The following is a 55,314-nucleotide window of genomic DNA, read 5'->3' on the forward strand; positions in this document are numbered from 1 at the left end:
GCTGCTCACGTTGAAGCCCGGATTCATCAATGCCGAGAAACGCTCGCTGATATGGCCATCCTTGATTCTGACGGCACCGATCTCGATGGCTCTATCCCCTTGTCCGGGTGAAAGCCCTGTGGTCTCGAAGTCGAGCACGACAACGGTATTGGCTGAGGCGATGGACATGACTTCTCGGGCAAGCTGGGTAAAGAGCGCCAGTCTAGGAAATCAGCCGTGCCGTGTACAGGGCAATACAGCTATCTCAATGGTTCACGCTGGAGGCGCATTTTTGTGCACCATGGCTGAGAGCCATATAAAAAGCCCCGAGTGCCGTGGCTCTCGGGGCTTTCTGATGAAAAGCGAAAGGCGGTGTCGGCGTTATCAGCGACCCAGCTTGCCCTTGAGCAGGGCGACGATCTCGCTGATCGCCACTTCCTGCTTCTCGCCGGTGCGGCGGCACTTGTACTCCACCACACCGTTGTCGAGGCCGCGGTCGCCGATGACGATGGCGTGGGGGATCCCCAGCAGCTCCATGTCGGCGAACATCACGCCCGGGCGCTCCTTGCGGTCATCGAACAGCACATCCACACCGGCGGCCTTCAGCTCGGCGTAGAACTGCTGTGCCTGCAGGGCCACGCGCTCGGACTTGTGCATGTTCATCGGCACTATTGCCACTTCGAACGGGGCGATGGCGTCCGGCCAGATGATGCCGTACTGGTCGTTGTTCTGCTCGATGGCGGCGGCCACCAGGCGGGAGACCCCGATACCGTAGCAACCCATCTCCATGGTGACGGACTTGCCGCCCTCGTTCAGCACGCTCGCCTTCATGGCTTCGGAGTACTTGGTCCCCAGCTGGAAGATGTGGCCCACTTCGATGCCACGCTTGAGCAGCAGCTTGCCCTGGCCGCAGGGGCTGGGGTCGCCTTCCACCACGTTGCGCAGATCGGCAACCTCGTAAGCGGCGATGTCGCGATCCCAGTTGGCACCGGTCAGGTGGAAGCCGGTCTCGTTGGCGCCGCAGACGAAGTCCGCCAGGTGGGCGGCGCTGCGATCGACGATGATGCGACCGGCAAAGCCGACCGGGCCGATGGAGCCTGCGTCGCAACCGGCGGCAGCTTTGATCTGCTCGTCGTTGGCGAAGGTCAGCGGGTTGGCAACGCCAGAGAGCTTCTCGGCTTTGATTTCGTTCAGCTCGTGGTCGCCACGCAGTACCAGGGCGATGACCGCCTGCTTGCCGTGCTCATCTTCCTCTGCCAGTACCAGCAGGGTCTTGGCGATGGCGGCCGGAGCCACGGCCAGGAAGGCGGCCACTTCATCGATGGTGTGCACGGCCGGGGTGGCCACCTTGGCCAGGGCCTTGGTCGCGGCAGGACGCTCGCCCGCCGGTGCCAGCGCCTCGGCCATCTCGATGTTGGCGGCGTAGTCGGAGCTGTCGGAGAAGGCGATCAGATCCTCACCGCTCTCGGCCAGCACCTGGAATTCGTGGGAGCCGGTGCCGCCGATGGAGCCGGTATCGGCCTGTACCGGGCGGAAGTTCAGGCCCATGCGGGTGAAGGCGGCGCAGTAGGCGGCGTGCATCTTCTCGTAGGTCTCGACCAGAGAGTCCTTGTCGATGTGGAAGGAGTAGGCATCCTTCATCAGGAACTCGCGGCCGCGCATCACGCCGAAGCGGGGGCGCACTTCGTCGCGGAACTTGGTCTGGATCTGGTAGAGGTTCAGCGGCAGCTGCTTGTAGCTGTTCACCTCGTAGCGCACCAGGGCGGTGATCACCTCTTCGTGGGTCGGGCCCAGCACGAAGGGACGGTTGTGGCGGTCGGTCAGGCGGCACAGCTCGGGACCGTAGTCATCCCAGCGGCCGGACTCCTGCCACAGCTCGGCGGGCTGCACCACCGGCATGGAGACTTCGATGGCACCAGCATTGTTCATCTCTTCGCGAACAATGTTCTCGATCTTCTTCAGCACCCGCAGGCCGGTCGGCAGCCAGGCGTACATGCCGGAGGCGAGTTTGCGGATCATGCCGGCGCGCAGCATCAGCTGGTGGCTGATGACCTCTGCGTCGGAGGGGGTTTCCTTGAGAGTGGAAAGCAGATATTGGCTGGTACGCATCGCGGTAGACCTTCGCTAGTTCGGGCGGCTTGGCCCTGGAAAATTTCAAGTGCGGAATTTTAACAGGCCGAGCCTCGTGGCCCAAGGGCTAAATTCAGTCTGGTGAGGGCGAGGCCGAGGGCGGCCTATGCTGGATACTTATCCAGTTATTCTTTATGCTAGTGGCCAATTTGGAAAGAGTCTGCGTGGCGAGGAAGAGAACATGATCGGTCGCTTGAGAGGCGTCATCATCGAGAAGCAACCCCCCGAGGTCCTGATCGAAGTGGGGGGTCTGGGGTACGAGGTGCACATGCCCATGAGCTGCTTCTATGATCTGCCGGAACTGGGGAAGGAGGCGGTGATCCACACCCACTTCGTGGTGCGGGAAGATGCCCAGTTGCTGTATGGCTTCAATCACAAGCAGGAGCGGGCGCTGTTTCGCGAGCTGATCAAGACCAATGGGGTCGGCCCCAAGCTGGCGCTGGCGATCCTCTCCGGTATGACGGCCACCCAGTTCGTGATGAGTGTCGAGCGCGAGGAGATAAGCTCTCTGGTCAAGCTGCCCGGGGTGGGCAAGAAGACCGCCGAGCGGCTGGTGGTGGAGATGAAGGACAGGCTCAAGGGCTGGGTCAGCCACGATCTCTTCTCCCCGGCCGAGATCGCCCTGCCTGCCAAGGAGAGCCCGCTGCGCGCCCCCGATGCGAGCGAGGAGGCGGCCAGCGCCCTGGTGGCGCTCGGCTACAAGCCGCAGCAGGCGAGCCAGATCGTCACCAAGGTGGCGGTCGAGGGGATGTCGGTCGAGGCCATCATCCGCGAATCCCTGCGCAGCCTGGTGTGAGTGTGACCATGAACAGAGCGGATCACCCCCTGCCGCGCGCCGGTGCGAGCGGGGATGCAGCGCGTGAGGTAGCCCATGATTGAAGCGGATCGTCTCATCTCGGCAGGGGCTGCCCGCGAGGACGAGATCATCGATCGGGCCATCCGGCCCAGGAAACTGGCCGATTACACCGGGCAGGATCACGTCTGCGACCAGATGGAGATCTTCATCGAGGCGGCCCGCCAGCGCGGGGAGGCCCTGGATCATCTGCTGATCTTCGGTCCGCCCGGCCTCGGCAAGACCACGCTGGCCAACATCGTCGCCAACGAGATGGGGGTCAACATCAAGACCACCTCGGGCCCCGTGCTGGAGAAGGCCGGCGATCTCGCCGCCCTGCTCACCAACCTGGAGCCGAACGATGTGCTCTTCATCGACGAGATCCACCGCCTCAGCCCCGTGGTGGAGGAGGTGCTCTACCCGGCCATGGAGGACTACCAGCTCGACATCATGATAGGGGAGGGGCCCGCAGCCCGCTCCATCAAGCTCGACCTGCCCCCCTTCACCCTGATCGGCGCCACCACCCGGGCCGGCTCCCTGACCAGCCCGCTACGGGATCGCTTCGGCATCGTCCAGCGGCTGGAGTTCTACAACGTCAAGGACCTCACCGACATCGTTTCCCGCAGCGCCCGCTGTCTCGGCCTCGACATGTCGAGCGACGGGGCGCTAGAGGTGGCGCGCCGCTCCCGGGGCACGCCGCGCATTGCTAACCGATTGTTAAGACGGGTGCGGGATTTCGCCCAGGTGAAGTCCGACGGGCGGATTGACGGACCCATTGCGGCCCGCGCCATGGACATGCTGGACGTGGACAACGAGGGTTTCGACTTCATGGATCGCAAGCTATTGTTGGCCGTCATCGACAAGTTTATGGGGGGGCCCGTGGGGCTCGACAACCTGGCTGCCGCCATCGGCGAGGAGAAGGACACCATCGAGGATGTGCTGGAACCCTATCTGATCCAGCAAGGCTATCTGCAACGTACACCCAGAGGGCGGATCGCGACCCAGAGAGCCTATGCGCACTTCGGCCTGGAACGGCCGGCAGAGCAGTAAGCGCCGCGATGTGAACGAAAAAACCGCCCTCAAGGCGGTTTTTTGTTGTGCGTGTAAAAAAAGCCCACGGCGGATGCGGTGGGCAAAGACAATTCAGGATGGATGTTCACAGACTGTGAGGGCGTCTGCAGGCCGGTCGGGAAAAAACAAAGGAGCCGTCGCGAGGCCTCAGAGTCGGTTCATTTGATAGAGTTGAACGAAAGAAAGCTTGTAGTAACGGATGGTCTTGGCAACAAACTTTTTCATCATTAATCCCAACAAACAGGTTCGAAATGTTCATCGAATACGTACCGGGAACCCGGAATGACCGGCCTGTATCCAGAGGTATGCCCTCACTGCGAGGCGCATTGTAGGAGCTCTTGCCGGGAGGAACAAACAAGAAAATCTATGGGCTTTTGATTAGATAAAGTAATGATTTACCTGAGGCGGGATATACGCATAAACATGTGTTTTTACTGGTTTTAAATTGCTTTCATGATGAGCCGCATCATTTTTTAAATAATGGAATAATGAGCGCGATTTTTATGGCTTTCACTATTTGATTAACAGAATTGAAACTATTTTGTTTCTTTATAAAATTGATTTAAATCAATAATTTATGTTCGTGTGTTTTTTGTGATGCGGTTCGCACAATTAATATGAATTGGCTCGTAAGTTGCCTTGAAAAAGCATGTATTGGCGGTGGTTTTACATTGATTTCAATCAAATAAAGGTGATATAAAACAGCGATCATTATAGGCGGGAATAGAACCATAGTTATTGTTTGAAAGATGTTAAACATTAGCTTTTTTTGTTCTCGTGTATTGCCTTGTTGTTAATGTGGTGGCAGTCGAATCCGGTCAGACCGCCGACGGCGTGACCGACCGTTCGGGGACTTCCAGTGGAAGCTTTGTCCTTAAAACTCAAAATAGCCGTGCCAATAATCGGTGAGGAAACATCATGATTGCTGAGCATGTGGTAGACCTATCGCGGTTCCAATTTGCCGCGACGGCCCTTTATCACTTCCTGTTTGTACCCCTGACGCTGGGGATGGCCTTCATCCTGGCGATCATGGAGTCCGTCTATGTGATGACCAACAACACTGTCTACCGGGACATGACCAAGTTCTGGGGCAAGTTGTTCGGGATCAACTTTGCCCTGGGGGTCACCACAGGGCTCACCATGGAGTTTCAGTTCGGTACCAACTGGGCCTACTACTCCCACTATGTCGGCGACATCTTCGGGGCCCCGCTGGCCATCGAAGGGCTGATGGCCTTCTTCCTGGAGTCCACCTTCGTCGGCATGTTCTTCTTCGGTTGGGATCGCCTCAGCAAGCGCCAGCACCTGGCCGCCACCTGGCTGATGGCACTCGGGACCAACCTCTCCGCCCTCTGGATCCTGGTCGCCAACGGCTGGATGCAGAACCCGGTGGGTGCCGAGTTCAACTTCGAATCCATGCGCATGGAGATGGTGAGCTTCGCCGACCTGGTGTTCAACCCGGTCGCTCAGGTCAAGTTCGTCCACACGGTCGCGGCAGGCTACACCACGGGCGCCATGTTCGTGCTGGGCATCTCTTCCTACTACCTGCTGAAGCACCGTGACGTGGCCTTTGCCCGTCGCTCCTTCGCCATCGCGGCGGCGTTCGGCATGGCCTCCATCCTCTCCGTGCTGGTGCTGGGCGACGAGTCCGGTTACGAGACCGGCGAGGTGCAGAAGGTGAAACTGGCGGCCATCGAGGCCGAATGGAACACCGAGCCGGCGCCGGCCTCCTTCACCCTGTTCGGTATCCCGAACCAGGAGGAGATGCGCACCGACTACGCCATCAAGATCCCCTATGCCCTTGGCATCATCGCCACCCGTTCCCTGGACGGCCAGGTGACCGGCCTCAAGGATCTGAAGAGCGAGCACGAACTGCGCGTGCGCAACGGCATGACCGCCTACGAGCTGCTGACCAAGCTGCAATCCGGTGACAAGTCCGAGGATACCCGCGCCCGCTTCGACGAAGTGAAGCAGGATCTGGGCTACGGCCTGCTGCTCAAGCGCTACACCCCGAACGTGACCGACGCCACCGACGAGCAGATCAAGGCCGCCGTGGATGATTCCATCCCGCAGGTGCTGCCGCTGTTCTTCGCCTTCCGTATCATGGTCGCCTGCGGCATCCTGATGCTGGTGCTGATCGGTCTGGCCTTCTATGACAGCACCCGCCACAAGATCGGCGAGCGCAAGTGGCTGCTCAAGGCGCTGCTGTGGGGCATCCCGCTGCCCTGGATCGCCATCGAGGCGGGCTGGTTTGTCGCCGAGTATGGTCGTCAACCCTGGACCATCGCCGAGATGCTGCCGACCTACGTCTCCGCATCCAACATTCCTGCGTCCGAGATCTGGTTCTCTCTGATCGGGATCTTCCTGTTCTACACGGTGCTGCTGATCATCGAGATGTACCTGATGTTCAAGTATGCGCGCCTGGGCCCCAGCAGCCTGAAGACGGGCAAGTACCACTTCGAACAGAGCAAGGCATAAGGAGAGTGACCCATGTTTGATTACGAACTGTTGCGTCTGGTCTGGTGGGTGCTGGTCGGCGTGCTGCTGATCGGTTTCGCCATCACCGACGGTTTCGATATGGGGGTGGGCGCCCTGCTCCCCTTCGTCGGCAAGAAGGATGTGGAGCGTCGGGTGATGCTCAACACCATGGGACCGCACTGGGAGGGCAACCAGGTCTGGCTGGTGACCGCTGGTGGCGCCCTGTTCGCCGCCTGGCCCATGGTCTATGCGGCGGCCTTCTCCGGCTTCTACATCGCCATGATCCTGACCCTGATGGCGCTGTTCTTCCGTCCGGTCGGCTTCAAGTACCGCTCCCTGCAGGAAGACGCCAAGTGGCGCTCCAACTGGGACTGGGCCCTGTTCGCCGGTAGTGCCATCCCACCCGTCATCTTCGGGGTGGCGTTCGGCAACCTGCTGCAGGGGGTACCGTTCAGCTTCAACCAGTTCCTGATGATGACCTATCACGGCAACTTCTTCGGCCTGCTCAATCCGTTCGGCCTGCTGGCCGGTCTGGTGAGCCTCTTCATGATCATCACCCAGGGCGCGACCTGGTTGATGATGAAGACCGAAGGTGAAGTGCTGGCGCGTTCCCGCACCGCCGCCATGATCTTCTCCCTGCTGACCCTGGTGCTGTTCGCCCTGGCCGGTGTCTGGGTGAGCGGCATGGATGGCTATGTGATCGTGGGCTCCGTCGCCACCGACGCCGTCACCAACCCGCTCCACAAGGAAGTGGTGGTGCAGGCCGGTGCCTGGATGCAGAACTACGGCCTCTACCCCTGGATGATCGCCGCTCCCGTGCTGGGTCTGGCGATGTGCCTGCTGACCGCAGTGGCGGCCAAGCTGGACAAGGGCTGGGTGGCGTTCCTGTTCTCCTCCCTGGCCATCGCCGGCATCATACTGACGGCGGGCTTCTCCATGTTCCCGTTCGTGATGCCCTCGAGCCTGGAGCCGTCCCAGAGCCTGACCATGTGGGATTCCACCGCCTCCTTCAACACCCTCAAGGTGATGACGGTAGTCGCAGTCGTCTTCGTACCGACCGTGCTGGCTTACACCATCTGGACCTATATCAAGATGTTCGGCCGGGTGAGTAACAAGCACATCGAAGACAACCAACAATCGCTCTACTAAGAAGGTGCCCTGATATGTGGTATTTCACCTGGATCCTGGGGCTGCTGCTGGCCTGTGCGTTTGGCATCATCAATGCGCTCTGGCTGGAGCACACCGAGAACCTGGATCGTCAGATAGATGAAGACAAGTGACAGGCTTGCCCGGCTGGCCGCTCCCCTGGAGCGCCAGCCATGGCAGGGTCTGATGCTGCTGGCGGCGGCCCTGTTGGCCGTCGCCATCCTGCAGGCACCGAACCTGGTCGCGGCGAATACCAGTGACCACGGTCTCTGGCTCGCGCCCTGGTTGATGTGGGCGGTCTGCTGCGGGGTCATGCACGGCCTGGGATTCCATCCTCGCAGCCTGGTCGGCCGCGTGCTGTTCTTTCCCTGGCTCGCCCTGCCAAGCCTGTTGTACGGGCTCTGGCTGACCAGCAGCTATTACCTGTCATGAATGCAGAGGGGGAGGCCGGCGTTTAGCCGCCTCCCCCTGTTTTTCGTCCCCTCGGGGGTGGCTGTCTTATCCCGGCTGCAGCCCGTCTGGTATGTTCGGCGGAGTCTGTCCGGGAACGGGTTATTTCCTGCCATAAAAAACGGGGGGAGATGGGATTTCCCTGTCTCCCCCTGCTTCTTTCCTATTCAGCCCTGCGCTATGATAGCCCCCCATCTGACTGTCGAATGGATCACAGATTTTTATGGGGGAAGTCTCTGAGTTTCCGGTGCGTGTCTACTACGAAGACACGGACGCCGGAGGCATCGTCTACAACGCCAACTATCTCAAGTTTATGGAACGGGCCCGCACCGAATTCCTGCGCGCCGGCGGCATCGAACAGGATGTCCTGCTGCAGGAGGGCATCGCCTTCGTGGTGAGTCGCACCGAGATCGACTTTCGCGCCGCCGCCCGCTTCAACGAACTGCTGACCGTACTGACGCAAGTGACTGAAGTGAAACGTGCCTCCATGCGCTTTTCACAGCAGATACTGGCGGCTGATGGGCGGCTGATCACCCAGGCCATGGTTCAGATTGCCTGTGTCAGCCATCCGCAAATGAAACCTGTCGCAATACCTGAAAAAATCAAGGGAGTGCTGTTAAGTGCACGCTGAAATTTCGTTTATTGGCCTGTTCTGGCAAGCCAGTCTGTTGGTCAAACTGGTCATGATGACCCTGATGGGCATGTCGGTCGTCTCCTGGGCGCTGATCATCCAGCGTTCCAAGGCCATCAAGGCGGCCAATCTCGCCTCCGAGCAGTTTGAAGACAGATTCTGGTCCGGGGTCGATCTCAATCGCCTCTACCAGGAGTCCTCTTCCCGTCGTGACGACATCGAAGGCATGGAAGACATCTTCTACTCCGGCTTCAAGGAGTATGCCCGCCTGCTCAAGGCTGGTGCTCGCGGCCAGGATGCGGTGATGGACGGTACCTATCGCGCTATGCGGGTCTCCCTGTCCCGCGCGGTGGACGATCTCGAGTCCAACCTGCCGGTGCTGGCGACCATCGGCTCCATCAGCCCCTATATCGGTCTGTTCGGTACCGTCTGGGGGATCATGAACGCCTTTATCGCCCTGGGTCAGGTGCAGCAGGCGACCCTGCAGATGGTGGCGCCCGGCATCGCGGAGGCGCTGATCGCCACCGCCATGGGCCTGTTCGCCGCCATCCCGGCCGTTATCTTCTACAACCGCTTCACCAACAAGGTCGAGCGGCTGGAAAACGCCTACGCCAATTTCATGGACGAGTTCACCACCATACTGAACCGCCAAATCGCACAGCAGGGTGAGAAGTAATGCAAACCTATCAGCGGCTCAAACGCAAGAAGGTCGCCGAGATCAACGTGGTGCCCTACATCGACGTCATGCTGGTGCTGCTCATCATCTTCATGGCGGTGACGCCGGTGATCACGCAGGGGGTCAAGGTGGATCTGCCCCAGGCGGAATCCGAGCAGTTGCCGGAAGATTCCAAGCCGCCTTTCATCGTCAGCGTGAACACCGAGAGCGAGTACGTCATCAAGGCCGGCGAGGCCGATGACGAGCCGGTGCCGAGCGGCACGCCAGAGGCGATGCAGCAATACATCACCGAGAAGGCCATGGGCTACCTGGCCATCAACCAGAACGCCCCCGTGGTGGTGGCCGGTGACAAGTCCGTGCGTTACGAAGAGGTGATCCTGCTGATGGTGGCCCTCAAGAAAGCCGGTGTGCCTCAGGTTGGTCTGATGACGGATCCGGTGAACTGACGGAGATGGATGTGAAGCGTGGTATTTCCGGTTATCTCGTCGCGTCGCTGCTGCTGCATCTGATCATCGGCATCATCCTGCTGGTCGGCGTCGACTTCAGCAAACCCAAGCGCCCCGAGTCCAAGGGACAGATCGTCAATGCGGTCATGATGGACAGCGAAATGCTGGAACAGCAGATGCAGCAAATCCAGCAGCAGAAGCAGGCCCAGCCCAAGGCGGTGCAGCAGCAGAAGGACAAGGAAGACGCCGAGCGCGTCAAGCGCGAGCTGGCACAGGAGCAGGAGCGCCTGCGCATCGCCGAGACCAAGCGCAAGCAGGCCGAGGAGGCGACCCGCAAGGCCGAGGCCGACAAGCAGAAGAAAGAGGCTGAACAGAAGCAGGCGGAAGAGAAGGCCCAGAAAGCCGAGGAAGCCCGCAAACTCGAGGAGCAGAAGACCAAGAAGGCCGAAGCCGAACGCAAGGCGGCGGAAGAGGCCAAGGCGCTGGCGCTGAAGAAAAAGAAAGAGTTGGAGAAGAAGCAGGCCGAGGAGAAGGCCAAGGCGGAAGAGGCCAAGGCCAAGAAGGCGGAGGCCGAGAAGAAGGCCAAGGCCGAAGCGGAGAAGAAAGCGAAGGCGGAAGCCGAGAAGAAAGCCAAGGCGGAGGCCGAGAAGAAGGCCAAGATCGAGGCTGACAAGAAGGCAAAAGCTGACGCAGAGAAGAAGGCGAAGGCGGAGGCCGAGAAGAAAGCCAAGATAGAGGCGGAGCGCAAACGCAAGGCGGCCGAGGAGGCCAAGCTGCAAAAAGAGATGGAAGCCATGATGGAGCAGCAACTGGCGGCTGAAGCCAATGCGCGCAGTCAGGCTGCGTCTGCTGCCGCCAAGGGCGAAGTCGACAAGTACGCCGCCCTCATCAAGGCCACGGTCGAGCGTTACATGATTTTGGATCCCACCATGCGGGGCAAAACCTGTACTATCGGTGTCAAGTTGGCCAGCAGCGGCTTCGTCATCTCGGTGGACAACGGCCAGGGCGACCCGGCTGTCTGCCGCTCCGGCAAGGCGGCGGTGCTGAAGGCCAATCAGTTGCCGGTGCCGAAGGATCCGGCGGCATTCGAGATGATGAAGGAGTTGAGTCTTCAGTTGGCTCCGCAAATTTAAGTGATTACAAAGAAAGCACTGCTGCTTTGGTTAACAATATTTTGTTGGTCAGAGAGTCGAATCTCAAATTGGAACTGAGAGTTTAAGCCATGATAAGAAAAGTGTTTTTTGCTTTGGTTGGCTGCCTTCTGCTAGGCCAGAGCGCTCAGGCGGCCTTGGACATCGTCATCACCGGCGGTATCGACAGTGCGCGCCCCATCGCCATCGCCCCCTTCAAGTGGGAGGGCAATGGCCAGTTGCCGCAGGACATCGCCGAGGTGGTTTCCAACGACCTGATGCGCAGTGGCAAGTTCAAGCCCCTGTCCCGCAGCCAGATGCCGCAGACCCCGAGCACCAGCGGCGAGATCAACTTCGCGCCCTGGGCTTCCCAGGGGGTGGAGGCCGTGGTGGTCGGCTCCATCGCCGCGGTGGGTGACGGCACCTACAAGATCAACTTCGAGCTGGTCGATGTGCTGAAGGGCCAGCTGGCCAAGGCGCAGGGCGGCGAGGCGAACGGTTACATCCTGGACAGCCGCATGGCGACCATCCCGGGTGCCCAGATGCGCCAGTTCGCCCACCGCATCTCCGACATCGTCTACGAGCGTCTGACCGGTGAGCGTGGCGCCTTCCTGACCCGGTTGGCCTATGTGTCGGTCCAGCAGGGCACCCAGTTCCCGTACCAGCTGCGCATCTCCGACTACGACGGCTACAACGAGAAGACCCTGCTGCGCTCCCGCGAGCCGCTGATGTCCCCGGCCTGGTCGCCGGATGGCAGCAAGCTGGCCTACGTGAGCTTCGAGAACCAGAAGTCCGAGATCTACGTGCAGGACATCTACACCCAGCAGCGCAGCATGATCACCAGCTTCCGCGGCATCAACGGTGCCCCTGAGTGGTCGCCGGATGGTCGTCGTTTGGCTATTGTCCTGTCCAAGGACGGGCAGCCGGATCTCTATGTTGTTGATGTTGCTAGCAAGCAACTCACTCGAGTCACAAATAACCGCACTATAGACACCGAACCCTCCTGGATGCCGGACGGTCAAACTTTGCTGTTCACCTCTGAACGTGGTGGCAAACCCCAGATTTATAGCGTAAATTTGGCGACTGGCGTCACTCGCCGGATGACCTGGGAAGGGGATTCCAACCAGGGGGCATCCATCACGCCGGACGGCAAGTCCATGGTGATGGTGACCCGGGTTCAGGGACAATATCGCATCGCTCGCCAGGATATGGAAAACGGAGCCATGCTGGTACTGACTCAGAGTGCTCTGGATGAATCGCCAAGTGTGGCTCCCAATGGCAGCATGATCATTTATGCCACCATCTATCAGGGTCGTAAGAGTCTTGCATTGGTGTCGACCGACGGTCGCTTCAAGGCAGTGCTTCCGACCAGTAGCGGTGAAATTCGTGCACCAGCTTGGTCGCCCTTCTTGAATTGATAAAAAAATCGCTTGTTTTTTGTTTTGTTATAAAGGTTTAAGGAAATAGCATGCAACTCAATAAACTGCTCAAGGGTCTGGCCATCGCACTGCCACTGTTCACCCTGGCCGCCTGTAGCTCCTCTTCCGACTCCGACGCCGCTGGCGCCGAGTCCGGCATGACCGACGGCATGGGCGGTGTACAAACCGGCGGCGCCAACGGCATGTTGTCCCCGGAAGAGCAGATGCGTCAGAAGTTCGAAGCGCTGCAGCGCGACAACGTGATCTACTTCCCGTACGATGGCTACGACATCCAGGGTCAGTACGCCGACCTGCTGGATGCCCACGCCAGCTACCTGCGTGAGCGTCCGAGCGTCAAGGTATTGATCGAAGGCCACGCGGATGAGCGCGGCACTCCGGAATACAACATCGCACTGGGCGAGCGTCGTGCCAAGGCCGTTGCCAAGTATCTGCAAACCCTGGGTGTGCAGGCCGAGCAGCTCTCCATCGTCAGCTATGGCGAAGAGAAGCCGCTGGATCTGTCCCACACCGAGGAAGCCTTTGCCAAGAACCGCCGTGCGGTCCTGGTTTACTAAGGTTTGAATCGAACGAAGTTCGTTTATATGCAAGCGGCCATTTCGATGGCCGTTTTATTTGCACTAAACGCCAAGGTTTGATCCGAATGAAATCTGTATCAGCGAGCGACTATGGCGCTGGCCGTTTTATTTGCACTAAACGCTAAGGTTTGATCCGAATGAAATCTGTGTACAAGCAAGCTGTTGTTGCGCTGGCGGTATTGGTTGCTCTGAATGCGCAAGCGGCGGCACCGGTGAGCGATCTCAGTGGCGACAGCGGCAGTGCCGTGGCCCTCAGTGGCAACAACGGTGCCATAGTGCCGACGGGCAGTCTGGAAGACAGGGTCGCCCTGCTGGAACGCACCCTCAACGCCCGTCTGCGCCTGCAGGCCGAATTGCAGCAGCAGGTCGACTCCCTGCAAGGGGAAGTCTCCGAACTGCGCGGCCAGCTGGAGCAGCAGACCTACCAGATGGAGCAGTCCCAGGAGCGCCAGCGCCAGCTCTACCAGGAGCTCGACAAGGTGGCGAACAGCCAGCCTGCCGCCGCCCCGGCACAGCCAGCCGCCGCTGCTGCGACCCCTGCTGCGGCAGCCAATTACTCGACCAACCAGGACGAGAATCAGGCCTACGACGCGGCCGTGAACATGGTGCTCAAGGAGAAGAACTACGACAAGGCCATTCCCGCCTTCGAGGGCTTCATCAAGCAATTCCCCAGCTCCAGCTATGTCCCCAATGCCCATTACTGGCTCGGTCAGCTGATGTTCAACAAGGGCGACAGAGCCGGTGCCGCGAGCCAGTTCACCACGGTGGCGAACAAGTACAGCAAGTCGCCCAAGCGGGCCGACGCCTTGCTGAAGCTCGGCATGCTGGCCCAGCTCGATGGCAAGAAGGCGGAAGCCAAGGCCTTCTATGAGCAGGTGATCAAGGGGTACCCCAACACCTCGCCGGCCCAGTTGGCCAAGCAGAGCCTGGGCAAGCTGTAACATTGCTGCATGTCACTGTTTTAGTAACAGTCTTGTAAAGATGCTCTTGCTTTGTATGCGCAGTGAACAAACAGATTTAATTTAAGATTTTTCTATTGCGCCAGGATGATAAATCCGTAATATAGGCCGCCGTCAGAGCCGGTGCAGCAGTGCAGTCGGTCCTGGTCGTGGTGAGGGTCGTTAGCTCAGTCGGTAGAGCAGTTGACTTTTAATCAATTGGTCGCTGGTTCGAATCCAGCACGACCCACCATTTCTTCACAACGGGTGAAGACAGCATTCCCAGGTCGTTTAGCTCAGCTGGGAGAGCACCTCCCTTACAAGGAGGGGGTCACTGGTTCGAGCCCAGTAACGACCACCATGCTTTAACACTGTCCGCCACATGCGGTCGGTGACAGGTTCAGGATGTGGGTCGTTAGCTCAGTCGGTAGAGCAGTTGACTCTTAATCAATTGGTCGTAGGTTCGATCCCTACACGACCCACCACTCTTGACCGCACAGATTCCCAGGTCGTTTAGCTCAGCTGGGAGAGCACCTCCCTTACAAGGAGGGGGTCACTGGTTCGAGCCCAGTAACGACCACCATGCTTTAACACTGTCCGCCACATGCGGTCGGTGACAGGTTCAGGATGTGGGTCGTTAGCTCAGTCGGTAGAGCAGTTGACTCTTAATCAATTGGTCGTAGGTTCGATCCCTACACGACCCACCACTCTTGACCGCACAGATTCCCAGGTCGTTTAGCTCAGCTGGGAGAGCACCTCCCTTACAAGGAGGGGGTCACTGGTTCGAGCCCAGTAACGACCACCACTTTCTTGAAATAGAAAGAAAAAATGATACAGATGGGTCGTTAGCTCAGTCGGTAGAGCAGTTGACTTTTAATCAATTGGTCGCTGGTTCGAATCCAGCACGACCCACCATCATTTCAGAATCCCAGGTCGTTTAGCTCAGCTGGGAGAGCACCTCCCTTACAAGGAGGGGGTCACTGGTTCGAGCCCAGTAACGACCACCATGCTTTAAAAAATGATACAGATGGGTCGTTAGCTCAGTCGGTAGAGCAGTTGACTTTTAATCAATTGGTCGCTGGTTCGAATCCAGCACGACCCACCATCATTTCAAGAATCCCAGGTCGTTTAGCTCAGCTGGGAGAGCACCTCCCTTACAAGGAGGGGGTCACTGGTTCGAGCCCAGTAACGACCACCATGCTTTAAAAAATGATACAGATGGGTCGTTAGCTCAGTCGGTAGAGCAGTTGACTTTTAATCAATTGGTCGCTGGTTCGAATCCAGCACGACCCACCATCATTTAAGAATCCCAGGTCGTTTAGCTCAGCTGGGAGAGCACCTCCCTTACAAGGAGGGGGTCACTGGTTCGAGCCCAGTAACGACCACCATGCTTTAAAAAATGATACAGATGGGTCGTTAGCTCAGTCGGTAGAGCAGTTGACTTTTAATCAATTGGTCGCTGGTTCGAATCCAGCACGACCCACCATCATTTCAAGAATCCCAGGTCGTTTAGCTCAGCTGGGAGAGCACCTCCCTTACAAGGAGGGGGTCACTGGTTCGAGCCCAGTAACGACCACCATATTGAGAAGCCCGCAGCGATGCGGGCTTTTTCGTTTCTCTCTTTCATCAGGTCCGCAGTCGTTCGAGCTCGCTCGTCAGGGTGGTGGCCGCCTGCTCCAGCGCCTCGCTCAGGCGATGGCTGGCGCTCGCCTCCTGCCCCAGGGTGGTGGCGGTATCCCCGATCCTCATCAGGTTCTGGTTGATGGTGTCGCTGACGGTGCTCTGCTGTTCGGCCGCCGTGGCCACCTGGCTGATGTGGTCGTGGATCTGCTGGATCTGGACCACCACCTGACCGAGCGCCTCGAAGGCCTGATCTGTCCCCTCGACCGTGCTGACCGAGCGGGTGATGCCCGTGCTCATCAGTTGCTGGCTGCTGGTGACCTCGGTCTGCAGACTGCCGATCAGCTGGCCAATCTCGTCGGTGGATGCCCGGGTCTTGTTGGCCAGCGCCCGCACCTCGTCCGCCACCACCGCAAAGCCTCTGCCCATGTCGCCGGCCCTCGCCGCCTCGATGGCCGCATTGAGGGCCAGCAGGTTGGTCTGTTCGGCGATGGCCCGGATCACGTCGAGAATGCGGCTGATGTTGGCGCTGCTCAGCGCCACCTGGGCGACCGCCTTGTCCGCCTGGTGCATGTCCTCGACCAGGGCATGGATCTCGCTGCGGGCCTGGCTCAGGGTCTGCTGGGCCCTGCTGACATGGTGGGTTGCCGCCTCCGACTCCTGCGCCGCCTGCTCGGCGTAGCCCGCCACGCTGACCGCAGTGGTGCTCATCTCGTGCATGGCGCTGACCACGCTCTCCAGCTCCAGGTTCTGCTCGTCCAGGCTGCTGCGCATGGTCTCGGCCGTCTGCTTCATGCCTCTTGCCTGCTGATGTACCTGCTGCCCTACCTGCTTGCTGCCCTGCACCATGGCCCTCAGCTTGCCGAGGAAGGCATTGAGGTGTCTGCCAAGCTCGATGAACTCCTGGTGGGTGTCGATGCGCATCTGCTGGGTCAGATCGCCCTCATTGCTGGCGAGGTGGGAGACGTGGCGACTGATGAGGGAGAGGGGGGCCGTGATGGTCTGGATGAACCAGATGAGCAGTGCCAGCGCCAGCAGGGTGATGATGACGATGGCGATCAACTGCTGCTGCTGGGTGGCTTGCAGCAGGCTGCCGAGCTGGTTGCTGATGGTATCGGCCTGGCTGAGGGCCAGTGCCTTGGGCACCTTGATCATCAGCCACCACTGGCTGTCGGCAGCCTCGATCCGGATCGGCTGCTGCAGGATGAAATCGCTGTCTGTCTCCTGAGGCTGTCCGTTCGGGGCAACCAGTCCGGCCTCCGTCAGGGGGCGCCCCAGCTTGCCGGCGTGGCGGTTGCTGCCGGCGATGAGCCCCATCTTGCTGACCAGGGTCACCTCGGCCTGGTTGTCATAGAGTTGCTTGCCGAGCTGCTCGGCCAGTTGCTGGAAGATGGGCAGGTTCATGTCGACACCGGCGATCCCGACAAACTTGCCCTCCTTGAGGATGGGCACCGTCAGGCTGGTCATCAGCATCTTCTGGCCCGGGCCTATCTCGTAGAGGTAGGGCTCCATCAGGCAGGGTCGCAGGGTGTCGCGGCCACAGAGGTACCACTCGCTGTTGCGGATGCCGAATTCATTGCGTGAGGTGTCGAACTTGGCGTCACTGGTAGCGGCATCTATGGTCTGCTGCGTTATGTTTCCGTTCTGTTCCCGGGTGAAGTAGACCTCCAGGCTGCCCTTGCCGGCAACCGAGTGACTCGCGCCCCCCTGCCAGTCGGCGTCCTGTCCGTCATAACCGTTGGGTTCGAACTGTGCGTAGATAGAGCTGATCCCGTCAGCCTGGCGCAGACGACTGTGCAGCAGGAGCTCTACCTGGGGGCGGCCCAGCATGCGATCAGGCTGGGCCATGCTGCCCTCGAGCTGCGCCGCCATGCCGAGGGGTATCTGGTAGGCCTGCTGCAACTGGTCGGTAATCTGCTGAGCGTAGCGTTCGGCCTGGAATTGCAGGGCGCGTGAGACCTCCTGCTCCAGGGCGCCGCGAGTCTGGGCCACAATCTCGGTGCGCAGGCTGTTCAGGGAGGATGACTGCATCAGCGTCATGGCGACGCCACTGGCGAGAAAGAGTCCAAGGGTGAGCAGCAGCAACTTGGTTTTGAGAGAGCGTTGTTTCATTCGACAACTCCTTTTGGCAAGAATGACAACGATTGATCCGAGCGGGTTCTGACAGTTGTACTGTACTGGATTTGTTGATGGGTTTGTGCGCGGCTTCTGGTTATAATTTTGGCCTTTCCAAGCGTTGATGGAACAGTCGCAATGAGCAATGCACTGAACAATGTCCCGCCGGTAGTCGAGATGGACTACCCCTTCCCGGCCAAGCCGAAGCCCCTGAGCGCCGAGCAGAAGGTGACCCTGATCGCCGAGATCAAGACGCTGCTGCAGGAGCGCCAGGCCGTGCTGGTTGCCCACTATTATACGGATCCCGAGATCCAGGCCCTGGCCGAGGCCACCGGCGGCTTTGTCGGCGACTCTCTCGAGATGGCCCGCTTCGGCCGCGACCACGCCGCCCAGACCCTGATCGTGGCCGGGGTGCGCTTCATGGGGGAAACCTCCAAGATACTGAGTCCCCACAAGCGGGTGCTGATGCCGACCCTGGAGGCGGAGTGCTCCCTCGATCTGGGCTGCCCCATCGATCAGTTCTCCGCCTTCTGCGATGCCCATCCCGACCATATCGTGGTGGTCTACGCCAACACCTCGGCGGCGGTGAAGGCGAGAGCCGACTGGGTGGTCACCTCCAGCATCGCGCTGGAGATCGTCGAGCACCTGGACAGCCAGGGTCACAAGATCATCTGGGGACCGGACAGGCACCTGGGTGCCTATATCGAGAAGAAGACGGGGGCAGAGATGCTGCGCTGGCAGGGCCACTGCATCGTCCACGACGAGTTCAAGGCCAAGGCGCTGCGTGAGCTCAAGGCCCAGAACCCGGATGCCGCCGTGCTGGTGCACCCGGAATCCCCGGCCTCCGTCATCGAACTGGCGGATGCGGTGGGTTCCACCAGCCAGCTCATCAAGGCGGCCAAAGAGCTGCCCCAGCAGAAGCTCATCGTGGCCACCGATCGCGGCATCTTCTACAAGATGCAGCAAGCCTGTCCGGAGAAAGAGATGGTGGAGGCACCGACCGGTGGCGATGGCGCCACCTGCCGCAGCTGCGCCCACTGCCCCTGGATGGCGATGAACGGCCTGGTGGCGATCAAGGAGGCGCTGACCGACGGCGCCGAGCGCCACGAGATCCAGGTGGATGAAGCGCTGCGCCTGAAAGCCCTGATCCCGCTGGATCGCATGCTGAATTTTGCCGCCGAGCTTAAGCTCAAGACCCAGGGCAACGCCTGATCGTCTCTGATGACAAGATGCAAAGAGGGCTCCCGCGGGAGCCCTCTTTCTTTATCCGTCAGCCGTATCGTCAGAGGATCACGGTGGAGAAACTGTGTTCCTCGTCGGGTGCTACCGTGACTCCGGCCTCGTCGGTGATGGCGGCCTCGACGCAAAGCATGGTGCGATAACCGTCGTCGCTCATGTCGGCCATGGCGCTGGCGCCTTCCTGCCAGGGGGTCCAGACCACCACGCTGTCGTGGTTGCCGCTGACCACCCGGGTGGTGCGCTCGCCATCCTGCACGCTGACCATGGCGTCGGGCTGGCGATAGATGCGATCCATGGCCGCCGTCACCGTCAGGGGGCCCTGCTGACGTTCGGCCTGGCCGGTCAGCTTGTCCAGGTAAGGCTCGCCCAGGCCGGTCAGGGTCACCGCTTCCGGCGCGCTGATCTGCAGATAGGTGTGCAGGGCGGCATTGTAGGTGAGCGGCGCCTTGCCGGTGTTGCGGGTGGTCAGCACCAGGGAGAGCTCCTTGCCTACCAGCACGTCCAGCTCCAGCTCGAAGGCATGGGGCCAGAGTGTGCGGCTGGCATCGCTGTCGCGCAGGGACAGATGGACGAGCGTGCCATCCCCGTGATCGGAGACGCCGTCCAGAGTCCAAAGGCTGGTGCGGGCGAAGCCATGGGCCGGCTTGCCGCTGCCAACGCGGGCGGGGGAGGGGCCGAACCAGGGCCAGCAGAGGGGGATGCCGCCGCGGATGGGCTTGCTGCCATCCAGTACGGCCTTGTCGCTGAGCCAGAGGGAGGCGGGCTCGCCATGGCGCCGATAGCTCAGCACGTGGGCGCCAAACAGGCTGATCTCGGCCCTGGCGTGCTCATTGTCTATGGTCAGCAGGGGCAGGCCGTCCTGGCTAAGGGTGCAGTGGGCAGTCAGCGTGCGTGTCGGTGTCATAAAGGCTCCAGTGCTGGGGGACATTCAGAAAGGGTCCGTGATTCAGAATACAAAAAGGCGGCCATTGGCCGCCTTTTTTCAAGCTACGCGATTGCGCATCCCAAATTACTTGGAGATGTGAGCGATCAGGTCCAGAACCTTGCTGGAGTAGCCCATTTCGTTGTCGTACCAGGAGACGACTTTCACGAAGGTCTTGTTCAGCTGGATACCAGCCTTGGCATCGAACACGGAGGTCTGACGCTCACCCAAGAAGTCGGTGGAAACCACTTCGTCTTCGGTGTAGCCCAGCACGCCCTTCATGGCGCCTTCGGAGGCAGCCTTCATGGCCTGGCAGATTTCAGCGTAGGACGCTTCTTTCTTCAGGTTGACGGTCAGGTCAACAACGGACACGTCCGGAGTCGGAACGCGGAAGGCCATGCCGGTCAGCTTGCCGTTCAGTTCCGGGATGACCACGCCAACGGCCTTGGCAGCACCGGTAGAGGACGGGATGATGTTCTGAGCCGCGCCGCGGCCACCGCGCCAGTCTTTGGCAGACGGGCCATCAACGGTCTTCTGGGTAGCAGTGGTAGCGTGAACGGTGGTCATCAGGCCGGATTCGATACCGAAGGTATCGTTCAGAACCTTGGCGATGGGGGCCAGGCAGTTGGTGGTGCAGGAAGCGTTGGAAACGATGTCCTGGCCAGCGTAGGAATCCTGGTTGACGCCCATGACGAACATCGGGGTGGCGTCCTTGGACGGGCCGGTCAGTACGACTTTCTTGGCGCCGGCAGCGATGTGCTTGCGAGCGGTCTCGTCGGTCAGGAACAGGCCGGTGGCTTCGGCAACAACGTCAACACCGATCTCGCCCCATTTCAGGTTGGCCGGGTCACGCTCAGCGGTAACACGTACGGTTTTGCCGTTGACGATCAGGTTGCCGTCTTTGACTTCAACAGTGCCCTTGAAGCGACCGTGGGTGGAGTCGTACTTCAGCATGTAAGCCATGTAGTCAACGTCGATCAGGTCGTTGATACCAACCACTTCGATGTCGGAACGCTCAGCGGCCAGACGGAATACGAAACGACCGATACGGCCAAAACCGTTAATACCTACTTTGATAGTCATAATTGGTTACCTAACTGTTCAGTAGTCAAAGAAAATTCCGTTTGTAAATTTACTAGAACTCACCTGCGAGTCAACCAACAATCTGCGCGAAATTGCGCTATATCATGAAAAACTGTGAAATTTATTTTCGGTTTATGTAACTGGCTACCAGCTTTTGTTGAATGCATCATCAGCAACGTCGGGTGCAGAGAACAACAATAGTGCCTGCCCGGTCACACATCCAGCCGGGGAGATATGTAAAAATGTGCGCGGTTTAGCATGGCCAAAGAGCCACTGTTCAAGTACCACCATAAAAATTAATCACAAAATAGTGTAGACAGAATCCACAGCGGGAATTCTCAAACTATGACCACCCTGATTGAACAGCTGGCTGCCGCCAAAGGCATCGCCAGTGAGTATGTTGATGCCTGGGGCCAGCCGGCCCTGGTATCCGAAGAGAGCAAGGCCGCCATGCTGGGCGCCATGGGTTACCGCGTCGACGACGAGGCCGCCCTGACCGAGCAGCTGGAGCAGGAGCATCGCCAGCACTGGCTGCGCGCGCTGGATCCCGTGATGGTGGTCCGCAGCGGCGAGCCCATCAGCCTCGAAGTCCGTCTGCCCATCGAATTCGTCAACGACGCCCTCACCTGGCAGCTCCAGCAGGAGCAGGGTGCCGTGCTGTCCGGTCAATTCACTCCCATCGAGGGTGAGCTGGTCGGGGTGGCCGAGTTCGAGGAGATGGAGTGCCAGGCCTATCGCGTCACCCTGGATGTCCAGCCGGCGCTGGGTTATCACCAGCTCATCCTGCTGGAAGAGGGCAATGACGAACCGCTGGCCTCCATGCGTCTCATCGTCGCCCCCAAGTCTTGCTACAAGCAGGCGCCCATCGCCAATGGTCGCAAGGTGTGGGGCCCGAGCGTGCAGCTCTACTGCCTGCGCAGCCGCCACAACTGGGGCATCGGCGACTTCAGCGATCTCGGTCAGCTGGTGGAAAAAGCCGCCGCCTGGGGTGCCCACTTCGTCGGCCTCAACCCCATTCATGCTCTTTATCCGGCCAACCCGGAGAGCGCCAGCCCCTACAGCCCCTCTTCCCGTCGCTGGCTCAACGTCGCCTATATCGATGTGGAGGCGGTGCCCGAATTCCTGAGCAACGATCGCCTGAAGGCGGAGGTGGCGAGCCCGGCCTTCCAGCAGCACCTCACCTCCCTACGGGTCAAGGACAACGTGGACTACACCGGCGTCATCCAGACCAAGATCGGCATGCTGCGCCAGGTGTTCGACCATGCCAGCTTCAGCGCCGAGCGCCAGGCTGCGTTCGATGCCTTCGTGGCCGCCGGTGGCGACAGCCTGCAACAGCAGGCGGCGTTCGATGCCCTGCAGGCCCACTTCTATGCCAAGGGCGACAACGCCTGGGGCTGGCCGGTCTGGCCTGAGCAGTTCCGTGACTACCACAACCCGGCCGTTGCCGCCTGGATGGCCGAGCACAACCAGGACGTGGCCTTCTACCTCTACCTGCAGTTCCTGGCCGACGAGCAGCTGGCCCAGGCCGATGCCCGCGCCAAGGCCGCCGGCATGGTGATGGGGATCTACCGGGATCTGGCGGTCGGCGTCTCCGAAGGCTCCACCGAGATCTGGGCGAACCGGGATCTCTACTGCCCGAAAGCCTCGGTCGGTGCGCCGCCCGACATTCTCGGCCCCCTCGGCCAGAACTGGGGCCTGCCCCCCATGAACCCGAACCAGCTGTTCGAGGCGGCCTACCAGCCCATGGTGGATCTGTTCCGCGCCAACATGCGCTCCTGCGGTGCCCTGCGTATCGACCACGTGATGGCCTTGCTGCGCCTGTGGTGGGTGCCGCCCGGAGAGTCCGCCGCCAAGGGTGCCTACATCTATTACCCGGTCAACGACCTGCTGGGGATCCTGGCCCTCGAATCCCACCGCAACCAGTGCCTGCTGATCGGCGAGGATCTCGGCACAGTGCCGGAGGGGATCGACGTGACCCTGAAGGAGAACGGCGTCCACTCCTACAAGGTGTTCTTCTTCGAGCGCTCCAAGGACGATGGCGGCTTCATCTCCCCGGCCCACTACGCCGAGCAGGCTATGTCGGCCCTGACCACTCACGACATGCCGACCCTCAAGGGCTTCTGGCATTGCGACGATCTGGCGTTGGGACGCGAACTGGGCCTGTATCCGGATGAAGAGGTGCTCAAGACCCTGTATGCTGATCGCCACCAGGCCAAGCAGCGGATCCTTGACAGCCTGCATGCCCATGGGGTCATCTCTGGCAATATCAGCCACGACGTGAACTGGGTCGGCATGAACACCGAGCTCAACCACGGTCTGCAACTGCACATGTCCCGCGGCAGCTGTGCCCTGTTCAGCACCCAGCTGGAAGACTGGCTGGAGATGGACAAGCCGGTCAACGTGCCGGGCACCAGTTACGAATACCCCAACTGGCGTCGCAAGCTCTCCCGGGATCTGGAGGATATTTTCGCCGACGAGGCGCTCAAGAATCTGGCGGGCAAGATGAGCCGGGCCCGTGACGAGGCCAGCCGTTGAGCCTTAATCGCCAACATGTGACTCACTTTCATCCGCTTCGGCCCAGGCCGAAGCGGATGTTCAGCCATCAAAGGAAATGTCGATGCCCGTTGAACGTTTGGTTGCCGCCCGCTGTGCCGATCCCTTCTCCCATCTAGGCCTGCTGGCCAATCCGGATGGGCCAGGCCTGAAACTCACCGCCTGGTTGCCCGATGCGCTCGAGGTCCGGGTCAGAGACCTCAAGTCAGGCAAGATAGTTGCCACCCTGACCGCCGCTGACGAAGCGGGCCTCTTTGAAACTGTTTTCACCCGCCGCAAGAATCCCTTTCCCTACCAGCTCATCGCCAGCTACGCCGACGCCAGTGCCGACATCATAGACCCCTACCAGTTCCAGGCCGCCGCCTGGGAAGGGTTGGCGGAGCTGACCTGGCAACCGGAAAACCTCTACCACACCCTAGGTGCACAACTGCGCACAGTGGAACACCTCGGCCAGCAGGTGGAGGGGGTGCGCTTCGCCGTCTATGCGCCGAGCGCCACCGCGGTGAGCCTCATCGGCGACTTCAACTTCTGGGATGGCCGTCGCCACCCCATGCAGCGCAGCCAGTGCGGTCACTGGGTGCTGTTCGTGCCGGGGCTCAAGGCCGGGGATCGCTACAAGTTCGAGCTCAAAGACCCCATGGGCAACCGGCTGCCCCACAAGAGCGACCCGGTGGGTTTCTACTGCGAGCAGTACCCCTCGTTCGCCTCCGTGGTCTATGACCACGATCAGTACCAGTGGCAGGATGCCGCCTGGCGCGAGAGCCAACGCAACGACAAGCGGGAGCAGCCGCTCTCCATCTACGAGCTGCACGTGGGCTCCTGGAAGCGCCACCCCAACGGCGACAGCCTGAACTGGCGCGAGCTGGCGGTGGAGCTGGTGAGCTACATCAAGGAGATGGAGTACACCCACATCGAGTTGCTGCCGGTCTCCGAGCACCCGTTCAGCGGCTCCTGGGGCTACCAGCCGGTGGGCATGTTCTCCCCCACCAGCCGCTACGGCAGCGCCGACGACTTCAAATACTTCGTGGACCAGTGCCACCAGGCCGGGATCGGCGTCATCCTCGACTGGGTGCCCGCCCACTTCCCGTCCGACGCCCACGGCCTGGCCCGCTTCGACGGCACCCCGCTCTACGAGTACGAGGATCCGCGCCGTGGCTGGCACCCGGACTGGAACTCCTACATCTATGACTTCGGTCGCGATACCGTGCGCCAGTTCCTGGTGGCGAGCGCCCTGTTCTGGCTCGACAAGTTCCACGTCGACGGCCTGCGGGTGGATGCGGTCGCCTCCATGCTCTATCTGGACTATTCGCGCAACGCCGGCGAGTGGGTGCCGAACGTCGATGGCGGCAACCACAACTACGAGGCGATCAGCCTCTTGAAGTGGACCAACGAGGAGGTGTACGGCAAGTACCCCCATGCCATGACCATCGCCGAGGAGTCCACCGCCTTCGCCGGGGTCTCCCGTCCCACCTTCCTCGGCGGCCTGGGTTTTGGCTTCAAGTGGAATATGGGCTGGATGCACGACACCCTCAGCTACATGCAGAAGGAGCCCATCCACCGCCGTTACCACCACAACGAGATGACCTTCTCCATGGTGTACCACTATGACGAGAACTTCATCCTGTCCCTCTCCCACGACGAGGTGGTCCACGGCAAGCACTCCCTGCTCTACAAGATGCCCGGCGACGAGTGGCAGCAGGCCGCGAACCTGCGCGCCTACATGGGCTTCATGTATGCCCACCCCGGCAAGAAGCTGAACTTCATGGGTACCGAGATCGCCCAGAGCAACGAGTGGAACCACGACGCCCAGCTGCCCTGGCACCTGTTGCAGTATCCCAAGCACGGCGGCCAGCAGCGGCTGATTCGGGATCTCAACCACCTCTATCGTCATGAACCTGCCTTGTATCAGGCCGATTATGAACAGACCGGCTTCCGCTGGCTGGATCACAACGACGCCGACAACAGCATCTTCGCCTGGCTGCGTGCCGACAAGCTGGGGGCGCATCCCCTGATGGTGGCCTGCAACTTCACCCCGGTGCCTCGGGTCGGCTATCGCCTCGGGGTGCCGGCGGCCGGCCACTACCGGGTGGTGCTCAACACCGACAGCGAGCATTACTGGGGCAGCAACTATGATGTGGGTCTGGTCTTCGTCGCCGAGCCGACGCCCTGGCAGGGCATGGCGCACAGCATAGTGCTGGATCTGCCGCCGCTCGCGACCTTGTTCATCAAACAGGAGTCTTGATGTTCGCAATGGAAAACGGGGTGGATCACCCGCTGGGCGCCCGGCTCGACGAGACGGGCTGCCACTTCTGCGTCTGGGCACCGCAATCGGACAAGGTGGAGCTCTGCCTGTTCGACGAACAGGAGCAGGAGCAGGCCCGGCTGGCCCTGCCCGGCCGGCGAGGCCAGTACTGGTTCGGCCATGTGCGCGGCGTCAAGGCCGGTCAGCGCTACGGTTATCGGGTCCATGGCAGCCCCCAGGACGGCCTGTTGTTCGACCCGGACAAGCTGCTGATCGACCCCTATGCCAGGGCACTGAGCCGTCCTACCTACTGGGACGACGCCCTCTATCAGGGGGACAGCGCGGCCATGGTGGCCAAGTCCGTGGTGGTGGACGATGCCTTCGACTGGCAGGGGGTCGGCAAGCCCGGCATCCCGCCCGAGCGGGTCGTGCTCTACGAGACCCACGTCAAGGGTTTCACCCGCCAGCACCCCGGGATCCCCAAGGAGCTGCAGGGCACCTATCTGGGCATCAGCCACCCGCTGATGATCGAGCACCTGCAGTCGCTGGGGGTCACCTCGGTGCAGCTGATGCCGGTGGCGGCCTTCATGTCCGAGCCCAGGCTCGAGCAGCTCGGGCTCACCAACTACTGGGGCTACAACCCGATCGCCTTCTTCGCCCCCGAGCCGCGCTACGCGGCGAAGGAGGCGGTAACCGAGTTCAAGACCATGGTGCGGGAGCTGCACCGGGCCGGGATCGAGGTGATCCTGGACGTGGTCTACAACCACACCGCGGAATCCGGCTTCGACGGCCCCATGCTGTCGTTCAAGGGGTTCGACAACGCGGGCTACTACGCCTTCGAGTCGGGGGCCCACGGCCCGGACTACCACCGTCACGCCAACGTCACCGGCTGTGGCAACAGCGTCAATCTGGATCATCCCAACACCCTGCGGCTGGTGCTCGACGCCCTGCGCTACTGGGTCACCGAGATGCAGGTGGACGGTTTCCGCTTCGATCTGGCGGTGACCCTGGCGCGGGAGGCGGGGGAGTTCGATCCCATGAGCGCCTTCTTCAAGGCCATGATGGCGGATCCCGTGCTGGCGCGGGTCAGGCTCATCGCCGAGCCCTGGGACATAGGCCCCTTCGGCTATCGTCTCGGCCAGTTCCCGAGCCAGTGGCTGGAGATCAACGACCGCTATCGCGACACGGTGCGCGCCTTCTGGCGCGGCGATGCGGGCAAGATGGGGGACTTCGCCACCCGGCTGGTGGGCTCGCGGGATCTCTTCCCGAAGAACTGGCGCGCGCCCCACACCAGCGTCAACTACCTCTGCTATCACGACGGCTTCACCCTGGAGGATCTGGTCTCCTACAACCAGCGCCACAACCAGGCCAACGGCGAGGACAACAGAGACGGCCACGGTCACAACCTCTCCCATAACCACGGGGTGGAGGGGCCGACGCTCGACCCCAGGGTGAACAACCTGCGCCAGCAGCAGAAGCGCAACCTGATCGCCACCCTGCTGCTCTCCCAGGGGACGCCGCACTTCCTCGCCGGGGACGAGATGGGCCGCAGCCAGCTTGGCAACAACAACGCCTACTGCCAGGACAACCAGATCAGCTGGGTCAACTGGCAGTTGCGCCCGGAGGACGAGCGGCTGCTCGCCTTCACCCGTCAGATGATGGCGCTGCGGGCGGAATCCGGGGTCTTCTCCAACCTGCAGCTGAGCGACGACAGCTGGAATGGCAAGGCGACCAGCTGCCACCAGGTCAACTGGTACCACCCGGACGGCCACCAGCTCACCGATCAGGACTGGCATGCCCCCATGGGCCAGGCGTTCGCCATGGACATCGGCATGATCGGCTGCACCGGCGAGCGCTGGTTCGTGCTGTTCAACGCCAGCGATTACGACATCCAGTTCCGCCTGCCACCGCCGGGGGAGGGGATGGAGTGGATCCAGACCATAGACACCGCCACCAACGACGGCCTGCCCTTCCTGCCGGACGACATCAAGCGGCAGGTGGCGGTCGGGCGCGCCCACTCCCTCAAGCTGCTGGAGCGGGTCGCCCTGCCGGCGGTGGCCCTGGCCAGGGAGGGGGTAGTCGCCACGCAGGATGTTGCCGCCGTGTTGCCAACGGGATCACAGTTCCCGCTGGCGGGGTAGAGTGAAACGACCTGACTCGGTATGCTGGTCACCGCTACCCATGGCAAGGAATCCATATGAATGGCAATAATCCTGGACGGTGGCGTAGCAATCCCGAGAACCGGGCAGTTTCATATCTGCCCGGTCAGCATGACGAGGAGTCAGTATGAGCGGTAACAATCCCGAGCAGTGGCGCAGCAAGTTGAGCGCCGAACAGTTTCACGTCTGCTGGGAGAAGGGGACGGAGCGGCCCTACAGCGGCGCCCTGCTGCACAATCGCAAGAGCGGCGACTACCTGTGCGTCTGCTGCAAGAGCGTGCTGTTTCACTCGGATGCCAAATTCGATTCGGGCTGCGGCTGGCCCTCGTTCGATCGGGCCATCGAGGGGACAGTAACCTACACAGAGGACAACAGCCACGGCATGAAACGGGTGGAGATCACCTGTCGCCAGTGCGGCTCCCATCTGGGTCACGTCTTCCCGGACGGGCCGACCGAGACCGGCCAGCGCTACTGCGTCAACAGCCTGAGCCTGGACTTCGATCCCGACGCCTGACGCTGCCCGCCTCGAATGCGTAAAACGGCGCCCCTGCCAGCAGGGGCGCCGTTTTCTTTTGCCGTCTCAGCCTCAGGCCTTCAACAGGGCGGCGCCCACCAGCAGGGAGGCCAGCGCCAGTATGGGCAGCTTCTGCACGCGCAGCAGGTAGAAGCCGACGGCGGCCAGCGCCAGATCGGTCTGGGCCAGCACGGCGCTCTGCCACACCGGCTGATAGAGGGCGGCCAGCAGCAGGCCCACCACGGCGGCGTTGATCCCCGCCACGGCCCCCGCCAGGCGAGGCTGGGCAAGCCAGCGTTGCCAGCAGGGGCCCATGGCCCACAGCAGCAGGAAGCCCGGGAGGAAGAGGGCCAGGGTGGCCAGCAGGGCGCCCGCCAGCGGGGTCGCCGGCAGCAGCATGGCTCCGAGGTAGGTGGCCAGGGTGAACATGGGGCCGGGCACCAGCTGAGCCAGGCTGTAGCCGGTCAGGAACTGCTGCTGGCTGAGGCTGTGCCCCACGCTCTCCTGCAACAGGGGCAGCACCACGTGGCCACCGCCAAACACCAGGCTGCCCGCCCGGTAGAAGTCGGCGATCAGCTGGCTGGCGGGGCCTCTGGCCACCAGGGGCAGGCCGACAAACAGCAGGGCGAACAGCAGCAGGGTCGGCCAGTGGGGCTGGCTCGCCAGCTCCTTTGATGGGGCCTGCGCCGCCTTGGCCTGCTCACGATAGGCGCAGAGCAGGGCCGCCCCGAGCAGCAGGACGAGCTGGGTCAGCAGGCCGGGCTGCCACCAGAGGGCGGCGGCGGTCACTACCATGACCCCCTGTTGCAGCGTCGTCTTGCAGAACTGGCGGCTCATGGTGAGCACGGCATCGGCCACCACGATGAGCGCCAGCAGCTTGAGACCGTGCAGGGCGGCCTCCAGCCAGAGGTTGTTGCTGAGCAGGCCCACGCCGACGGCGGCAGCCAGCAACAGCAGGAAGGAGGGGAGGGTAAAGCCGATGAAGGCGGCCAGGGCGCCGCCGAGCCCGGCCCGGTGGCGGCCGATGGCAAAGCCGAGCTGGCTGGAGGCGGGGCCGGGCAGCAGCTGGCAGAGGGCCAGCAACTGGGCGAATTCGGCCTGGGTCAGCCACCCCAGTCGCTCGACGAAGGTGCGCTGAAAATAGCCGATATGGGCGGCCGGCCCGCCAAAGCTGACACATCCCAGCCACAGAAATTGAATGAATACCTGTCCCACGCCACCACTCCTGTTCCGTCATCAAAGGCAGTGGCGGGATGATATGACAAAGCGATGAAGGTTTTATGACTATTCGGGTGACCAGGATGGCAGATAGCAGTCCCCGCCAGCCAGCAGGCGATGGCTTATGGGGTGGGCTGGCTCGACACCGGCAGATAGCAGCGCCCCGCCAGCCAGCAGGCGATGGCTTATGGGGTGGGCTGGCTCGACACAGGCAGATAGCAGCGCCCCGCCAGCCAGCGCGCGATGGTTTATGGGGTGGGCTGGCTCGAGGTCGGCAGGTAGCAACGATTGGCCAGCCAGCAGGCGATGGTTTATGGGGTGGGCTGGTTCGAGGTCGGCAGGTAGCAACGATTGGCCAGCCAGCAGGCGATGGTTTATGGGGTGGGCTGGTTCGAGGTCGGCAGGTAGCAACGATTGGCCAGCCAGCAGGCGATGGACTGGCGGCTGGCGTCGAAGTGAGGCTCTGGCAGGGCCTTGGGATCGCACCAGATCCAGCCCTCGCACTTCTCCGGCTCCAGCAGTTGCGGCTCCCCTTCCACCTCGGCCAGCAGGGTGACAGAGACGTAGTGCAGCCCGCTCTCTCGCCAGGTCTCCAGGTTGTTGGTGACGGCGATGACGCGAGGCTGCCGGATGACGAAGCCGGTCTCCTCGGCCACCTCCCGGATGGCCGCCGACTCGAAGGTCTCCCCCAGCTCCAGATGGCCGCCGGCGATGGACCAGTAGGGGGCATGGCTGCCCTTGCGCTTGCCGAGCAGCACCTGGCCCTGGGCGTTGGTGAGAATGACGCCGACACCGACGCGGGGATAGGGGGTAGACATAGGGGAGGCTCCTTGCTGAAACGGCGGGGTGCGCCAGGGAAAACGGGCCCACCTTAGGGCGGATGGGCCCGTCATGCAAGCAGTCTGCGGCCTGAGGCGCCAGTTCTGCGGATCAGTCCAGCTTGACCAGCATCTTGCCGGTGTTGTGCCCCTCGAACAGCCCGATAAAGGCCTGCGGCATGCTGGCCAGCCCAGTGCTGACGGTCTCCTCGGCCTGCAGGGCGCCGGCCTCGAAGGCCGGGATGGCCTCGGCCAGGAACTCCCCGTAGTACTGCCAGTGATCGGAGACCAGCAGCCCCTGGATCAGGATGCGCTTGCGGATCACCTGGGCGAGGTTGCGCGGCCCGCTCCCCTGACCGTTGTACTGCGCGATGAGGCCGCACAGCACGATGCGACCGTGCAGCGCCATGTGGTTGAGGGCTGCGTCCAGCATGGCGCCGCCCACGTTCTCGAAGTAGACGTGGATGCCCTCCGGGGCGAGGCGTGCCAGCTCGGCATCGAGATCCGGCGTCTCCCGGTAGTTGATCACCGCATCGGCGCCGAGCGTCTTGAGATAGGCGACCTTGTCGGCCGACCCGGTAGAGCCGATGACCCTGGCGCCGGCCTGCTTGGCGAGCTGAACCGCCATGGTGCCGACCGCCCCCGACGCCGCCGAGACCAGCAGGGTCTCGCCCGCCTGCAGGCGGGCCACCTTGTGCAGCCCGGCCCAGGCGGTCATACCCGGCATGCCGAGGGCGCCGAGAAAGAGTTGGGGCGGCAAGCGGGTGTCGGGCAGTCTGGTCAGCTGAGCGCCGTTGGCGACGAAGCGATCGCGCCAGCCCTGCATGCTGCTCACCCGGTCACCCACCGCAAAGTCCGGGTGACGCGAGGCTTCCACCACGCCGATGGCGCCGCCATCGAGGGGGCCGTTCAGGGGGAAGGGAGGCACATAGCTCTTGGCCTCGCTCATGCGGCCTCGCATGTAGGGATCCACCGACAGCCACTGGTTGGTCACCAGCACCTCGCCCTCCTGCAGGGCGGGCAGGGGCACTTCCCTGAGGGCGAAGTCGTCCGGGGTGGGGAGGCCGGTGGGACGGCGCAGCAGTTGGATCTGATGGCTGATGGCATTCATGGGCATTCTCCGGCAGTGGGGCCGCGCGCTGGGATGGCGGCCTGGCAATTTTGTTTGCGTGCAAACTAAAGTCAGGTTAATCCCGAACGGCCGGGCTGGCAACTGTTTTGTGTGCAAACTATTCAGCCCTCACTTTTCATGGGGTATACTGCCCCCAGTCGTCAGCGAGGTGCCCCATGAGTGAATTGAAAAAGCAGGTCTGTTTTGCCCTCTACAGCGCCTCCAATGCGGTGATGCGCGCCTATCGGCCGCTTCTGGACAAGCTGGATCTGACCTACACCCAGTACCTGGTGATGCTGTCGCTCTGGGCACGGGATGAGGTGAGTCTCAAGGAGATCGGCCAGGAGACCGGGCTGGATGCGGGCACCCTGACCCCCATCGTCAAGCGGCTGGAGAGCAAGGGCTGGCTGACGCGCACCGTCTCCCGCGAGGACGAGCGGCAAAAATGCATCAGCCTGACCGAGGCGGGTCGCCAATTGCAGCAGGAGGTCAGGGAGTGCTGCCTGGCGGACAACTTGCGCAATCAGGTGGATCTGGCCGATGCTGAGCTGGCCCAGCTCAAGGTGCTCTGCGATCGCGTGTCGGCACAGCTGGGACGCTGACCCCTTCTTCCCATCCGGAGTGACCCGATGAAAGCTCTCTTCCCCCTGTTTGCGCTCCTGCTTGGCGCCTGCGCCGGCAATACCCAGCCTCCCTCGGAACTGGAGATCGACGATGCCGATGCCTGGCAGGCAGTCTGCAAGGACGGCGTCCGCGTCAGGGCCGTCAGCGACGAGGGGATCTGCGCGGATCATCGCGGTGTGGCCATGTGGATGAATAAACCAAGGGTCGTGCGAATGGCAGAGCAAGCCGCCAAATAGTGTGATCAAGGCACCATAAAATGACAAAACCGACCCCTTGGTCGGTTTTTTTTCGCGATCTTGCCTGCACTTTGGCGCCTTGTTCATGGTGCACTCATTTTTCTGTTCCCATACTGGCCTTCAAGATGCCAGACAAAGAGGAGAGTGAGATGCAGTCATCCATCGTCGGTCTCTCCATTCTGTGGGGGCTGGCCAGTTTTGGCGTTCAGGGGGATTTCATCGAGAGCCGTGATGCCGTTGCGCCGTCCTGGCAAGCCGAGTCCAGAGTGGAGATGGAAGGGTACTTGATTGAGTCGTTGGGCGCCGATCGCTGGGTGTTCGACAATGGCAGCGAGAGCCTGGAGGTCGTCCTGCCGGAGGGGCAGTGGGTCTCCACGGGGGAGCGGTTGCGATTGAGCGGTGAGCCCCAGCAGGAGCAGAGCGGCTGGTTGTTGCAGGTGCAGGACGTCAGCCAGGTCGAGGCCTGATCTGCACCCTCGCCAGGCGTGAGCGTGAAGCAGGTGCACGCAGAGACAAGAAGAGGAGGCCCCGGCCTCCTCTCGTTTTTTCCGGCCCTGGCCCTCAGCCCAGGTGATTGAGGGGCAGCGCCGTCTTGTGCTTGATGCGGCGCAGCACGAAGCTGGAGCGCACCCCGGTCACCCCCGGGATGTGGGTCAGCTTGTCCAGCAGGAAGTGCTGGTAGTGTTCCATGTCCCGCACCACCACCTTGAGCTGGTAGTCGGCGTCGTTGCCGGTGATGAGATCGCACTCCAGCACCTCGGGCAGATCCTTGACCGCGTTGTCAAAGTTCTCGAACCGCTCCGGGGTGTGCCTGTCCATGGAGATGTGAATGTAGGCGGTGAGAGTCAGCCCCAGCTGGCGGGCATTGAGCAGGGTGACGTGGGTGTCGATGAGACCGGCATCCTCCAGCGCCTTGACCCGGCGCGAGCAGGGGGAGGGAGAGAGCCCGACCAGCTCGGCCAGCTCCAGGTTGCTGATGCGGCCATTCTCCTGCATCAACTCCAGAATATGCCTGTCTATACGATCAAGTTTCAGCATTCTCCGTTCCTCGTTGCAATTACTAATCCACTTTTCCTAGATTAAGGGTGAACTATTGCAAAAACAACTGAAAATACCTGCTACTTCACAAACACTCACCGCACGGCCAGGGGTACTATGGTGTCATCTTCCGGTGGCAAGACAGACGCCCAACCCGGTCTCTGTGGTGAAGGACCTTACCGGGTCAAGAGCCCCATCAGCCGTTCGACCCAACCGGGAAGCGACGGGCTGGAACGAGAGCACCCTCTCCCCGAAGGCAACAAAGCAGGCATCCCGGCGCCTGCTTTGTTGTTTCTGACGTTTGCGGATCAGGGCTGCGGTCTGATGCGATAGAGGCAGCGGTGATCCCCCTCCAGCAGATACTGCTCCCGCTCCACCCCGGCCGGCGCCAGCAAGCGGCGAAACATCTCCAGCTCGCTGCGACAGAAGCCCCGGCAGGCCCGCGCCGCCGCGCAGATGGGGCAGTGGCTCTCCCACAGCAGCCAGCTGCCATCCTTCTCCTGGCGAAAATCCGCCATATAGCCCTCTCGCGTGCGCTGTGCCGTCAGTGCCGCCAGCCTGTCGGCCAGCGCCGGCTGGGTCAGCTCGGTCTGATAACGGGCCAGCTGTTGCTGCTCCCGCTGGGCGATCAACCGCTCCATGCCCACCTCGCCAAACAGCTGCTGGATGTTGTCGATAAGCTGCAGCGTCAGTTCGCTGTGGCTGTCGGGGAAGCGTTGCCAGGCCTGCTCGGTGAGGTGCCACAGCCGCACCGGTCTGCCGCGCCCGCGGGCCTCGTCCTTGAAACTCACCCAGCCGTCGGCCTCCATCGTCATCAGGTGCTGGCGGGCGCCCATGGAGGTCATCTGCAACTGCTCTCCCAGCTCGGCGGCGCTCTGTGGCCCGTGGCTCTTGAGCAGAAACAGTATCTTGTCGGTGCTGGCGTTCATGGCAAGGCTCTCATGGTCGGCAGGTGCGGTCGCTTGCGCGGCAGCGGTTCTGGCAAGGATAAGAGCATTATGGGGAGGGGGATCTTTTAAATCAATAATTTGCTTTACTTAATCTGGTTTGATTGCCAACATAAATAAACCAATAGCTTTATTTAATGGGGCGGACATGGAAGGGAGCAAGGGGCAGGCCAGCCTGTGGGTATTGGTGATGACGGTGACGCTGGCGGTGGCGGGCTTCAGCCTGCCGTCTCCGGTGCTGGCGCCGTTGATGCTGGATCCGGCCCAGGGCATGCTGACACCGGAAGCGTCGGACTGGAGCCGCAAGGTGTGGCTGGGGGTCATCATGGGGCTCTATCCACTGTTTCAACTGGTAGGGGCTCCCTGGCTCGGCAAGCTCTCCGATCGCCATGGCCGCAAGCCGGTGCTGACCCTGTGTCTGGTGGGCGTGCTGGTGGGCTACGCCTTGATGGCGCTGGGGATCGCCTGGCGATCCTTGCCGCTGCTGTTGCTGAGTCGGGTGGTAGAGGGCTTCTTCAACGGTGACATCGCCATCGTGCAGGCGATGGCGGCCGACATGAGCACCGCCAAAACCAAGGCGCGCAGTTTCGCCTGGATCAACATCGGCATGAACCTGGGCTGGGTGGTGGGCCCCATGATCGGCGGCTATGCCGCCGTGGTGTCCGGCGATTACAGCCTGGCGGCCTGGCTGGCGGTGGCCATGACCCTGGTCAACCTGCTGCTGGTGCTCTGGCTGCTGCCCAATCGGCCGGCAGTGGTCCGCAGTGAGCAGCCGGCACCTGCCCTCTCTTCCCGCCAGCTGCTGCTGCAACCGGCGCTGCTGCCCTACTTCGTGCTGACCCTGCTCAGCTACGGCGCGGTGCAGCTCTACTTCACCTACTTCAACGTCTGGCTGGTGGAGCGGCTTGCCTGGGATCCGGTGCAGCTGGCGCAGGCCGCCGTAATGGTGAGCGTGCCCATGATACTGGGATCCTGGCTGGGCTCCCGGCTGGCTCGCCATTGGCGCGGCAGCAGTCTGGGGGTGGTCGGTCATCTGGTGATGGCGGTGGGCATGCTGATGTTCGTGCTGCCCGGCCACTGGTGGGGGCTGGCACTCACCTTTATCCCCGCCGGCATCGGCATGAGCCTGGGGGAGCTGGCGACCTCGGTGGCGGTCTCCAACCGCAGCCATGCCGAGCAGCAGGGGCAGGCGATGGGGCTCTATCGCGGGCTGGCGGTGGGCAGCGAGATCCTGGCGGTGGTGGTCGGCAGTCTGGTGCTGCTGGCGGGCACCGAGTGGCCCTTCTATCTGGCCGCGCTGTGCAGCCTGCTCTGTGCCATCGGCTTCTATGGCCTGCGCCGGGCGGCAGATCGGCGGCAGCGGCTCGACGTCCAGGTGGAAGCCGGCTGACGGGATCACAGAACGACGCGGAGGGGGCAACCGGCACTTGCATCGTGGCGCCGACTCTGGGACGGTATGACTCCTTGCCTCGTTCAACTCCGTCGCCCGGCGAACCTCTCGACCCTTGCGCCTCGCGATGCTCAGTCTTTGGAGGTGATAGGCGTCGTTTTCAGGCCATGGCACTGGACGCGGGATTGCATGGCACCCCGCTGTTCTCAACATTCCTGGAGGTGATATGCGTCGTTTTCAGGCCATGGCACTGGACGCGGGATTGCATGGCACCCCGCTGACCTCAACATTCCTGGAGGTGATATGAGTCATTATCAGGCCATTGCATTGGATATGGATGGCACCCTGCTGACCCGGGATCACAAGATCTCGTCCGCCACCCGGGCGGCCCTGGCCGAGGCCCGGGCCCAGGGCATCAAGGTGCTGCTGGTGACGGGTCGCCACTTCATGACGGCCCGTCCCTTCCACCACGCACTGGCCCTCGATACCCCCATCATCTGCAGCAACGGCGCCTACCTCTATGATCCGGGGCAGGATCGGATCCTTGCCGGGGATCCCCTGGCGGTAGCGCCGCTCACCGCCCTGCTGGCCGAGGTGCAGGCCCAGCAGATGGGGGCGCTCTTCCACCTGGGGGGCGGCATCGGCTACCTTGGCTGTGAGGAGCACGTGGGCCGGATGCGGCGCTGGTCGGCGAGCCAGCCGGACCACCTCAAGGTTTCCCTGCTGCCGGCCGAGGATCTCGGCGCCTGGCTGCAAGCCCCCATCTGGAAGCTGGAGCTGTTCAACCAGGATCCCGGCCGGTTGCACCGTTTCGTGGGGGAGGTGGTGGAGACGCTGCCCTTCACCCGCGATTGGGCGGCGCCCTATGCGGTGGAGCTGGTGCAGCCAGGTTGCAGCAAGGGCAACCGGCTGGCCCAGTGGGCGGCGAGCGAGGGGATCGCCATGGAGAAGGTGGTGGCGTTTGGCGACAACAACAACGACATCAGCATGTTCGAGCAGGTGGGGCTGGCGGTGGCCATGGGCAACGCGGCGCCCCAGATCCAGGCCCATGCGGACCGGGTCACCGCGGATCACAACGAGGATGGCATCGCCCTGGCGCTGCAGCGCTGGATCCTGCCCGCCTGAGCGGCAGCAGAAAGGGGCCAGACCGGCCCCTTTGCTGTCAGCTCCCGAAGGAGAACTGGATCACCCGGTCCGGGAAGCGGATCCGGTTGTACTCCCGGCGCACCCCCTCGTAGTGGCGGATGGCGCGCTCGCGCTGGGCCCGGTAGTAGTCCCGCTGCTTGCTGTCGTTCTCGCTGCGGATCTGCTGGTCGAGCTGATAGATGTCCCGCTCGGTGCGCTCCAGCTCCTGCTGCAGTTCGCCGAGGCGCTGCTCCAGCAGGTACTCCTGGCGGCCGCGCTCGAACTGGGTGAGGAAGCTGGTGTCGTTGGGGCAGACCCCCAGGTATTCGTGCCCCTCCCGTCCCTTGCTGTAGGCAAGCTCGGGAATGCAGTAGAGTTCCAGCCCCTTGGCGTAGCCCCGCTGCCACTCGTCTTCGTCCACCCTGAGACCGTACTCACCGCAGGTCTGCTTGTAGTCACGGGTGGCGGTCCGGGTCTTGCCCTGCTCCCCGTCCTGATAACCCAGGTTGTACCAGCTCATGGCGCGGCACTCCTCCTCAGACAGGGAACTGCACCCGGCGAGCAGCAAGGGGAGGGTCAACAGCAGGATCTTGGGGAACATGAAGGGGCTCCGACAGGGAAGATGGAGGGGCATTCTAGAAGAGGAGGCCTGCCCTGGACAAGCACCGGGCGAGGTGCCTGCGTCATGATGTTTTTATCAGTATTTTCAAGCCGTTGCAGACGGGCTTCCGGCAGCCTTTTCATGCCGGGGGAGGCAGGGTAAACTGCGCCTACTTTTAACTGGCACGTAACAAAAAAACAATGAAAGTCCTGACCGTCGATTATCGCTCCCCCGATGCGGCCGAGCGCTTCACCGAGTCCCTGCGCACCACCGGCTTCGGGGTGCTGACCCATCACCCCATCCCGAAAGAGCTGGTGCAGTCCATCTATGAGAACTGGTACCGCTTCTTCCTGAGCGAGCAGAAGCACGACTTCCTGTTCAATCGCGAGACCCAGGACGGCTACTTCCCGCCGTCTGTCTCCGAAGTCGCCAAGGGCCACAGCCAGAAGGACATCAAGGAGTACTTCCACATCTACCCCTGGGGTCAGATGCCGGCCGAGCTGAAAGCGCAGGCGATGGAGTACTACCGCCTCGCCAACGATCTCGCCGCCGAGCTGCTGGGCTGGGTGGAGCAATACACCCCGAGCGACATCGCTGCCCGCTACAGCTGCCCGCTCTCCTCCATGATCGAAGAGAGCCAGAAGACCCTGCTGCGAGTGCTGCACTACCCGCCCTTCGATGGCACCGAGGAGCCGGGGGCCATCCGCGCCGCCGCCCACGAGGACATCAACCTGCTGACCATACTGCCCGCCGCCAACGAGCCGGGCCTGCAGGTGAAGGGCTCGGACGGGGAGTGGATGGACGTGCCCTGCGACTTCGGCACCCTGATCATCAACATAGGTGACATGCTGCAGGAGGCCTCCCGCGGCTACTACCCCTCCACCACCCACCGCGTCATCAACCCGACCGGCGGCAGCGCCGCCAAGTCCCGCATCTCCTTGCCGCTCTTCCTGCACCCGCGCCCGGACGTGGTGCTCTCCGAGCGCCACACCGCCCACAGCTATCTGATGGAGCGGCTGCGGGAGCTGGGGGTCATCTAGTCCCGCCAGACCCAGGCAGACAACAAACCGGAGCATACCCGCTCCGGTTTTTCTTTATTAGCACTATTGTGTGGTAATTCGAATATTATTAGTGAATGCTGCCAATAAAGTGGTTTTATGCCGGATATACGACGAGTGATTGCGGAGCCCAAGGGGTAATCTGAGCGCCTTTCGGGCCCCGTGGGCGGGCCCCTCGTTTGGAGTTCCCATGAAGCAGTCCCAATGGTCATCCCGGCTCGGTTACATCCTAGCCGCCGCGGGTTCCGCGGTCGGTCTCGGCGCCATCTGGAAGTTCCCCTATGTGACCGCCGCCAACGGCGGCGGCGCCTTCCTGCTGGTGTTTCTGCTGTTCAGCTTCACCCTGGGGGTGGCGGTGCTGATGGGGGAGACCCTGATCGGCAGCCTGACCCGGCGCGGGGTGGTGGGAGCCTTCGGTGAGTTGATGGGCAGACGCTGGCGCTGGGTCGGCGCCATGGGGCTCTTGTGCAGCCTGCTCATCTACAGCTTCTACAGCGTGGTGGGGGGCTGGACCCTGGGCTACACCGGCATGGCCCTGGCGGGCAGTCTGCAGCACGGCGACGGGGCGGCGCTCACCGCCCGTTTCAACGACTACGTCGGCGATCCGCTCTGGCCGGTGCTGACCCACCTGCTGTTCGCCGGCCTCACCTGGTGGTTCGTGCAAGGAGGCGTGCAGCAGGGGGTGGAGCGCACCCTGCGCTGGATGATGCCGGCACTCTTCATCATGATCCTGCTGCTGGTGGCCTTCGGGCTGACCCTGCCGGGCGCCATGGCCGGGGTGCGCCACTTCCTGATGCCGGACTTCAGCAAGCTCGGCATGTCCGGTGTGCTGGACGCCCTGGGGTTGGCCTTCTTCTCCCTCTCCATTGGCCTGGGCATCCACACCACCTATGGCGCCTACCTGGTCTCCAGCGAGGGGGTGGGCCGCTCCAGCCTCTGGGTGGTGTTGCTGGCAAGCCTCATCGCCGTGCTGGCGGGGCTGATGATCTTCCCCGTGCTGGCGGCGACCGGCATCGATCCCGCCTCCGGCCCGGGTCTCACCTTCATGACCATGCCGGCGGTGTTCCAGCAGCTGCCGTTCGGCCAGGGGCTGGCGGTGGTGTTCTTCGCTCTGCTGGTGGTGGCGGCGCTGTCGTCTTCCATCTCCCTGCTGGAGCATCTGCAATGTTTCCTGTGCGAGAGCCTGGGCTGGTCGCGGCGTGCGGCGTGCAACCTCATCACCGCCCTGGTGATGGCGGGAGGCATCCCGGTCAGCCTGTCGTTCGGCCTCTGGGCGAGCATCACCCTGTTTGGCAAGAACATCTTCGAGCTGCTGGATTTTGTCACCTCCAACCTGATGATGCCCCTGTTCGGTCTGGCCCTCACCCTGCTGCTGGGCTGGCAGCTCGGTCGCCGGGCGCTGCCCGTCGGACTGGCGCCGCACTGGCGCACCCTGCTGATGGGCTGCTGGCGCTGGCTGGCACCCCTGCTCATCGGCGGCATCCTGGTGCGGGGCCTGGTGTAGGCCGGGGCGGGTGGGTCCTCAGGTCCGCCACGGACCATGATGTGAGGTCGGCAGGATTGACTCTGCATCAAAACCTGTAATATTCAACAATTCGAAATATTTATCCGATGATGCGTGTTTTTGTTTGGTTATATTCTGTTTTTTGGGCTATTCAGGACTCTTGTCTGTCAACTTCTCTTGCCATGGTTTAGGCTGTGGCCCCTTTTCCCCGTGCAGGCGACGCCGTTTCATGTCACCCCTCATCGCCCTCTTTGGCCGATTTTTCCGCTCGCAAGAGAGGTGACCTTGCACGTGCCGTTTGTCTGACAGTTCATTGCAAAGGTCGCCACCAGGCGGCCTTTTTTATTGCGACGCCGCGCGCGTCCAGCCATGGAGTATCGATCTGATGTTGTCTTGCCCGGAGGTTGTATGAGCCAGGTTCAGTGGTCTTCCCGTCTCGGTCATGTGCTGGCAGCCGCCGGCTCGGCCATCGGCCTTGGTGCCATCTGGAAGTTTCCCTATGTGACCGCCACCAATGGCGGCGGTGCCTTCCTGCTGGTGTTTCTGCTGTTCAGCTTCACCCTGGGGGTGGCGGTGCTGGTGGGAGAGACCCTGCTCGGCAGCCGCAGCCAGCGCGGCGTGCTCGGTGCCTTCCACAGGCTGGTGGGGCCGAACTGGCGCTGGATGGGCTATATGGGGATCCTGTGCGGCTTCTTCATCTACAGCTTCTACAGCGTGGTGGGGGGCTGGACCGTGGGCTATGCGGCCCTGGCCCTCGGCGGTGAGCTGAACCTCGGCGAGGGGAGCGCCCTCACCGCCCTGTTCAACGGCTATGTGAGCGACCCCCTCTGGCCTGTCCTCACCCATCTCGTCTTCGCCGGGCTCACCTGGTGGTTCGTGCAGGGCGGGTTGCAGCAGGGGGTGGAGCGGGCGCTGCGCTGGATGATGCCGGCACTGTTCGTGATGATGCTGCTGCTGGTGGTGATCGGGCTCTCCATGCCGGGCTCCCTGGCCGGGGTGCGCCAGTTCCTGCTGCCCGATTTCTCCCATCTGACCGGGCAGGGGGTGCTGGACGCCCTGGGGCTGGCGTTCTTCTCCCTCTCCATCGGCCTGGGGGTCCACACCACCTACGGCGCCTATCTGCCCAATAGCGACGGTGCGCTGCGCTCCGGGGTCTGGGTGGTGACCCTGGCGAGCCTGATCTCGGTGCTGGCGGGGCTGATGATCTTCCCGGTGCTGGCGTCCACGGGGATTGACCCGACCGCCGGGCCTGGGCTCACCTTCATGACCATGCCGGCGGTGTTCCATCACCTGCCGTTCGGCCAGGTGCTGGCCGTGGTCTTCTTCCTGCTGCTGCTGGTGGCGGCGCTCTCCTCCTCCATCTCCATGCTGGAGCACCTGGTGCGCTTTACCACCGAGGAGTGGGGCTGGTCGCGCCGCAGTGCCTGCCGGGTGCTGACCCTGCTCATCATGGCCTGCGGCATCCCGGTGAGCCTGTCGTTCGGCCCCTGGGCCGAGTACACCCTGTTTGGCAAGACCCTGTTCGATCTGCTGGACTACCTCACCTCCAACCTGATGATGCCCCTGTTCGGCCTGGTGCTGACCCTGCTGCTGGGATGGCGGCTCGGCGACAGCATGGTACCTGCGGATCTCTCGCCGCTGATGCGCCGCTGCCTGCTCTGGTGCTGGCGGCTGGTGGCGCCGCTGCTGATCGCGGGGATCCTGGTGCGGGGCCTGTTCTGACCCGCCTGCCGGGGCGGCTTGGGCCGCCCTATTGGGCTGGGAGTGGCGGCAACCTGGGAGCCAGGTGGCTTCTGATCCGCCGCAGCGTCTCCCGGTAGGCCTCGGCATGCTGTCCCTGGAAGGCGGCACTGTGGTCGAGGCGCCGCTCCAGCCTGTCCACCAGCTGCGCCACCGCCGGGGCGGCCATGCCGGTCGGCCAGCAGTGGGTCAGCAGCGTCAGCAACTGCCAGGCATCCCCCGCCTGGGCCGGAAATGTCTCCTGCAGCGTCAGCGCGCACTGCACGGCGAGCTGGTGCTGGCCCGCGGTCATCGCCCGCTGCCGCTCCTGGCGCAGCTGGCTCAGGCGCTGCTCGCGCAGTTCCAGCTGGCCCTGGAGATCGCCGACCACCCGCTGGATCAGCCGCTGCAGCTGCGGGCTCTGCGCCACCGGGCCCCGATACTGGCCGAGCCGGGCCAGGTAACGCTGGGCATGCTGGGGCAGGCCGCAGAACTGGCTCACGGCAAAGCCGAGCAGCTGGTTGAGGTGGTTGTCCCGCGCCGCCTCCGGTGGATGCTTGGCCAGCAGCATCAGGGCGTCGTCGAAGCGGTAGTCCAGCGCCAGCATCAGGGCGCGCATCAGGGCCTCCTCGTGGGCCCTCAGGGTGACTGCCTGCCGGCCGAGATCCTCGAGGGCCTGCTGCAGCCCATGGACCCTGGCCTCGACCGGGGGATGCCAGAGCACCGCCAGAGTGGCATCCAGAACGCAGTGCTCGATGGACTGATGAAACTTCTGCCTGGGGAAGAAGCGCAGGCCGACGGCGGTGGCCTGGGCCAGTACCTGGGCTTCGTCTCTTCGCAGCAGGGCCAGCAGAATGGCCGTCTGGCGCCATTCAGGTTGCCAGGGGCAGCGTTGCAGCAAGCCTGACAACAGGGCCCAGGCCGGTTCCCACTGCCCCTGATGCAGCAGGCAGGCGAGGGTGAGCTCCTGATGAATGACGGGGGGCAACCGTGCCTGGTTGCGGTCCAGATCCTTGTGGGCACTCTCCACCCGGTCCAGCCCGAGCAGGGCGTGGATCAACCCAGTGCGCGGCCACCAGGCGTCGTGTTCCGTGGTGCACATGGCGTAGTGCTGGGTCGCCTGGACGAGCTCCCCGGCCTGCAGCAGCATGTAGCCCTTGACCCTGTCCATCTGGGGCCCCAGCGCCTTGTTCCTGGCGTGCCGGTAAAGCAGATCCTCGCACTGGGCGCAGGCGCTGCGCCACTCCCTGAGAGCCATGGGCGTGGCCAGGGGGCGCGTCACCGCGGTCAGTACCAGCAGCGCTTGCAGGCTGTGCGCCAGCTGCTCCGTGGTGAAGGGGACGGCCAGGCGCAGCGGGAAATAGAGGTCGGAGGGGGGGTACTGGCCCGTCTCCTCGTCATGGTCCAGCAGCAGGAGCACGCAACCCGGCGCGAGCAGCCCCAGGTGGTGGGCCTCCTGCAGCAGGCGAACCCCTTCGCGGGCCTGGTGGTGATACTGGCGACAGAGAATGGCATCGAACGATTGCTGACGCAGCAGGGCGGGCAGGGCCGAGATCTCTTTGCAATGGTGCAGTCTGGAGGGGGCCATCCCCTGGTCGCTCAGCCCCTGGGTGAGGGCCGAGATCATCATGGCATCGTCTTCGATCAGGAGGATCTGCATCCTTGACGCTCCTTCGCCGGTTTGGGGGCGGGGTGCCCGAGCCAATGGTTCACCGGTCTGGCTCCACTGTCGTCCGGGCGGAGGCCGGGGTCAATCCCCCAGCTGGATCGGCGGGCCGATCTTACTGCAGGCCCGGGCCCTTGGCCGAGAAGGGGCAGTCGGCCTGCCGGATGAGGCGGCTGTCCCGGTGACCCTCCCCCTGCCAGACGAGCTCGAGCCGACCCAGTCGCCCGAGCCGGCGCAGCTCGAATTCATAGCGCAGGCAGGGGTTGTCGGTGGGCAGGCTGGCCATGCCGGCCGGCAGGCGGTAGTCGTAGCGCAGCAGGGGGCCGTCCTGCAGCCGGCTCTGCACGGGCACCAGCCCTTCCGCCGTCGGGGCGGGGGACTTGAGGTGGCGGCGCAGGGTCACAGGCGCATCTATGGCCTTCTGGTAGTGAAGCCCGTTCATGGCCGCCAGCTCCTCTTCCAGCCGCGTCAGCTCCCCCTCCAGCCCGCTCAGGGCTGCACCCAGCTGTTGATGGGCGGGAGAGGCGCAGCCTCCCAGCAGCAGGGTCGAGAGCAGCAGGGCGGAACGGATGGCAGACATGGGAGCTCCTTGGGGGCCTGGGCCGATGACTATAGCAGGGGATTGGTGGGCGGCGCGGCGCGCAGCAGGCCGGCGAGTCGCTCCAGCCCCTCGGCGACGCGGGCGTCGGTGGCGGGCTGGCTCAGGCTCAGACGCACCCCTTGCGGGGCGGCAAACTGGCCGGCGGCGAAGTGTTCCCCGCTCGCGACCCCGACGTCAAGGGCGTTGGCCGCCTCCGCGAACTCCTGGCTGCGCCAGGGCTCGGGCAGCGGCAGCCAGGCGTGCATGGAGCCCGGCTGCCAGCGGGCGCCCGGCAGCAGGTGGCGCAAGAGCTCCCCCCGACGCGCCAGGATCCGTCTCTGCTGCTCGATGAGCGGCATGATCTGGCGCTGGCTCACCAGCTTGCAGGCCAGCTCGATGAGCAGCGGACTCACCATCCAGCTCGACAGTCGCATCGCCTGGGCGAAGCCGTTGCGAAGGGCTGGCGGCGCCAAGACGAAGCCGACCCTCAGGCCGCCGCAGGCGATCTTGGCCAGGCTGCCCAGGTAGATGACCCGCTCCGGCGCCAGGTTGACCAGGGGCGGGAGTGCGCTCTCGGGCAGCAGGCCGTTGACGTCATCCTCGACGATCAACAGATCGTGGCGGCGGGCGATGGCGATGATGGCCTCGCGCCGCGCCAGGCTCATGGTGGCCGTGGTGGGGTTCTGCAGGGTGGGGGTGAGGTAGAGCAGCTTGGCCCGGCGGGTGCGGCAGGCCGCCTCCAGCGCCTCGGGCAGCAGCCCCTCCTCGTCCATCGCCAGCCCCACTACCTGGTTCTTGAGCTGGCGCGCGTTGCCCAGCATGCCGGGATAGCTCAGCCCCTCGCACAGCAGGGTCTCCCCCACGCAGCCGGTGGCCAGCAGGGCCAACAGGATGCCGTGCTGGGCGCCGTGGCTGAACAGCAGACGATCCTCGCTGCCCTCTATGCCCTGCTCGGCGAGCCAGTCGACGAACAGCTGGCGCTGCGAGGCGCGCCCCGCCTCCTTGTCGTAGCCGAGCAGACCGTTGAGATCCCCCTGTGCCAGTTCGGTGAGCAGGGGCCTGACGATGGCCCCCCTGTCCAGCTGGACCGGCAGGTTCTGCCACAGCTCGATGCGGTGATCGTCCTCGTTGCGGATCACCCACTCGTTGGCGGGATCCGTCGCCCCCCTGACCCAGGTGCCATGCCCCACCCTGGCCGCCAGCAGGCCGCGCCGCTCGGCCTCGGCGTAGGCGCGGGTGACTGTGCCCACCGTCACCCCCAGCCGGTCTGCCAGGGCCCTGTGGGTCGGCAGCCGGGTCTCGGGGGGCAGGGCACCACAGGCGATGGCCTGCTCGATGGCCTTGACCAGCTTGAGATAGAGGGGCCCCTCGAAGAGGCTGAGGTCGGGTGTCCAGATTGTCATGGTGACAATAAATCCATTGATCCAAGTTTGTCCGCAATATAGCGTGAATATCAACCTTTGAACAACCGGAAAACTCACATTGTATCGATACAATGTGACAAGAAAGGAGTCTCCCCATGACCATCGAATGGTATGCCACCCTGTTTGGCTTCGCCCTGCTCACCTGCGGCACCCCGGGCCCCAACAATCTCATGTTGACGGCGTCCGGCGCCAACTTCGGGGTGCGCCGCACCCTGCCACACCTGCTCGGGGTGACGGTGGGCCAGCCCGTGCTGCAACTGGTGCTGGCGCTGGGCTTCTATCCGCTGTTCGAACGCTGGCCCCTGCTCAAGCTGAGCCTGCAGGTGCTGGGCAGCCTCTATCTGCTGTGGCTGGCCTGGCGCATCGCGGTGGCCGGTGCCCCCGGGGATCCCGCCAGCCGTGCCCGCCCCCTGACCCTGCTGGAGGGGCTGGGCTTCCAGTTCCTCAATCCCAAGGCGTGGATGATGGGGATCTCCGCCATCAGCCTGTTCAGCCTGCCGGGGAGCGACTACTGGCCGAGCCTGTGGGGCATCATGTCGGTCTTCCCCATGGCGGGGCTGCCGGTCTGCTTCGCCTGGGTGCTGTTCGGCCATCAGCTCAGCCGCTGGATCAACTCGGACAAGGGGTGGCGCCGCCTCAATGGCAGCTTGGGGGCGCTCACCGCCCTGTGCGTGGTGATGCTCTGGTATTAATGGCCGCCTGATTATTCATGCAAAGAAAATGCATTGCCGGCCTTGTCGTCCTGGCGCCGGCTCTGCATATTAGGAGGCTTGCCGTATCCGAACGAGGTTGAGATGGATCTGAACTGGTTGCTCCCCCTGGCGGGCTTTGCCCTCATCACCTGTGGCACGCCGGGCCCCAACAACATGCTGCTGACCAGCGCCGGGGCCGCCCAGGGTTTTCGCCGCTCCGTTCCCCTGCTGGTGGGGGTGGTGGGGGGCATCAACCTGATGATCCTGGCCATGGCCCTGGGGCTCGGGGTGGTGTTCGAGAAGGTGCCGCTGCTGCACGACGGGCTCAAGCTCGTCGGCTCGGCCTACCTGCTCTGGCTGGCCTGGAAGGTGGCCAATGCCAGCGGTCCGGCGGAGGGAAACCGGCCGCTGATCCCGGCCCATCAGGGGGCCATGCTGCAACTGCTCAACCCCAAGGCCTGGATGATGGCGCTCTCCGCCATCAGTGGCTTCACCCTGGCGGGGGAGGCTTACTGGCCGTCCGCCGGCTGGGTGCTCGGCATCTTCTTCGTGACCGGCCTCTATACCGGGGCCTTCTGGGTGCTGTTCGGTGCCCAGGTGCGCCGCCTCATCCGCACCGCCAGGGGCTGGCGTCGCTTCAATCTGGGCATGGGGTTCGCCACCGCGGCCTGCGTGCTGATGATCTGGGTTTAGGCATAGGCCTGAGCCTTTACCGGCTGTCTTGTTGGCCCTTCGGGGCCTTTTTTGTTTCACCTGAGCTGGCAAGGAGGTGCCATGAAATGTATCGGTCTGCTGGGTGGCATGAGCTGGGAGTCCACCGTCAGCTATTACCAGGCCCTCAACCGGGGCGTGCGCGAGCGGCTCGGCGGCCTGCACTCGGCGCGGGTACTGCTGAGCAGCGTCGACTTCGCCGAGATTGAGCGGTTGCAGCACGCCGGCGACTGGCCCGCCACCGCCCGCCTGCTGGCGGCCGAGGCCAGGGCCGTCCAGGCCGGTGGCGCCGATTTCCTGCTGATCGGCACCAACACCATGCACAAGGTGGCGCCGGAGATCGAGGCCGCCATCGACATCCCCCTGCTCCACATCGCCGATGCCACGGCGCGCCGCCTGCTGGCCGACGGGGTGACCCGGGTCGGCCTGCTCGGCACCCGCTTCACCATGGAGCAGGATTTCTACAAGGGGCGGCTCCAGGAGCGGTTCGGGCTGGAGGTGCTGGTGCCTGGTGACGCTGCACGGGAGCGGGTGCACCGCATCATCTATGACGAACTCTGCCTCGGCGAGATTCGCGAGTCGTCGCAGGCCGAGTATCTGGCCATCATCGCCGGGCTGGCACAGGCCGGCGCCCAGGCGGTGATCCTGGGTTGCACCGAAATCGCCCTGCTGGTGGGGGCGTGCCAGGCCGCCGTGCCGCTCTACGACACCACCGCCATCCACGCCGAGGCCGCCGTGGCGCTGGCGCTGTAGTGAATCTGATGCCGGCGGGGTGAGAGGGAGCGGCCCCTCTCGGCTCCCCGCCGGCGTGCCTGGTTTTCCCTCCGCATAACTGTGAGTCAGCCTTCACTTCAGCAGGGTAGGAGGCGCTTTTATTGTCAATTGGCTCACATTTCCCCCTTTTGTCTCTTGAGTCCGGCACGTCGGCCGCCTAGTTTTTCGATCACTGAAACGATTCAGCTTCACAAAAACAAGAGACACGAGGATACATCCATGTTGAAGAAACTCTCCCTTGCCGTGCTGCTCGCCCTGGGTACCACCGCGGGTCATGCCGCCGAATTTTTGCTGACCGACGCCCAGCAAGGGCTGGACGTGGGGGACTGGAAGATCACCAGCGAGAAGCTCGGCATCAAGAGCCCGGTTCCCTTCACCATCGAGAAGAAGCGCCTGCACGGCGGCCGCCAGGAAGGGGTGGATCTGCTCATCGTCGACAACGGTGTCATGAAGATCACCCTGGTGCCGACCCGCGGCATGGGGATCCAGGAGGTCAAGGCGGCGGATCTGCGCCTCGGCTGGGATTCACCGGTCAAGGAGGTGGTCAACCCCGCCTTCATCGATCTCGAGAGCCGTGGCGGCCTCGGCTGGCTCGATGGCTTCAACGAGATGCTGGTGCGCTGCGGCTACGAGTGGACGGGTCACCCCGGGGTGGATGACGACGGCCGCCTCAAGAGCCTGCACGGTCGGGTGCAGAACATTCCCGCCTCCGTGGTCAGCGTGACCGTGGACGAAGAGCCGCCCTACGCCATCCACGTGCGGGGCCGGGTGGACGAGCGCACCTTCAAGATGAGCGAGCTGGTCACCTGGACCCAGCTGAGCGTAGTGCCCGGTCAGGGGGAGTTTGCCCTGCAGGACAAGCTGACCAACCACGCGGACTACGAGAACGAGTACCAGATCATCTACCACGGCAACTTCGGGGCCCCCATCCTGGAGGAGGGCGCGCGCGTCAGCACGCCGGTGAAGCAGATCTCCCCGTTCAACGACTACGCCAAGGCCGGGCTCAAGAGCTGGCAAACCTACCTGGGGCCCACCAAGGGCTTCGACGAGATGGTGTTCAACCTGGTGCCCTACGGCGATGCCGACGGCAACACCCTGGCGGTGCTGAACAACAAGGCCGGCAGCGCCGGGGTGGCGGTGGGCTACAACACCAGGCAGTTGCCGGTGCTGACCCTGTGGAAGAACACAGACACCAGGGCCCAGGGCTATGTGACCGGCATCGAGCCCGGCACCAGCTATGCCTACAGCACCAAGTACCAGCGCCCGCTGGGGCTGGTCCCCAAGATCCAGCCGGGGGAGACCAAGACCTTCGATCTGACCTATCGCCTGCTGCAAAATGCCGACGAGGTGAAGCAGGCCCTGGCCCAGGTGGAGAAGATCCAGGCCGGTCGGGCCACCGAGCTGCGCGAGCAACCCCTGGTCAAGCTGCCATAAGGGAGAGACGCCCAGCAAAAAGCCGCTCCATGAGCGGCTCTTTCATATCTGGCCCGTCGGTCAGACGTGGCTGTACATGGCTTCTATCTCGCGCTGGTACTTGGCCTCGATGATCTTGCGGCGCAGCTTCATGGTGGGGGTGATCTCCCCGAGCTCCATGGAGAAGGCGCTCGGCAGCAGGGTGAACTTCTTCACCTGCTCGAACTTGGCCAGCTCCTTTTGCAGATCCTGAATGCGAGCCTCGAAGAACTCCATCACCCGGGAGTGGCGCAGCAGCTCGGTCTTGCACTGGTACTGCAGGTTGATGGAGCGGGCGTACTCCTCCAGGGACTCGAAGCAGGGCACGATGAGCGCCGACACGAAGTGGCGGGCATCGGCGACGATGGCGATCTGCTCGATGAAGCGATCCTTGCCCAGGGTCCCTTCCACCAGTTGCGGCGCCACGTACTTGCCGTTGGAGGTCTTCATCAGCTCCTTCAAGCGCTCGGTGAAGTAGATGTTGCCCTCGCCATCCAGCTCGCCCGCATCGCCGGTGCGCAGGAAGCCATCCTCGGTCATCACCTCGGCCGTGGCCTCCGGCTTGTTGTAGTAGCCGCGCATCACGGTCGGGGCGCGCACCAGCAGTTCGTTGTTCTCGCCGAGTTTCACCTCGATGCCGTAGAGCGCCGTGCCGATGGAGCCCAGCCTGAACCGGGTGTCTTCATAGCAGCAGACGGTGGCGGTGGTCTCGGTCATGCCGTAGCCGTACTTGAGGTTGAGCCCCATGGCCTGGAAGAAGAGGTTCACCTCGTCCGCGAGACGGGCGCCCGCCACCGGCAGGAAGCGGGTACGGCCGCCGAACCGGGCGCGCAGCTTGCGAAACACCAGGCGCTCGGCAAGCCAGAGCTGGCCGTAGAGCAGGGGAGAGGCGGATTTGCCCGCCTGGCGGGCGGCGACCATCTGCTTGCCGACCCGGGTGGCCCAGCCGAACAGGGCGCGGCGCAGGCGCGGGGCCTGGGCGACCTTCGCCTGGATCATGGCGTAGGCCTTCTCGTAGAGGCGGGGCACGGCGCACATCACGGTGGGCTTCACCTCGCCGATGACATCCATCACCTTCTGCGGGTCGCGAATGTAGACGTTCTCGGCGCCGCAGTAGAGCACGTAGTAGCTCCAGGCGCGCTCGAACACGTGGCTCAGCGGCAGCATGCAGAGGGACACGTCCTGTTCATTCAGGTCGAGGCGGCGGTCATGCATCTCGAAGCAGGCGGCCATGTTGGCGAAGTCGAGCATGACTCCCTTGGGTTCGCCCGTGGTGCCCGAGGTGTAGATCAGGGTCAGCAGGTCGTCCATGCGGTAGTGGCGCTCGCGCTCGCGCAGCGCCAGCTCGCTGGGTGGGTGGTTGCCGGAGGCAAGGAAGGTCTGGAAGTGGCTGGCCGAGGCGCAGCCGCGCAGGTCGACGGTGCCGTCCAGGGCGACGATATGGCGGATCTCGCCGCTGTCGATGAGCTGCAGCGCCTGATCGTACTGGGGCTGTTCCCCCACGAACAGCATCCTGATGCCGGCATCCTTGACGATGTAGCGCAGCTGATCGAGGGTGCTGGTGGGGTAGATGGGCACGCTGACGCCACGGGCGGCCAGGATGCCGAGATCGGCCTGGGTCCACTCCGGCATGTTGCGGGCGTAGATGCCGACCATCTCGCCTGACTGGTGGCCGGCGCGGATCAGCCCCTGGGCGCAATAATCCATGGCCTGACCCAGGGTGCGCCAGCCGATGGCGCGCCACTGGCCATCCTGCTGGACGCGCAGGGCGGCCTTGTTGCCAAGGCGGGCAATACGCTCACGCATCACTCTAACCAGATGAAACTGCGACATCTCACTCATCCTCAAGTAACAGTTGTGCGCCCGCAGGGGCACTGAAAACGGGGCTGGAGTTTAAACTCTAAGATTACGGCTTACAAGTGTTCGCCATTTGTCCTGGATCACAAAGTCGTCAACTTGGGGAGAGTCAGGCATGATAAGGGCAAGGGTCGGATTCATTCAGGGAGTAGAGCCATGAATATCGGGATCAAGAGTCTGTTGACCGGCGCCTTGTTGCTGCTGGCGGGGGCCGGTGCCCTCTGGTTTGCGTTGGGCGGAACTGCGGGGCAGGAGAATCCCTGGCTGAGCGGCGCCGAGGGGTACGAGCAGGCGCAGCAGCTGGCACTGAAGGAGGGATATCCCCTGCTCTATGTGATCGAGCGCGCCAAGTGCCGGCGCTGCAAGGCGCTCGACAACAGGATGTGGCGTGCCCCCGAGATGCAGTCCGCCCTGGCGGGGCTGGCCAAGGTGCGGCTCAACCCGGATGCGGGGGATGGCAGCGAGCATATTCTGCGCCGCTTCCCCAGGGTGGAGACGGCCCCAGGCATCTATGTCCAGCGACCGGGGGAACCCCTGCGCCCTATCAGGGTCGTGCCGGATACCGAGGAGATCTGGATGCCCGGGGTCACCTATGGCCGCGGCTTCTTCATGCCGATCTCGGGCGCCGCCTTCGAGGCCGTGCTGAGGGTGACCCTGAGCCTGGAGGATCCCGCCATCGACAATGCCCCCCTGCCCTGAGGGCGAGTGGGAGTCGGGATGAGGGTAGAAACGACAAGGGGGCGGCATGCCCCCTTGTCTGTTGCGGGCGGCCTCTTAGCCTGAGCCGAGCGGCATGGGATCAGCCGAAGTCGAACAGGCGGGACATCAGCACGGCGTCCTCCCGATCCTGGCCGGTGCCGTAGTAGTCGGCGCGGCGGCAATACTCGGCAAACCCCTCGCTCTCGTAGAGGTTGATGGCGGTGCGGTTGCCGGCCCTGACCTCGAGGAACCAGGCCTCGGCCCCGCCGGCCTTGCTGCGAGCCAGGTACTCCTTGAGCAGCGCCCGCCCCAGCCCCTTGCCCTGAAAATCGGGGTGCACGCAGAGGTTCATCAGGGAGCTGTCCCCGGCCACCAGATCCGAGATGTAGAAACCGGCCGGTTGCCCGTCCACCAGCATCAGGCCGTTGAGATAGCGCGGCCCGAAGCAGGAGAGCAGGTTGGCCCGGCTCCAGGGCTCCTGGTGGGCGGCCTGCTCGATGGGGTAGATGGCCTCGAAATCGGATTCGAGCAGGGGGCGGAAGAGGGGCAAAAGGTCAGACATGGTGACTCCGGGCGGGATTCGGGCTTGCGAGGGAGGCCATGGCCGTGCCATGGTCGTTGCGTCAGGGAGCCCGGTTCAACCGGGCTGGCGGTGCCGGCACTGCTGCCACAGGGCGCGCTTGTGTGTCCCGTTGGGCTTGAGCGGGCAGACCAGGGCGTCGGGCCAGCGGGCATCCGGGGCCGTCAGCCAGATCAGGGGCTGCGGTGTCCCCTCTGGCAGCTCGGGGATCCTGGCCAGCAGGGAGACCTCGTCCGTGCCGATGCCGAGCCACTGGCAGAGATCCCCGAGCAGGGCGGGGGAGGGCAGGGTGTCGGCCTGCAGCCACAGCCTGCCGGTCGGCAGCGAGGGTGCCGGATGCCCGTTGTTCGCATCCTGCGCCGGGCGTTCAGCCGTCACCGGCGTCGCCCCTGCCGCCTGACCCGGCAGGGCCTGGCCTCTCTGTTGCCAGAGGGTGATGCCCATCCGGGCCAGAATGCGCTGGCGCAGCGGGTCCAGCAGGGGATCTTGCATGGCGAAGGCTCACTCTTGATCTACGTTGGGGTAAATTCTGATGCGCAGAGTACACTCTCGCGGGTTTTGCTGCACCCCGGACGTTGCCTTTTCGCCGTGCGGCGATGGCGGATGAACGCCGGCCAGGGGCAGAGATGACAGACAATGACGACGGGAGGGGGCCAGAGGCCGGACCCCGAATCCCTATGACCATACCAGCTTCGGAACTGTGCCTATGCCGCCTTTAGCCCAGAATACTGTTCGTGCCACCCCCATCCATGAGCGCCTGCTACGGCTCCTGGCCGCCCTCGGGGAGGGGCTGTATGAGCGCCAGGACGCCCTGCGGCTCGGCCTGCTGGCGGCCCTGTGCGGCGAGAGCGTCTTCCTGCTGGGCCCCCCGGGCATCGCCAAGAGCCTGATCGCCCGCCGGCTCAAGCTGGCGTTTCACGATGCCCGTCACTTCGAATACCTGATGACCCGCTTCAGCACGCCGGAGGAGGTGTTCGGCCCCCTCTCCATCCAGGCGCTCAAGGAGGACGGCAAGTATCTACGGCTCACCGCCGGCTACCTGCCGGAGGCCGAGGTGGTCTTCCTCGACGAGATCTGGAAGGCGGGCCCGGCCATCCTCAACACCCTGCTCACCGCCATCAACGAGCGGCAGTTTCGCAACGGCGACAGCCAGCACCCCATCCCCATGCGGCTGCTGGTCACCGCCTCCAACGAGCTGCCGGCCCCGGACAGCGGGCTGGAGGCGCTCTACGACCGCATGCTGGTGCGGGTCTGGATGGACAGGGTGCAGGAGAAATCCAACTTCCAGGCCATGCTGGCGAGCGATGGCCAGTCCCACCAGAACCTGACCCCCTCGGTGCAGATCCGGGGGGAAGAGTACGCCGCCTGGCAGGAGCAGATAGAGCAGGTGCGCCTGCCCGATGCCTGTTTCGAGCTCATCTACCAGTTGCGCCAGCAGCTCGACAGCCAGCTTGGGCACGGCTGCTATGTCTCGGATCGGCGCTGGAAGAAGGCCGTCAGGCTCATCAAGGCGAGCGCCTTCTTCAACGGCCGCGACGAGGTGGCCCCCCTGGATCTGCTGCTGTTCAAGGATTGCCTCTGGCACGACGAGGCCTCCCGCACCGCGCTGCTGGAGATGATCGGCGAGTTTTCCCGCCTCTACGGCTACCAGCAGCTGGCGCTGACCCGGCAACTGCTGGCCCTGCGCGAGCGGTTCAAGCAGTTGAAGGGGGCCGTCGCCCAGCGCATCGGCAGCAAGGCGGTCAAGCGCAAGCAGTGGTTCGGTCGCCGCGCCCGCGGCACCGAGCTGCCGCTCGCCAACGCCAGGGCGTTCGGCAAGCAGGTGCACTTCCACCTGCTCACCCCGGCGCCCCTGGACGGCGGCGATCCCGACCGCCTGACCGAGACCCTCACCTTCGATCGCACCCTGCTCTCCCACTGGCACCCCACCGGGGAGGCCCTGGTGGGCTGGCAGCTCGGCAATCCCAAGGAGGGGCACTACGAGCTGGTGCTGGACGAGCAGCTGCGGCTGCACGTGCTGGATATCCAGCGCCAGCCCGTGCCCCTGGTGCTGGTGGAGCGGACCCCCATCCCCGAGGTGGTGATGAGCCCCTGGCTGGCGGAGCTGGAGGAGCTGGCGAGCCAGGTGGTCCGGGTGCAGCAGAGCCTCAAGGGGCAGCGCAGCCTGTTCGATCGCCACCAGCCCCATCTGTTCGTGGGGGACAACTGGCTGCGCCAGGTGGAGGACAGCTTCTTCGTGCTGAACCGGGATCTGGAGCGGCTCGGCACCGAGCTGCAACAGTGGCGGGATCGCCTGCCCAGGCTGGATGCCTGATGGTGTCCGACGTGGCGCTGGCCCCTAACACGAGCCGCCTGCCGTTGCGGGATGGCACCCTGCGTCCCCTGCACAGGGAGTGGCCATGCTAGAGATCGGCATGATGGATCTGGGGCTCCTCATCGGCGAGGGGGAGCTGGCGGGGGAGATGGCGCTGCTGCTGGCCTCCACCCCGAAGATCTCCGAGTTCATCAAGCGCTCGCCCCTGCAGGGCAAGCTGCTCAGGAAGCGGATCCAGCGCTGGGGCGATCAGCTCGGCGAGGAGATGCGCCACAAGCCGGTGCCGGTGGCGCTGGAGCAGGAGTACCTGCTCTATCAGGCGCACCGCCTGCTGCCCCTGCCGGAGCTGGTGGGGCGACTGCCGGCCCTGCTGGAGGCCCTGGAGCAGCACAGCCCCTTCGCGGGGGATGCCCGCAGCCTGGTGCGCCAGATGCTGGCCCAGCCCACCGAGGGGCTGCGCCAGCTCTTCATCGAGAAGTGGCGCTCCAGCCTGGTGGGCAGCCTGCTGCAGTTGCAGCAGCAGATCGCCGAGGCGGAGCGGGAGAAGCAGCGCCAGGAGATAGAGGATCAGCTGCTGGCGAACCGGACCCTGGCCGATGCCCTGGATCCGCACCAGATCTCCGCGGGCGGCCTCTGGGATCTGGCCCAGGGCAGCTGGCACAAGCGCAGCCTGGTGCTGATCAAGCAATATGCCCGCATGTTGCAGCAGGAGCCCCTGCTGGCGGAGATCGCCGCCCTGCTGGGGCGCAGCGAGCGGGAGCGGCGCAGCGAGGCCAGGACGCTGCCGCCTGTGCCGGTGCACGAGCTGGAG

General features: G+C 63.3%; 50 protein-coding genes and 14 tRNA genes (2 of these 64 running past the window's edge). 47 read left to right on the top strand and 17 right to left on the bottom strand.

The genetic code is table 11. The features are described 5' to 3' along the window. Together I6L39_RS09895 and I6L39_RS09900 are read right to left on the bottom strand one after the other, a co-directional pair. Positions 1-168 carry the beginning of a PolC-type DNA polymerase III gene (locus I6L39_RS09895; protein WP_216991678.1) on the bottom strand. It extends 462 nt beyond the left edge of the window, so 168 of the gene's 630 nt are visible here — the first part of the coding sequence; it begins with the start codon at positions 166-168; its stop codon lies beyond the left edge, outside the window. Positions 169-363: 195 nt separating this feature from the next. Continuing rightward, complete coding sequence (locus I6L39_RS09900) at positions 364-2,088, bottom strand: proline--tRNA ligase (RefSeq protein ID WP_216991679.1); 1,725 nt, start codon at positions 2,086-2,088, stop codon at positions 364-366. A 202-nt stretch (positions 2,089-2,290) separates the two neighbouring features. Between I6L39_RS09900 and ruvA the strand changes: the two genes are divergently transcribed. The 27 genes from ruvA to I6L39_RS10035 all read left to right on the top strand — a co-directional run bounded on the left by ruvA (position 2,291) and on the right by I6L39_RS10035 (position 15,497). Next, the gene (gene ruvA, locus I6L39_RS09905; protein ID WP_042074096.1) at positions 2,291-2,905 is read left to right on the top strand and encodes a Holliday junction branch migration protein RuvA; all 615 of its coding nucleotides are present in this window, start codon (positions 2,291-2,293) and stop codon (positions 2,903-2,905) included. A gap of 75 nt (positions 2,906-2,980) precedes the next feature. Continuing rightward, a complete protein-coding gene (ruvB, locus tag I6L39_RS09910; RefSeq protein WP_042074100.1) occupies positions 2,981-3,991 on the top strand; it encodes a Holliday junction branch migration DNA helicase RuvB in 1,011 nt (336 codons plus the stop codon). Between the two features lie 939 nt (positions 3,992-4,930). Beyond that, complete coding sequence (locus I6L39_RS09915) at positions 4,931-6,487, top strand: cytochrome ubiquinol oxidase subunit I (RefSeq protein WP_042074101.1); 1,557 nt, start codon at positions 4,931-4,933, stop codon at positions 6,485-6,487. A 12-nt stretch (positions 6,488-6,499) separates the two neighbouring features. Continuing rightward, positions 6,500-7,636, top strand: coding sequence for a cytochrome d ubiquinol oxidase subunit II (gene cydB, locus I6L39_RS09920; protein ID WP_042074103.1), 1,137 nt, complete (start codon positions 6,500-6,502; stop codon positions 7,634-7,636). A gap of 14 nt (positions 7,637-7,650) precedes the next feature. Then, on the top strand, positions 7,651-7,767 hold the full coding sequence (gene cydX / locus I6L39_RS09925) for a cytochrome bd-I oxidase subunit CydX (protein WP_005331536.1): 117 nt from the start codon (positions 7,651-7,653) through the stop codon (positions 7,765-7,767). Continuing rightward, entirely contained in the window at positions 7,754-8,065 is a 312-nt protein-coding gene (locus I6L39_RS09930) for a cyd operon YbgE family protein (RefSeq protein ID WP_042074104.1), read from the top strand. The genes cydX and I6L39_RS09930 overlap by 14 nt, the downstream gene beginning before the upstream one ends. Before the next feature lie 241 nt (positions 8,066-8,306). Further along, a complete protein-coding gene (gene ybgC / locus I6L39_RS09935) occupies positions 8,307-8,714 on the top strand; it encodes a tol-pal system-associated acyl-CoA thioesterase (protein WP_042074106.1) in 408 nt (135 codons plus the stop codon). Beyond that, on the top strand, positions 8,704-9,390 hold the full coding sequence (gene tolQ / locus I6L39_RS09940; RefSeq protein WP_010672873.1) for a protein TolQ: 687 nt from the start codon (positions 8,704-8,706) through the stop codon (positions 9,388-9,390). Before ybgC ends, tolQ begins: the two co-directional genes overlap by 11 nt. Beyond that, complete coding sequence (gene tolR, locus I6L39_RS09945; RefSeq protein ID WP_042074109.1) at positions 9,390-9,836, top strand: protein TolR; 447 nt, start codon at positions 9,390-9,392, stop codon at positions 9,834-9,836. The genes tolQ and tolR overlap by 1 nt, the downstream gene beginning before the upstream one ends. A 5-nt stretch (positions 9,837-9,841) precedes the next feature. Next, positions 9,842-10,969: a cell envelope integrity protein TolA gene (tolA, locus tag I6L39_RS09950; RefSeq protein WP_042074110.1), complete on the top strand. Its 1,128-nt coding sequence runs from the start codon at positions 9,842-9,844 to the stop codon at positions 10,967-10,969. 89 nt (positions 10,970-11,058) lie between these two features. Continuing rightward, positions 11,059-12,384 (top strand): Tol-Pal system beta propeller repeat protein TolB, encoded by a 1,326-nt coding sequence (tolB, locus tag I6L39_RS09955; protein ID WP_042074111.1) that lies wholly within the window; start codon positions 11,059-11,061, stop codon positions 12,382-12,384. A gap of 50 nt (positions 12,385-12,434) precedes the next feature. Then, positions 12,435-12,959 carry a peptidoglycan-associated lipoprotein Pal gene (gene pal / locus I6L39_RS09960; RefSeq protein WP_010672877.1) on the top strand — a complete coding sequence of 175 codons (525 nt, stop codon included), beginning with the start codon at positions 12,435-12,437 and terminating at the stop codon, positions 12,957-12,959. 158 nt (positions 12,960-13,117) lie between these two features. Then, complete coding sequence (ybgF, locus tag I6L39_RS09965) at positions 13,118-13,921, top strand: tol-pal system protein YbgF (protein ID WP_209794722.1); 804 nt, start codon at positions 13,118-13,120, stop codon at positions 13,919-13,921. A gap of 174 nt (positions 13,922-14,095) precedes the next feature. Next, positions 14,096-14,171, top strand: a tRNA-Lys gene (locus I6L39_RS09970). Between the two features lie 32 nt (positions 14,172-14,203). Then, positions 14,204-14,279, top strand: a tRNA-Val gene (locus I6L39_RS09975). 48 nt (positions 14,280-14,327) lie between these two features. After that, a tRNA-Lys gene (locus tag I6L39_RS09980) sits at positions 14,328-14,403 on the top strand. 22 nt (positions 14,404-14,425) lie between these two features. Further along, a tRNA-Val gene (locus tag I6L39_RS09985) sits at positions 14,426-14,501 on the top strand. Between the two features lie 48 nt (positions 14,502-14,549). After that, a tRNA-Lys gene (locus I6L39_RS09990) sits at positions 14,550-14,625 on the top strand. Positions 14,626-14,647: 22 nt separating this feature from the next. After that, positions 14,648-14,723, top strand: a tRNA-Val gene (locus tag I6L39_RS09995). A 34-nt stretch (positions 14,724-14,757) separates the two neighbouring features. Beyond that, positions 14,758-14,833: transfer RNA gene (locus I6L39_RS10000), tRNA-Lys, on the top strand. Positions 14,834-14,849: 16 nt separating this feature from the next. After that, positions 14,850-14,925, top strand: a tRNA-Val gene (locus tag I6L39_RS10005). A 22-nt stretch (positions 14,926-14,947) separates the two neighbouring features. Next, a tRNA-Lys gene (locus tag I6L39_RS10010) sits at positions 14,948-15,023 on the top strand. Positions 15,024-15,040: 17 nt separating this feature from the next. Next, positions 15,041-15,116 (top strand) — tRNA-Val (locus I6L39_RS10015). Between the two features lie 22 nt (positions 15,117-15,138). Continuing rightward, positions 15,139-15,214 (top strand) — tRNA-Lys (locus I6L39_RS10020). A gap of 16 nt (positions 15,215-15,230) precedes the next feature. Next, positions 15,231-15,306, top strand: a tRNA-Val gene (locus I6L39_RS10025). Between the two features lie 22 nt (positions 15,307-15,328). Next, positions 15,329-15,404, top strand: a tRNA-Lys gene (locus I6L39_RS10030). 17 nt (positions 15,405-15,421) lie between these two features. Next, positions 15,422-15,497, top strand: a tRNA-Val gene (locus I6L39_RS10035). 47 nt (positions 15,498-15,544) lie between these two features. On the opposite strand, the gene I6L39_RS10040 is transcribed toward I6L39_RS10035, so the two are convergent. Then, positions 15,545-17,650, bottom strand: coding sequence for a methyl-accepting chemotaxis protein (locus tag I6L39_RS10040; protein ID WP_216991680.1), 2,106 nt, complete (start codon positions 17,648-17,650; stop codon positions 15,545-15,547). A 141-nt stretch (positions 17,651-17,791) separates the two neighbouring features. On the opposite strand from I6L39_RS10040, the gene nadA reads away from it, so the two are divergent. Further along, positions 17,792-18,865: a quinolinate synthase NadA gene (gene nadA / locus I6L39_RS10045; RefSeq protein ID WP_216991681.1), complete on the top strand. Its 1,074-nt coding sequence runs from the start codon at positions 17,792-17,794 to the stop codon at positions 18,863-18,865. Between the two features lie 70 nt (positions 18,866-18,935). Here the strand turns inward: nadA and I6L39_RS10050 are convergent, their stop codons facing one another. Then, on the bottom strand, positions 18,936-19,796 hold the full coding sequence (locus tag I6L39_RS10050) for a D-hexose-6-phosphate mutarotase (RefSeq protein WP_216991682.1): 861 nt from the start codon (positions 19,794-19,796) through the stop codon (positions 18,936-18,938). A 105-nt stretch (positions 19,797-19,901) separates the two neighbouring features. Further along, a complete protein-coding gene (gap, locus tag I6L39_RS10055) occupies positions 19,902-20,897 on the bottom strand; it encodes a type I glyceraldehyde-3-phosphate dehydrogenase (protein WP_042074119.1) in 996 nt (331 codons plus the stop codon). Between the two features lie 345 nt (positions 20,898-21,242). Here gap and malQ point away from each other — a divergent pair, with 345 nt between their 5' ends. From malQ to msrB, 4 genes are all read left to right on the top strand, one after another. Further along, positions 21,243-23,432, top strand: a complete 2,190-nt coding sequence (malQ, locus tag I6L39_RS10060; RefSeq protein WP_216991683.1) for a 4-alpha-glucanotransferase — start codon at positions 21,243-21,245, stop codon at positions 23,430-23,432. An 82-nt stretch (positions 23,433-23,514) separates the two neighbouring features. Then, on the top strand, positions 23,515-25,692 hold the full coding sequence (glgB, locus tag I6L39_RS10065) for a 1,4-alpha-glucan branching protein GlgB (RefSeq protein ID WP_216991684.1): 2,178 nt from the start codon (positions 23,515-23,517) through the stop codon (positions 25,690-25,692). Continuing rightward, complete coding sequence (gene glgX, locus I6L39_RS10070; RefSeq protein WP_216991685.1) at positions 25,692-27,833, top strand: glycogen debranching protein GlgX; 2,142 nt, start codon at positions 25,692-25,694, stop codon at positions 27,831-27,833. Before glgB ends, glgX begins: the two co-directional genes overlap by 1 nt. Before the next feature lie 145 nt (positions 27,834-27,978). Continuing rightward, positions 27,979-28,365, top strand: coding sequence for a peptide-methionine (R)-S-oxide reductase MsrB (msrB, locus tag I6L39_RS10075; RefSeq protein ID WP_042074125.1), 387 nt, complete (start codon positions 27,979-27,981; stop codon positions 28,363-28,365). 72 nt (positions 28,366-28,437) lie between these two features. On the opposite strand, the gene chrA is transcribed toward msrB, so the two are convergent. From chrA to I6L39_RS10090, 3 genes are all read right to left on the bottom strand, one after another. Further along, positions 28,438-29,580 (bottom strand): chromate efflux transporter, encoded by a 1,143-nt coding sequence (chrA, locus tag I6L39_RS10080; RefSeq protein WP_216991686.1) that lies wholly within the window; start codon positions 29,578-29,580, stop codon positions 28,438-28,440. A 377-nt stretch (positions 29,581-29,957) separates the two neighbouring features. Beyond that, positions 29,958-30,401, bottom strand: coding sequence for an NUDIX hydrolase (locus tag I6L39_RS10085; RefSeq protein ID WP_216991687.1), 444 nt, complete (start codon positions 30,399-30,401; stop codon positions 29,958-29,960). A gap of 112 nt (positions 30,402-30,513) precedes the next feature. Further along, a complete protein-coding gene (locus I6L39_RS10090; protein WP_216991688.1) occupies positions 30,514-31,512 on the bottom strand; it encodes an NADP-dependent oxidoreductase in 999 nt (332 codons plus the stop codon). Between the two features lie 176 nt (positions 31,513-31,688). Here I6L39_RS10090 and I6L39_RS10095 point away from each other — a divergent pair, with 176 nt between their 5' ends. From I6L39_RS10095 to I6L39_RS10105, 3 genes are all read left to right on the top strand, one after another. Continuing rightward, the gene (locus tag I6L39_RS10095; protein WP_042074132.1) at positions 31,689-32,114 is read left to right on the top strand and encodes a MarR family winged helix-turn-helix transcriptional regulator; all 426 of its coding nucleotides are present in this window, start codon (positions 31,689-31,691) and stop codon (positions 32,112-32,114) included. Between the two features lie 27 nt (positions 32,115-32,141). Then, positions 32,142-32,372 (top strand): hypothetical protein, encoded by a 231-nt coding sequence (locus tag I6L39_RS10100; RefSeq protein ID WP_216991689.1) that lies wholly within the window; start codon positions 32,142-32,144, stop codon positions 32,370-32,372. Positions 32,373-32,521: 149 nt separating this feature from the next. After that, positions 32,522-32,839, top strand: a complete 318-nt coding sequence (locus I6L39_RS10105; RefSeq protein WP_042074135.1) for a hypothetical protein — start codon at positions 32,522-32,524, stop codon at positions 32,837-32,839. A 94-nt stretch (positions 32,840-32,933) separates the two neighbouring features. On the opposite strand, the gene I6L39_RS10110 is transcribed toward I6L39_RS10105, so the two are convergent. Together I6L39_RS10110 and I6L39_RS10115 are read right to left on the bottom strand one after the other, a co-directional pair. Next, entirely contained in the window at positions 32,934-33,410 is a 477-nt protein-coding gene (locus I6L39_RS10110) for an Lrp/AsnC family transcriptional regulator (protein ID WP_042074137.1), read from the bottom strand. Positions 33,411-33,718: 308 nt separating this feature from the next. Then, entirely contained in the window at positions 33,719-34,339 is a 621-nt protein-coding gene (locus tag I6L39_RS10115; protein WP_216991690.1) for a metalloregulator ArsR/SmtB family transcription factor, read from the bottom strand. 166 nt (positions 34,340-34,505) lie between these two features. Between I6L39_RS10115 and I6L39_RS10120 the strand changes: the two genes are divergently transcribed. Beyond that, entirely contained in the window at positions 34,506-35,747 is a 1,242-nt protein-coding gene (locus tag I6L39_RS10120; RefSeq protein WP_216991691.1) for an MFS transporter, read from the top strand. A gap of 303 nt (positions 35,748-36,050) precedes the next feature. Continuing rightward, positions 36,051-36,872, top strand: coding sequence for a Cof-type HAD-IIB family hydrolase (locus I6L39_RS10125; RefSeq protein WP_216991692.1), 822 nt, complete (start codon positions 36,051-36,053; stop codon positions 36,870-36,872). Positions 36,873-36,909: 37 nt separating this feature from the next. Here I6L39_RS10125 and I6L39_RS10130 read toward each other — a convergent pair whose 3' ends face one another. Then, the gene (locus I6L39_RS10130) at positions 36,910-37,473 is read right to left on the bottom strand and encodes a DUF2799 domain-containing protein (RefSeq protein ID WP_209794708.1); all 564 of its coding nucleotides are present in this window, start codon (positions 37,471-37,473) and stop codon (positions 36,910-36,912) included. 200 nt (positions 37,474-37,673) lie between these two features. On the opposite strand from I6L39_RS10130, the gene I6L39_RS10135 reads away from it, so the two are divergent. The 3 genes from I6L39_RS10135 (at position 37,674) to I6L39_RS10145 (ending at position 41,757) form a co-directional block, all read left to right on the top strand. Next, the gene (locus I6L39_RS10135; protein ID WP_042074143.1) at positions 37,674-38,513 is read left to right on the top strand and encodes an isopenicillin N synthase family oxygenase; all 840 of its coding nucleotides are present in this window, start codon (positions 37,674-37,676) and stop codon (positions 38,511-38,513) included. A 208-nt stretch (positions 38,514-38,721) separates the two neighbouring features. Further along, positions 38,722-40,035, top strand: coding sequence for a sodium-dependent transporter (locus I6L39_RS10140; RefSeq protein ID WP_216991693.1), 1,314 nt, complete (start codon positions 38,722-38,724; stop codon positions 40,033-40,035). Between the two features lie 408 nt (positions 40,036-40,443). Beyond that, positions 40,444-41,757: a sodium-dependent transporter gene (locus tag I6L39_RS10145; protein ID WP_216991694.1), complete on the top strand. Its 1,314-nt coding sequence runs from the start codon at positions 40,444-40,446 to the stop codon at positions 41,755-41,757. Between the two features lie 28 nt (positions 41,758-41,785). Here I6L39_RS10145 and I6L39_RS10150 read toward each other — a convergent pair whose 3' ends face one another. The 3 genes from I6L39_RS10150 to I6L39_RS10160 all read right to left on the bottom strand — a co-directional run bounded on the left by I6L39_RS10150 (position 41,786) and on the right by I6L39_RS10160 (position 45,403). Further along, positions 41,786-43,414 carry a hypothetical protein gene (locus I6L39_RS10150; RefSeq protein WP_209794707.1) on the bottom strand — a complete coding sequence of 543 codons (1,629 nt, stop codon included), beginning with the start codon at positions 43,412-43,414 and terminating at the stop codon, positions 41,786-41,788. A gap of 121 nt (positions 43,415-43,535) precedes the next feature. Then, positions 43,536-44,000: a hypothetical protein gene (locus I6L39_RS10155; protein WP_216991695.1), complete on the bottom strand. Its 465-nt coding sequence runs from the start codon at positions 43,998-44,000 to the stop codon at positions 43,536-43,538. 29 nt (positions 44,001-44,029) lie between these two features. Beyond that, positions 44,030-45,403, bottom strand: coding sequence for a PLP-dependent aminotransferase family protein (locus tag I6L39_RS10160; RefSeq protein WP_042074151.1), 1,374 nt, complete (start codon positions 45,401-45,403; stop codon positions 44,030-44,032). 116 nt (positions 45,404-45,519) lie between these two features. Between I6L39_RS10160 and I6L39_RS10165 the strand changes: the two genes are divergently transcribed. The 4 genes from I6L39_RS10165 to I6L39_RS10180 all read left to right on the top strand — a co-directional run bounded on the left by I6L39_RS10165 (position 45,520) and on the right by I6L39_RS10180 (position 49,035). Continuing rightward, positions 45,520-46,116 (top strand): LysE family translocator, encoded by a 597-nt coding sequence (locus tag I6L39_RS10165; protein WP_042074153.1) that lies wholly within the window; start codon positions 45,520-45,522, stop codon positions 46,114-46,116. Between the two features lie 102 nt (positions 46,117-46,218). Continuing rightward, entirely contained in the window at positions 46,219-46,809 is a 591-nt protein-coding gene (locus I6L39_RS10170; RefSeq protein WP_042074154.1) for a LysE family translocator, read from the top strand. Between the two features lie 81 nt (positions 46,810-46,890). Beyond that, positions 46,891-47,580: an aspartate/glutamate racemase family protein gene (locus I6L39_RS10175; protein WP_216991696.1), complete on the top strand. Its 690-nt coding sequence runs from the start codon at positions 46,891-46,893 to the stop codon at positions 47,578-47,580. A gap of 240 nt (positions 47,581-47,820) precedes the next feature. Beyond that, the gene (locus I6L39_RS10180) at positions 47,821-49,035 is read left to right on the top strand and encodes an aldose 1-epimerase family protein (protein WP_216991697.1); all 1,215 of its coding nucleotides are present in this window, start codon (positions 47,821-47,823) and stop codon (positions 49,033-49,035) included. A gap of 60 nt (positions 49,036-49,095) precedes the next feature. Here I6L39_RS10180 and I6L39_RS10185 read toward each other — a convergent pair whose 3' ends face one another. Further along, complete coding sequence (locus I6L39_RS10185) at positions 49,096-50,886, bottom strand: long-chain fatty acid--CoA ligase (RefSeq protein WP_216991698.1); 1,791 nt, start codon at positions 50,884-50,886, stop codon at positions 49,096-49,098. Between the two features lie 180 nt (positions 50,887-51,066). Between I6L39_RS10185 and I6L39_RS10190 the strand changes: the two genes are divergently transcribed. Continuing rightward, a complete protein-coding gene (locus tag I6L39_RS10190; protein WP_209794701.1) occupies positions 51,067-51,609 on the top strand; it encodes a hypothetical protein in 543 nt (180 codons plus the stop codon). A 100-nt stretch (positions 51,610-51,709) separates the two neighbouring features. Here I6L39_RS10190 and rimI read toward each other — a convergent pair whose 3' ends face one another. Both rimI and I6L39_RS10200 read right to left on the bottom strand, forming a co-directional pair. Continuing rightward, the gene (rimI, locus tag I6L39_RS10195; RefSeq protein WP_042074172.1) at positions 51,710-52,159 is read right to left on the bottom strand and encodes a ribosomal protein S18-alanine N-acetyltransferase; all 450 of its coding nucleotides are present in this window, start codon (positions 52,157-52,159) and stop codon (positions 51,710-51,712) included. Between the two features lie 87 nt (positions 52,160-52,246). Further along, the gene (locus tag I6L39_RS10200) at positions 52,247-52,681 is read right to left on the bottom strand and encodes a DNA polymerase III subunit psi (protein ID WP_254203765.1); all 435 of its coding nucleotides are present in this window, start codon (positions 52,679-52,681) and stop codon (positions 52,247-52,249) included. 214 nt (positions 52,682-52,895) lie between these two features. On the opposite strand from I6L39_RS10200, the gene I6L39_RS10205 reads away from it, so the two are divergent. Together I6L39_RS10205 and viaA are read left to right on the top strand one after the other, a co-directional pair. Beyond that, positions 52,896-54,503 carry an ATPase RavA domain-containing protein gene (locus I6L39_RS10205; protein WP_216991699.1) on the top strand — a complete coding sequence of 536 codons (1,608 nt, stop codon included), beginning with the start codon at positions 52,896-52,898 and terminating at the stop codon, positions 54,501-54,503. Between the two features lie 85 nt (positions 54,504-54,588). Further along, positions 54,589-55,314, top strand: partial view of an ATPase RavA stimulator ViaA gene (viaA, locus tag I6L39_RS10210; protein ID WP_216991700.1) — the beginning only. 729 nt of this gene lie beyond the right edge of the window; only the first 726 of its 1,455 coding nucleotides appear in the window; its start codon is at positions 54,589-54,591; its stop codon lies beyond the right edge, outside the window.

It is taken from the genome of Aeromonas sp. FDAARGOS 1409 (genome assembly GCF_019048705.1).
GTDB classification, from domain to species: Bacteria; Pseudomonadota; Gammaproteobacteria; order Enterobacterales; family Aeromonadaceae; genus Aeromonas; species Aeromonas sanarellii.

Excerpts from the sequence above, each read along its gene's own strand:
- I6L39_RS10040 (WP_216991680.1), bottom strand. The coding sequence starts at position 17,650 with ATGAAACAACGCTCTCTCAAAACCAAGTTGCTGCTGCTCACCCTTGGA.
- I6L39_RS10110 (WP_042074137.1), bottom strand. The coding sequence starts at position 33,410 with ATGCTGAAACTTGATCGTATAGACAGGCATATTCTGGAGTTGATGCAG.
- glgX (WP_216991685.1), top strand. The coding sequence starts at position 25,692 with ATGTTCGCAATGGAAAACGGGGTGGATCACCCGCTGGGCGCCCGGCTC.
- ruvA (WP_042074096.1), top strand. The coding sequence starts at position 2,291 with ATGATCGGTCGCTTGAGAGGCGTCATCATCGAGAAGCAACCCCCCGAG.
- nadA (WP_216991681.1), top strand. The coding sequence starts at position 17,792 with ATGAGCAATGCACTGAACAATGTCCCGCCGGTAGTCGAGATGGACTAC.
- I6L39_RS10140 (WP_216991693.1), top strand. The coding sequence starts at position 38,722 with ATGAAGCAGTCCCAATGGTCATCCCGGCTCGGTTACATCCTAGCCGCC.
- I6L39_RS10155 (WP_216991695.1), bottom strand. The coding sequence starts at position 44,000 with ATGTCTGCCATCCGTTCCGCCCTGCTGCTCTCGACCCTGCTGCTGGGA.
- I6L39_RS10095 (WP_042074132.1), top strand. The coding sequence starts at position 31,689 with ATGAGTGAATTGAAAAAGCAGGTCTGTTTTGCCCTCTACAGCGCCTCC.
- I6L39_RS10170 (WP_042074154.1), top strand. The coding sequence starts at position 46,219 with ATGGATCTGAACTGGTTGCTCCCCCTGGCGGGCTTTGCCCTCATCACC.
- ruvB (WP_042074100.1), top strand. The coding sequence starts at position 2,981 with ATGATTGAAGCGGATCGTCTCATCTCGGCAGGGGCTGCCCGCGAGGAC.
- I6L39_RS10150 (WP_209794707.1), bottom strand. The coding sequence starts at position 43,414 with ATGCAGATCCTCCTGATCGAAGACGATGCCATGATGATCTCGGCCCTC.
- ybgF (WP_209794722.1), top strand. The coding sequence starts at position 13,118 with ATGAAATCTGTGTACAAGCAAGCTGTTGTTGCGCTGGCGGTATTGGTT.
- I6L39_RS10120 (WP_216991691.1), top strand. The coding sequence starts at position 34,506 with ATGGAAGGGAGCAAGGGGCAGGCCAGCCTGTGGGTATTGGTGATGACG.
- cydX (WP_005331536.1), top strand. The coding sequence starts at position 7,651 with ATGTGGTATTTCACCTGGATCCTGGGGCTGCTGCTGGCCTGTGCGTTT.
- I6L39_RS10160 (WP_042074151.1), bottom strand. The coding sequence starts at position 45,403 with ATGACAATCTGGACACCCGACCTCAGCCTCTTCGAGGGGCCCCTCTAT.
- I6L39_RS10050 (WP_216991682.1), bottom strand. The coding sequence starts at position 19,796 with ATGACACCGACACGCACGCTGACTGCCCACTGCACCCTTAGCCAGGAC.
- I6L39_RS10165 (WP_042074153.1), top strand. The coding sequence starts at position 45,520 with ATGACCATCGAATGGTATGCCACCCTGTTTGGCTTCGCCCTGCTCACC.
- I6L39_RS10190 (WP_209794701.1), top strand. The coding sequence starts at position 51,067 with ATGAATATCGGGATCAAGAGTCTGTTGACCGGCGCCTTGTTGCTGCTG.
- I6L39_RS10200 (WP_254203765.1), bottom strand. The coding sequence starts at position 52,681 with ATGCAAGATCCCCTGCTGGACCCGCTGCGCCAGCGCATTCTGGCCCGG.
- I6L39_RS10125 (WP_216991692.1), top strand. The coding sequence starts at position 36,051 with ATGAGTCATTATCAGGCCATTGCATTGGATATGGATGGCACCCTGCTG.
- tolB (WP_042074111.1), top strand. The coding sequence starts at position 11,059 with ATGATAAGAAAAGTGTTTTTTGCTTTGGTTGGCTGCCTTCTGCTAGGC.
- pal (WP_010672877.1), top strand. The coding sequence starts at position 12,435 with ATGCAACTCAATAAACTGCTCAAGGGTCTGGCCATCGCACTGCCACTG.
- malQ (WP_216991683.1), top strand. The coding sequence starts at position 21,243 with ATGACCACCCTGATTGAACAGCTGGCTGCCGCCAAAGGCATCGCCAGT.
- glgB (WP_216991684.1), top strand. The coding sequence starts at position 23,515 with ATGCCCGTTGAACGTTTGGTTGCCGCCCGCTGTGCCGATCCCTTCTCC.
- I6L39_RS10145 (WP_216991694.1), top strand. The coding sequence starts at position 40,444 with ATGAGCCAGGTTCAGTGGTCTTCCCGTCTCGGTCATGTGCTGGCAGCC.
- tolR (WP_042074109.1), top strand. The coding sequence starts at position 9,390 with ATGCAAACCTATCAGCGGCTCAAACGCAAGAAGGTCGCCGAGATCAAC.
- I6L39_RS10185 (WP_216991698.1), bottom strand. The coding sequence starts at position 50,886 with ATGTCGCAGTTTCATCTGGTTAGAGTGATGCGTGAGCGTATTGCCCGC.
- I6L39_RS09900 (WP_216991679.1), bottom strand. The coding sequence starts at position 2,088 with ATGCGTACCAGCCAATATCTGCTTTCCACTCTCAAGGAAACCCCCTCC.
- I6L39_RS10130 (WP_209794708.1), bottom strand. The coding sequence starts at position 37,473 with ATGTTCCCCAAGATCCTGCTGTTGACCCTCCCCTTGCTGCTCGCCGGG.
- I6L39_RS10175 (WP_216991696.1), top strand. The coding sequence starts at position 46,891 with ATGAAATGTATCGGTCTGCTGGGTGGCATGAGCTGGGAGTCCACCGTC.
- I6L39_RS10180 (WP_216991697.1), top strand. The coding sequence starts at position 47,821 with ATGTTGAAGAAACTCTCCCTTGCCGTGCTGCTCGCCCTGGGTACCACC.
- ybgC (WP_042074106.1), top strand. The coding sequence starts at position 8,307 with ATGGGGGAAGTCTCTGAGTTTCCGGTGCGTGTCTACTACGAAGACACG.
- cydB (WP_042074103.1), top strand. The coding sequence starts at position 6,500 with ATGTTTGATTACGAACTGTTGCGTCTGGTCTGGTGGGTGCTGGTCGGC.
- I6L39_RS10100 (WP_216991689.1), top strand. The coding sequence starts at position 32,142 with ATGAAAGCTCTCTTCCCCCTGTTTGCGCTCCTGCTTGGCGCCTGCGCC.
- I6L39_RS10115 (WP_216991690.1), bottom strand. The coding sequence starts at position 34,339 with ATGAACGCCAGCACCGACAAGATACTGTTTCTGCTCAAGAGCCACGGG.
- I6L39_RS10105 (WP_042074135.1), top strand. The coding sequence starts at position 32,522 with ATGCAGTCATCCATCGTCGGTCTCTCCATTCTGTGGGGGCTGGCCAGT.
- I6L39_RS10135 (WP_042074143.1), top strand. The coding sequence starts at position 37,674 with ATGAAAGTCCTGACCGTCGATTATCGCTCCCCCGATGCGGCCGAGCGC.
- gap (WP_042074119.1), bottom strand. The coding sequence starts at position 20,897 with ATGACTATCAAAGTAGGTATTAACGGTTTTGGCCGTATCGGTCGTTTC.
- I6L39_RS10090 (WP_216991688.1), bottom strand. The coding sequence starts at position 31,512 with ATGAATGCCATCAGCCATCAGATCCAACTGCTGCGCCGTCCCACCGGC.
- I6L39_RS09915 (WP_042074101.1), top strand. The coding sequence starts at position 4,931 with ATGATTGCTGAGCATGTGGTAGACCTATCGCGGTTCCAATTTGCCGCG.
- I6L39_RS09930 (WP_042074104.1), top strand. The coding sequence starts at position 7,754 with ATGAAGACAAGTGACAGGCTTGCCCGGCTGGCCGCTCCCCTGGAGCGC.
- msrB (WP_042074125.1), top strand. The coding sequence starts at position 27,979 with ATGAGCGGTAACAATCCCGAGCAGTGGCGCAGCAAGTTGAGCGCCGAA.
- I6L39_RS10085 (WP_216991687.1), bottom strand. The coding sequence starts at position 30,401 with ATGTCTACCCCCTATCCCCGCGTCGGTGTCGGCGTCATTCTCACCAAC.
- tolA (WP_042074110.1), top strand. The coding sequence starts at position 9,842 with ATGGATGTGAAGCGTGGTATTTCCGGTTATCTCGTCGCGTCGCTGCTG.
- I6L39_RS10205 (WP_216991699.1), top strand. The coding sequence starts at position 52,896 with ATGCCGCCTTTAGCCCAGAATACTGTTCGTGCCACCCCCATCCATGAG.